The organism is Pantoea sp. XY16 (genome assembly GCF_025153065.1).
Lineage (GTDB): Bacteria > Pseudomonadota > Gammaproteobacteria > Enterobacterales > Enterobacteriaceae > Pantoea > Pantoea alfalfae.
On the sequence record NZ_JANZNP010000003.1, the window covers coordinates 55,502 to 111,301 of the forward strand.

Here is a 55,800-nt window from a genome sequence, read left to right on the forward strand (position 1 = left end):
CGTTTGTTTCGGTGATGTCGAGCCGCGCAACATTGGGCCTTAAGAGCAAGAAAGCCAAACTGTTTCTGATCCCGGAAGAGTACTCGCCGCCGCAGGAGCTGGTCGATACCGATCGCTATGTGCTGCTGAACCGCGAACGTGCGCTGGAAAATGGCTTTATGCATGCCCTGTTCCATCCCGCCTTTAACGCGCTGGCAACGGCACTGGCGACATCACGTCATAAGCAGAGTCAGTTACTGGACTATGCCCGCGATCGACGTGTAGATCAGGCGCTGAGCGATGCTCCGGACAAACTGGGTCGCGAGCAGCGTTTGCAGTTGATCAGCGATCCGGTGGTGCTGGCCCGTGTTCATACCCGACTGTGGGAAAATGCGGACAAGTATCATCAGTGGGTAGAGAGTTATCAGAAACTCACGCTTAACCCTCACGCGCTGGCAAAAAACGCGTAATCTGAAAAAGCGGCAGCGATGCCGCTTTTTTTATCGGATTAAAACAGCATCAGGATGATAAATTGAGTGCTGGCCGTCACCGCAGGCAGCGTGTGACGATTTCAAAGGCTGTTCAGGGCGGATATCAGTGGTGAAAGGGTTATTTAAGACAGGCGTTATCGTTGCGGCTGTGCTCTGCTTAAGCGGATGCGGCAGTATTATCAGCCGTACCGTGCCCGGACAGGGGCACGGTAATCAGTATTATCCCGGCGTGCAGTGGGACGTGCGTGACAGCGGGTGGCGGGTACTGACCATCCTTGATCTGCCGCTGTCACTGGTGATGGACACCCTGTTATTACCGGTGGATGCCAGTCACGGTCCTTACGAATAACTGCGATCGGAGTCGCTGTTATCATCCTCCCACTCTTGTGCCGCAGCTTCACCCTCTTCGGTGTCAAGCGGCGGCTCCAGCTGGAATTCGCCATCATCCCACTCATGCAGCGTATTTTCCGCTAACCACTCCTGACGCAGCTCCACTTCATCAAAGTCAGCATCAAAAATAGCCTGCGCACCTTCGCCACTGCGGAAAGGCAGACATTCACCCGCATCACCTTCATCTGCCAGGAACTCAGCCTGCCACATGATATCGCCATCCTGCATCACATATTTTTGCAGACCAAACTGACCGATTGAAGCTTCTTCTTCATCCACTTCAGGGTTGTTAGCGAGGAACTCCTCACGTGCAGCATCAATCGCTTCCTCTAACGTACTGTACATGCTCATCGCTCTTCTCCTTACGGGTTTTCATTAACTACGGATTGTTTTGATTTCAGTGAAGGATAGACGAAATCTGAGGGAGGGAAAGGGCAGGGTGGTGCAACTGGCGGGAAATAAGCCATTTTCCGCCAGCCAGGATCAGATCATCTTTTGCGGAAAGTGCAGGACGGGTTGAACAGACTCATGAATCACCGGTGCTGAGTAGCGGATACAACATTTTATACAGGGCTTCACTTTCTTAAAATTAATTCTGGCGATCGAAAGTGCCTGACTCAGATTATATAATGTGCCGATAAATATCAGCTCGTCTTTATCAGGCAAGCGTTTGCACCCCTTTCGATGGAGAAAATGATAATTGTCCTGATCGGTGCCGATAGTAACGTAATAGTAGAGACCTTTGTTCATATAATCTGTCCCGTTAGAGGTTGCTGTGTATTGTCTTTTTTATAGTTTTGGCCAGGTCTGTTAAAGGTCTGACTGTTACAAATGAAATTACCGATAATCACAAACGACTTCAAATTCCATAACGATCTATCAGTATGTTAAAAAAATAAAAAATGGAATATAAGCCAGATTTACTGAGTAATCGATTGTAAAATCAGTTAATTTTTATCGATTCATAAGCGCAGAGATATCATTAAGGCCGGCTAAATAGGATTAGGCCTGGCATGCGGAATAAATAGCGCCAAATAAAACTAAACAGAGATCGCTGCAATATTAATTAATAAAAAGCTAAAGTGAGCGTTCAGCGGTCTGCGGTGAATTAATTGGTTAGCGATTTTAACGGTAAACAGAAATAAATTATATTCCGGTTATAGTCCCATACTCCTCGCTGGCCCTGAAATATGACTGAAAGGATTCTTCTGTGCTGAGTGACTGATTTATTTAGCAGGATGTCGGGTCAGAAACGCGCTAAATGTCAGGTGAACATTTAGCGCGAACTGATTAATAACGTGAAGGCTCGCCTTCAGGGCGTGTTTTAAAGCGGCGGTGGAGCCACATGTACTGTTCGGGAGCCAGCAGGACGCCCTCTTCGACCACTTTATTCATCCTGGCGGCGGTCACTTCATCGCTTTCCAGCGTAAATTCGGCGCTGATGTCAGGCAGTATCATCAGTTCATAACCACGGCCGTCGGGCAGACGACGCGGCACAAAGGGGATAACTGCCGGTTTACCGGTGCGGATCAGCAGATGCGTGCCCACTGTCGTGGCTGCTTTTTCTACAGCGAAAAAGGGCACAAAGACGCTGCTACGCGGGCCATAATCATGATCGGGTGCGTACCAGATGATGTCACCGTGCTTCAGTGCGCGGATCATGCCTTTGAGATCTTTACGATCGATCATGCTTTTATTTGACCGCATCCGGCCTTTTACCTGCAGCCAGTCGATCAGTTTATTGTCATTGGGGCGATAGACACCAATGCCAGGATTATGGATGCCAAACATGCGTGCACCAATCTCCAGCGTCAGAAAGTGCATGCCGATGAGCAGCACGCCACGCTGACTATCTCGCGCCTGCTGGATATGCTCCAGACCCGAAGGCTTATGCCATTTGTTGATGCGCCAGTCTGGCCAGAACCACGCCATACCGGTCTCAATCAATCCCATACCGACTGATTCAAAATTGTGCTTAACCATCGCTTCGCGTTCGTTAACCGGCATATCAGGAAATGTTAATTCCAGATTACGTCGGGCGATACTGACGCGTCGCGTCATAAAACGCATCCCAATACGACCAATATTGCAGCCGAGCACATAAAGCAGGGGATAAGGAAGTAGCACCAAAAGATAAAGAGAAGCGACACCCAGCCAGGTCAGCCAATAGCGCGGGTGAAGCAGTTCTCGTGAAAACTGAGGCAACTGAGTCATGTGAAGATTAATTTTCCTGCGTCGCGCACCATGCAGTGCTGATATCTCATTGATTTACGCTATTGTGCCAGTTTTTATCGTGCGTATAAATATCACTGACAGAACGGACGACTGCAGGCTGCTGTTAAATAGCCAGATAGTGCCGGAAAAAACAGCAACCCGCGCCTGATTCCGAGACTGGTCTTTGCATCCCGGTGAAATCAGGTATCATGTGCCCGCTAAATTTCTCCTATTGATAACAGGAAAGAACACCATGCCAGTGTTACATAACCTCGTTTCCAATAAAGAGCTGAAGGCGCGCATGCTGGCTGAAACTGAGCCGCGCACCACAGTCTCTTTTTATAAATATTTCCAGATTGCCGACCCTAAAGCTTTCCGCGACGCGCTCTACCTTGGCCTGACGTCACTCAAGGTCTTTGGCCGCGTCTATGTCGCGCACGAAGGTATTAATGCACAGATCAGCGTGCCCGCCAGCCAGTATGAAAAGATGAAAGAGTGGCTGTATGGCTTTGATCCGGCGCTGAACAACCTGCGAATGAATATTGCGCTGGATGATGATGGAAAATCATTCTGGGTATTGCGCCTTAAAGTGCGCGATCGCATTGTTGCGGACGGTATCGATGACGCCAGTTTTGATGCCAGCGACGTAGGTCAGTATCTGAAAGCGGCCGAGGTTAACGCCATGCTGGACGATCCTGATGCCCTGTTCGTTGATATGCGTAACCACTATGAATATGAAGTGGGCCGCTTCGATAATGCACTGGAAGTGCCTGCTGACACCTTCCGCGATCAGCTGCCGATGGCGGTTGATATGCTGCAGGATCAGAAAGACAAAAAGATCGTAATGTACTGCACCGGCGGGATCCGCTGTGAAAAGGCGAGCGCCTGGATGCGGCATAACGGCTTCGAGGATGTTTACCACATTGAAGGCGGTATCATCGAGTATGCCCGGCGCGCCCGTGAACAGGGATTACCGGTTCGCTTCAAAGGCAAAAATTTTGTGTTTGATGAGCGGATGGGTGAACGGATCTCTGACGACGTGCTATCGAACTGTCATCAGTGCGGCGAGCCCTGTGATACCCATGTCAATTGCGTCAATGACGGCTGTCATCTGCTGTTTATCCAGTGCAAAAGCTGCGCAGAGAAATTTGAGAACTGCTGTAGCCCGATCTGTCAGGAAGAGGCGAAACTCTCACCGGAGGAGCAGCGCGCTCGTCGGGCTGGACGCGAGAATGGCAACAAGATCTTTAACAAGTCGCGTGGCCTGTTAAACATGACCATTCCGTCACCAGTGAAGAAATAATCGTGGCCGCCTGAAGTCAGCTTCAGGCGGCTTGCTGTGTTACTGGCGCACACCTTCAACCGAGATCATCAGCTCCACCTTCTGCGAAGCTGGCCCCAGATCTTTGGTAATGTTAAAATCTTTCAGTGTAATTTCGCCTTCGGCTTCAAAGCCAGCGCGGTAGCCGCCCCACGGGTCTTTGCCTTCACCCAGCATTTTTGCCTCCAGCGTCACCGGCTTAGTCACGCCATTCAGCGTGAGATCGCCGGTAATCATCAGCTCATCACCCTCTTTCTTTACTGCTGTGGATTTGAAGGTGGCCTGCGGGTTTTTGCTGCTGTTCAGGAAGTCAGCGCTACGCAGGTGCTTGTCACGTTCCGCGTGATTGGTATCGACGCTGCTGGTGTTAATGGTCACGTCAACTTTATCTGCTGCCGGGTTCTTCTCATCGAAGGTGAAGCTGCCGTCAAAATCTTTGAAGGTGCCGTAGAGCCAGCTGTAACCCAGGTGCTGAATGCGGAACTGGATAAAGGCGTGCTGGCCCTCTTTATCAATCTTATAGTCTGCGGCACCCGCAGTCATTGAGCCGAGCAGCAGGCTGGCACCGGTCATCGCCAGCAGGGTCTTCTTAAACATATTATTTATCCTTTTCAGAGGGGAAGGGGAGACGTAAACCTGACATCCGTTTTAGGGTGATATCGCGATCGATAACGTGATGCTTTAGCGCAGCCAGACCATGCAGTACCGACAGGACCACAACCGTCCAGGCCAGCCAGAGATGAATGTCGCCTGCCAGGTCTGCCTGTTCGCCTGCGCCGCTGAACAGCGCGGGCAGCGTAAACCAGTTAAATACGGAGATGGGCTTGCCATCGGCGGTGGAGATCAGATAGCCACTGATCAGAATGGCCAGCAGCAGGGTATAAAGAAGCAGGTGCGCCACTACTGAACTGATGCGCACCAGCGGGGAATAGCTGCTCAGCGGCTTTGGCGGTGGGGAAATAACGCGCCATAGCAGGCGAATGATCAGCGTCAGCAACAGAATGACGCCAATACTTTTATGGATTTCCGGCGCGTCGTGATACCAGCTATCGTAATAGCCAAGACCAACCATCCAGAGTCCTAGCGCAAACATGGCATAAATCGCCAGCGCCATTGACCAGTGCAGTAGCACAGCAACCAATCCAAACTGATGGGGTGTATTACGTAATAACATAATGTGGGTTTCATAAAGAAATAATCTGAAATAAGCATCCACATTATGAAATATAAAAGCAATCGTCCTTACGCTTCTATAAATTTTAATTTCCAGCATTAAAAGGTTGAATAAAACTGCAGCGAGATGAGCAATATTACTGAATGAGATATTTCTGGCGGGAGAGTCGTCAACGTTAAATGGCGGCAATTAACCATATGGGCGAAATAAACACTATCATTATGTCAGGAAAATTCAGTTTTCGTCAGATTATGTCAGCCGGGTGGCATCAGACTGATGCCACCCGTTATCAGAGTCAGAAACGCGAGAGGCGGAAGCGGGACAAATCAAAGGAGAACGGTTTTTGCTGTGCGAATTCCGCAGCAAGCTCGCCTAAAACGCTGGCAAATTTAAACCCATGTCCGCTGAGTCCGGTGATGACCATGCGGTCGGGTTCACCCGGCAGGGTATCGATAATAAAGTCTTCGTCCGGACTGAAATCGTAGCTGCAGGCTTCGCCATGCAGACAGACGCCGACACCAGGTAAAAACTGACGGAGAAAACCAAAGGCCTCACTGCCGTCCGCCGCTACCGTGCCAAAAGGTTTACGATCTTCAGGCTGCTGCATCAGCTGACCGCCATCATGGCGACCTACCTTCAGTGCGTTGTTATCCGCCGGGAAGCCGTAAAACTGGCTGCCATCTGCCATCTCAACCGTAAAGCCGGGGAACTGATTATTCTCGCCGTAGCGGCCATCTGCCTGATACCAGGCAAATACCTTGCGGGTAGGGGCGATCGGCAGGCCAGGAATTAATTTGCCGACCCAGGTGCCAGCGCTTATCAGCATTTTGCGTCCCCGATAGATACCATCCAGGGTGGTAACCTGCTGCAGGTCGCCATCACGACCAATCTCAGAGACCGGGCAGTTAAACAGCTGCGCACAGCCCGCCTGTTCAGCCAGCTGGATCCAGCTGCGAACCGCCTGTTCACATTTCAGAAAGCCGGACTGCGGCTCAAATATGCCCAGATAACCCTCTGGCACGTTGATTTGCGGCCAGCGCTTTCGCACTTCATCAGGCTGCATCACCTCGATATTGAGCTGCCAGCGGGTCGCACTGTCGATAACGTTCCGGATAAAGGGGGAGTGGTCAGGAGCAAGGTTAAGTACGCCGCTGCGATGCATGATGCGCTCACCGGCGCGCTGTTCCAGCTCATCCCACAGCGTCTGCGCCCGCAGAACCAGCGGAACATAATGTTCGCCTTCACCATAAGCGTGACGAATCAGCCGGCTCTCACCATGATGCGTTCCCTGATTGTGAGGAGGATGGGCGCTGTCAATCATTAATACCGATAAACCTGCCTGGGTAGCATAGTAGCCAGCCGCCGCGCCCACTGAACCACTGCCGACGACGATAAGATCATAAATCATGATAACGACACTTTAAGAGTCAGATAATCAAAAGCATACCAGAAACAGAAACGAAAAAGGCACCCCTGAGGGCGCCTCTTTGATGCGGCAGAAATTAATGCTTATTAAGAAGTCGTTCTGGTTGCTCAGCTGATTCTATCTTGGCGATGCCCGCTTCGAGGATCGAGATAAACTGCCTTGCCACATCCGTTGTCAGCCAGTAGGTCGGGCCAACATCCGCTTCTTCTTCTTTTTGATCCTGCGACGACAGCGAGTGCAGGCGGATCATCATGGCATCATAGCTATCAACGGTACTGATGTCCCAGCCCACCAGAGGATGGGTCTGGATAACGTCTTTTCTTCTGTCCATTATAACCTCCTTATTACTCGTTAAACGAAGTGCATGATGAGGTTCAATGCGGCTTTTTTATTGCGATAGCGGAACAATTATAACAGTAAACCTGGGTATCACTGTTTAAAAAATGCCGTGAACCAGCTTCTCATAGAATATTTGCGTTTGAAAGGAGGGCGTTGAAAAATAAAATGCCTGACGGGCAGGCATTTTTATCACTGTTCAATGGGCATGTAAAAGCGGGTTAGCCACGTGAGCGGGCTTAAAGTGTCGGGGTTTCCGGCACGATGCCACCGCCACGTTTTTGCAGTGTTTCTGCAAGACGGGCAAAGTGCTGCTGGAGCTGCTCATCATGGTTTTGATTTTGGGCTTCCAGCGACAGATTGTGCACCAGCAACTGACTGGCACGATCGTCAAGACAGAAAATCAGACTGGAAAAGGCATTTTCCAGCACCGTTAAACGACGCTTCTGATCACCAATCAGTGCTAACAACTCACCAAAGGTCATCGCCTCTTCCGGTTTATCAGTAGTCATGGTGTCGCACCTCCTGTTATGCGTGACGAGCGCAAGGATAGGGCATTGATCATTAAGAGTCTAGATGCAGAGAGGGGGAAGTGCGAGAGGGGAGAAAAGATAAAAAAACCGGGTGGCGACACCCGGAAAAAAGCACAGTGGCGGTTAATCAGTAATGAACCAGTCGTCAGCGCTTTCCCACGTCTGCTGCAGGATTTCGCTGATCTGGTCGCGCGTCTCTTTTCCACCGCCCAGCACGCTGAGATTGTTGGCACTGGCGTAACGTACCTTGACGTGATTGGTCGAGTCAGGGAACTGTTCGTCGATGCGGCGCGATAATTCATCGCTTAACGCTTCAATCGCGCCAGCAGGAAGAGGTCGGGTATTGGATACGGTAATTTCAACGCGCATAATAGCCTCCGGTTAAGATGCTGTATATATTTACAGTATCAATGAGCCGGAGGCAAGCAAAATTATGCGATGCGCCAGTTCAGCGTTTCACCGGCCAGGAACGGCACCAGTGAGTGGCTGCCAAGCGCAATTGACTCTGGTACCTGCCACGGCTCACGCACCAGCGTGATCGTCCCCTCATTCAGTGGCAGACCGTAAAAACGCGGGCCATTTTCAGAACAGAACGCTTCAAAATGTTCCAGCGCGTTCAGCTCTTCAAAAACGGTGGCGTAGGCGGGCAACGACGTCGGCGCATTAAATACGCCCGCACACCCGCAGCTGGCCTCTTTGAGATGACGCAGATGCGGTGCTGTGTCGGTGCCGAGGAAGACGCGCGGATGACCACTCGCCACTAATTTGCGCAATGCTTCCTGATGCACGTTGCGTTTAAGAATCGGCAGGCAATAGAGGTGAGGACGAATACCGCCCACCAGCATGTGATTGCGGTTAAACATCAAATGCTGCGGGGTAATGGTCGCGCCCAGCGTCTCATCGGCGGCGGCAACATACTCTGCGGCGTCCTGAGTGGTAATGTGCTCCATCACCACTTTCAGTGCCGGAAACTGGCTGCGCAGCGGCACCATAACCGTTTCGATAAACCGGGCTTCGCGGTCAAAAATGTCGACATGCGCATCGGTGACTTCACCATGGATCAGCAGTGGCATACCGAGCGTCTGCATCCGATCCAGCACGCAGGCAATGGACGCGATGTTGGTCACGCCATGACTGGAGTTGGTGGTAGCGTGCGCCGGATAGAGCTTCGCCGCAGTGAACAGACCGGCGGTGAAACCGCGCTCAAGCTCATCAGGATCCAGCGAGTCGGTCAGGTAGCAGGTCATCAGCGGCGTAAAGGCGTGATCGGCGGGCAGCGCCGCCAGGATGCGATCGCGGTACGCTTCACCTGCTGCCACGCTGGTCACCGGCGGCACCAGGTTAGGCATCACAATGGCACGACCATTCACCGCGCTGGTATAGGGCAGGACCGTGTTGAGCATCTCATCGTCGCGCAGATGAATATGCCAGTCGTCAGGGCGACGCAGGGTAAGTTGCTGAGGTTGTGCTGTCATCAGTGAAGCTCCGGCAGAAGGGAAACAAAAGGCATGTTTTGGCCGGGGTCTAAGCATAAGGATTCAGGCAACCGTTTGCACCTGCTTTTTATGCCGCCAGAGAAAATCCGCGCCAGGGGCGCGGAAATCGGGATTACTGCGTAAAGGGAATAACCAGTTCGCCAGGCTTCACTTCCAGTCCTTTGGCAAATTTCTTCGCCAGCGACTCGCCTTTGCTGCGGTCTGCGCTGAGCACATAGGCGGGTTTTTGATCAAAGTAGCTTTTCAGCGACTGATTCAGATAAGGCGTCAGCGTCTTCATGATTGAGGCCATTTTTTCCGGGGCCACCTGGGCGTCAACAATCTCCAGATCGCGCAGATAAATTGCGCCCTGCTGCTGATCATAAACCGGCTGAGCACGCATTTTCAGTTGCATATCGGCCTGCTGCGGGCCAAACAGTGAGGTGACGTTGATTTTTGCGTTACCGGAGAGCGTCACTTTACCTGGTTCTTCGCGACCAATCTGACTGGTCAGATTGTTCAGCACGATGTGTGCGTTAACCAGGCCGGAAACGCCAATATCTTTCTCGTAGTTGTTGTGCTTCTGCAGCGCCTGGTTTACTTCCTGTTCGCTGATGGTGTATTGCGTCAGTTGATTACAGCCGCTGACCAGCAGCGCCATCAACAGGGCAGTCAGCCCGAAAAAAGCCTTTTTCATCGATCTTTATCCTGAATATCAGAGCCAGTAAACAGGCCATAGCCTGCCTGAATGCATGGCGGGTGTCATCAGGAAAGGGATGAGAAACGCCGCAGCGTCTCTCATCGGAGGCGGGACTAATGCGCTATCGAAGAGAGCAGATTAACCTGAGTCTGTTTGGCCATGTTATCGCGGTAGTCCGCGACCCGGCTCGGCCAGTCGATACCGGCGACCAGCGTCAGAGAGCGGAGTAGCGGGAAGAGATTAAAATCATCTTCCGATAGCTCGCCGTTTACCGCATTGGGCTGAACGATTAATTTGTCCAGTTTGCGCAGATCTTCACTCACATTCTTAATCAGCCCGGCCGAGTGGCTTTTCAGCGTTTCAAAATCACCGAGGCTCGCCTGTTTTTTGCTGCGGAAATAGTCACGCGCCTCAGGCGTAGCGAACTCGGCAAACGCCGCTTCGGCAATGCGCGGCAGCAGCAGTTTATTGACATAGCTGTTCATGTGACGCAGCCAGTCGCCAATTGCCGGGTTCAGCGCGCCGGTGATCAGCGGTGCGCCATCCTGCTGATCGACGTACTGCACGATCTCCATGCTCTCAGGCATTGCGCTGCCATCCTGCTTTTGCAGAATCGGTGCCATTTTCTGCCCGATCAGTCGTTTTGGCGTCTCTTCATCGTCGTTGAGCATCACCACCAGCTCAACCGGCTTATTTTTCAGACCAAAAATCATTCGCGCTTTAACGCAGAAAGGACAATGGTCATAGATATACAGTTTCATCCTGATCTCCCGGGTTTTTACAGGTTTAGTGTTTAACAGAGTGAATCAATTCATCCTGTTTTCGGGCGCGTAAAAAGTATGGAAGAGATTACCCTGCAGGGCAAACCTGCCAGCCAGTATGTGGGACTTTAGCCGGGCGAACCGACGGGTCATTGCTGTGATAACAGAGTAAAATCAACCTCTTTAAAGCTAAACCACTGTAACGTTTTACCGCAGCCCAGGCGGCGGTTATAGTGAACGCCGGGTAATGACGGCTTTCACTCACAGCCATTGATTTCAGGAGTCAGGATGTTTGGCTATCGTTCTGCCGCGCCCAGGGTGCGATTAACCACCGATCGTCTGGTGGTCCGTCTGGTTCACGAACGTGATGCCTGGCGAATGGCAGATTACTATTCGGAAAACCGCCTGTTTTTAAAACCATGGGAGCCGGTGCGCGACGATAGCCACTGCTACCCTTCGGGCTGGCAGGCGCGCCTCGGGCTGATTTCCGACATGCATAAGCAGGGAACGGCCTTCTATTTTATTCTCATGGACAGCGATGAAACCGAAGTGCGGGGCGTGGCGAACTTCAGTAACGTGCTGCGCGGTTCCTTTCACGCCTGTTATCTCGGCTATTCACTGGGTGAAAAGTGGCAGGGGCAGGGGCTGATGTTCGAAGCCTTGCAGTCGGCTATCCGCTATATGCAGCGCCAGCAGCATATTCATCGCATTATGGCGAACTACATGCCGCACAACCAGCGCAGCGGCGATCTGCTGGCGCGACTTGGTTTTGAGAAAGAGGGTTACGCGAAAGATTATCTGCTGATCGACGGACGCTGGCAGGATCACGTGCTGACAGCCTTAACTCTGCGGGAATGGACGCCTGACCGGCGTGGACAATAATGAGGACGCGAGCATGAAGATGGCTTTATCAGCGCAGGCGTTGCGCGTGCTGGGCTGCCTGCTGGAGAAGCAGGTCACCACGCCAGAGCAGTATCCGCTGTCACTGAATGGCGTAATAGTGGCCTGTAATCAGAAATCGAATCGCGAGCCGGTGATGGAGCTGAGTGAAAGCGAGGTACAGAATCAGCTTGATCAGCTGGAAAAGCGTCATCTGATCACCGCCAGCAGCGCCGCCGGACAGCGGGTGGTAAAATATGAGCAGCGTTTCTGTAATTCTGCGTTTGGCACACTGAAACTCAACAGTGCGGAAGTGGCTCTTCTCACCCTGCTGCTGCTGCGCGGGCCGCAGACGCCAGGCGAACTGCGAACCCGCAGCGGTCGTCTGCATGAGTTCAGCGATGTCGGCGACGTGGAACAGACGCTGGAAGGCTTGATGCAGCGTGACGACAGTGCACAGGTCATCCGCCTGGCGCGTGAGCCAGGCAAGCGCGAAAGCCGCTTTATGCATCTGCTGGGCGATGAAGATGATGCACATCAGGCTGCCGACGCGCCGGACGAGCAGGGCGATCTGGCGGCGCGTGTTACTACGCTGGAACAGCAGGTCGCAGCACTTCAGGCGCAACTTACCCAATTGCTGCAAACGGAGAGCTGAGATGACATTACGTATAGGCGTGGTGGGATTGGGTGGTATTGCGCAGAAAGCCTGGCTGCCGGTGCTGTCTGCGGCGACGGACTGGACGCTGGTGGGGGCGTTTTCCCCGAATCAGGCCAAAGCCCGCCCAATCTGTGACAGCTATCGCATGCAGTGCTTTGGCTCACTGAATGAAGTAGCCGCAGCCTGCGACGCGGTGTTTGTCCACAGCAGCACCGACACCCACTATGAGGTGGTCAGGGCTCTGCTGCTGGCAGGAAAAGATGTCTGCGTCGACAAGCCGCTGGCTGAAACACTGGAGCAGGCTGAAGCGCTGGTGGCGCTGGCGGAAAAACGCCAGCGTAAACTGATGGTGGCATTTAACCGCCGCTTTGCCCCGCGCTATCAGCAGCTGCAGGCGGAGATGGCTGGCGCGGCTTCTCTGCGGATTGAAAAGCACCGCAGCGACAGCGTCGGGCCACGGGATCTTCGTTTTACCCTGCTTGATGACTACCTGCATGTGGTGGACACCGCGCTCTGGCTGGGCGGCAAGCCTGTTCGCCAGGTTCACGGACGCATTGATACCAACGAGCAGGGGCAGATGCTCTATGCCGAACACCATTTCGCTGTTGAAGGCCTGGCGATCACCACCAGTATGCACCGGCGCGCAGGCAGTCAGCGCGAGCGGATCAGCGCAGTGTGTGACGGTAAGTGCATCGACATCAGCGAGATGCGCGACTGGCAGGAAGAGCGCAGTGATGGCCTGCTAATCACTCCGCCGCCTGCCTGGCAGAGCCATCTGACGCAGCGCGGCTTCAGCGGTGCAGCACGCCATTTTATTGACTGCGTACAAAATCAGACGAAGCCTGAAACCAGCGGTGAGCAGGCGCTGATGGCGCAGCGTGTGGTGGAAAAACTGTGGCGTGAGGCGACGCAGGAATAACGCCTTGTAACACTCCGTGCTGGTCATTTCCCTCCGTGGCAGTAGACTGTCGCCGGGCATCCTCGGGTGCCCGCGCTAATTCTCCTTTTTTGCCGATTCTTTTCAGGATGCGCCGTCAATTATGAATTTGTTGAAATCGCTGGCAGCGGTCAGTTCTATGACCCTGTTTTCCCGCGTACTGGGCTTTGCCCGTGATGCCATCGTGGCGCGGGTGTTTGGTGCCGGAATGGCGACCGATGCCTTCTTTGTTGCGTTTAAACTGCCCAATCTGCTGCGCCGTATTTTCGCTGAAGGCGCATTTTCTCAGGCGTTCGTGCCGATTCTGGCTGAATATAAAAGCAAGCAGGGTGAAGAGGCGACAAAACTGTTCCTGGCGTACGTCTCAGGCCTGCTGACGCTGGCACTGGCGCTGGTCACGATGGCGGGGATGATCGCTGCGCCCTGGGTCATCATGGTCACGGCGCCCGGCTTTGCCGACAGTGCCGATAAGTTTGCACTGACCAGCTCGCTGCTGCGGGTGACGTTCCCCTACATTATGCTGATTTCGCTGGCCTCGCTGGCGGGGGCGGTGCTGAACACCTGGAACCGCTTCTCGGTGCCGGCGTTTGCGCCGACCCTTCTGAATGTCAGCATGATTGGTTTTGCGCTGTTCGCTGCGCCGCATTTTCATCCACCAGTGATGGCGCTGGCCTGGGCCGTGGTCGCGGGCGGTGTGCTGCAACTCGGCTATCAGCTTCCTCACCTGAAGAAGCTGGGAATGCTGGTGTTGCCGCGCCTGAATCTGCGTGACGCAGGCGTATGGCGGGTGATGCGTCAGATGGGACCGGCCATTCTGGGCGTTTCCGTCAGTCAGATCTCACTGATCATCAACACCATCTTCGCCTCGTTTCTGGTTTCGGGTTCGGTCTCCTGGATGTACTACGCCGATCGGCTGATGGAGTTTCCTTCGGGTGTGCTGGGCGTGGCGCTGGGCACCATTCTGTTGCCGTCGCTGGCTAAAAGTTTTGCCAGCGGCAACCATGATGAATATTCCCGACTGATGGACTGGGGTCTGCGCCTCTGCTTCCTGCTGGCGCTGCCGAGTGCCGTGGCGCTGGGCATGCTCTCCGGCCCGCTGACCGTGGCGCTGTTCCAGTACGGTAAATTCACCGCCTTTGATGCATTGATGACGCAGCGTGCGCTGATCGCCTACTCCGTGGGACTGATGGGCCTGATTGTGGTTAAGGTGCTGGCACCGGGCTTCTATTCCCGTCAGGACATCAAAACGCCGGTGAAAATCGCGATTATCACGCTGATCATGACGCAGCTCATGAACCTGGCGTTTATTGGTCCGCTGAAACATGCCGGTCTGTCACTGTCGATTGGTCTGGCGGCCTGTCTGAATGCGTCGCTGCTCTACTGGCAGCTGCGTAAGAAGAATATCTTTATGCCGCAGCCGGGCTGGAGCAGCTTCCTGCTCCGCCTGCTGATTGCCGTGGTGGTGATGGCCGGCGCGCTGTTTGCCATGCTGCAGTGGATGCCGGCATGGGAACAGGGCTCCATGCTGTGGCGACTGCTGCGTCTGGCGGCGGTTTGTGCAGTGGGTGGCGGGGCTTATTTCCTGGCGCTGGGACTACTGGGCTTCCGGTTGCGTGACTATGCGCGGCGCACCGCTGTGTAAAGCTTGCCGCAATAAATAAATTCAACGCGCAGGGAACAGGGGCAGAGGAGGAAAGCGTCCCGCGCCATGGACAAAAACGCCGGGAGCGTTTTTGAACAACGCAACGCGTTGGCCCGGCAACGGGCGCACCTCAGGGATGAGGTGCGTAAACGCGCGGGCCGAGCGGCCAGGGATTGGCTTTAGCGTCTTTCCGATCTGCCCCTGTTCCCTGTGCAGGCTCAATTTTAAAGCTCATCATGGTGAAGGAAAAACGCACCAATAAAAAATCCCGCACCAGGCGGGATTTTTTTCGCTACTTTCCGGTTCAGGCTTTGCGACTTAACGTCGCCTGGCCTTTACCCATCCCATCCGGGCCGTAAAAGGCCTGGGTCTGATGCGGCTTCAGCACTTCAAGTGCATTTTCCGTGTAGCGGATCTGGTGTTGCAGCAGCAGGCCATTATGAACATTGGCGTCCTGCAGACGACGGGTATGCTGCTGAATGCTGTCCCAGCGGCGCGCCATGTCGTTCTGACCACGATAAGGTGCTGCTGTCGCCTGACTCTGTTCAGCGGTGCGGCGCATCTCATCCAGATAGTTCAGCGTACTGAGCAGTGCACTTTTATCTTCGGTGATGCGCTGCAACAGGTTGCTGTTAATGCTGCCCGCTGCCAGTTGCTGCTGCTCTTCTTCCAGCACCGCTGAAAGCGACGCCAGCACGTCCTGCATCTTATCTAATGTGGTCTGCAAATTACTCATGGCAATTAATTACCCTCTAAATACGCCTTAGTGTCGGCAATCAGCGCATCGGCGATTTTGCCGGTATCCATCTTCAGTTCGCCATTACGAATGGCCGTTTTCAGTTGTTCAACGCGCTCGACGTTAATATCTTTGCTGCTCGGCTGCATCAGCTGCGACTGCGCGCTGCTCAGGCTGACCTGGGCTGCAGCGGGGGTCGTGGCTGCTACCGGGCTGGCACTCTGACGCACTTTGCTGCTGCCAGTCTCACTGCTGTCGCGGCTCTGGACGGTGCTGGCGGGTTTCAGAGGTTGCGTTCTGTCAATGCTCATATTCGGGCTCCTGTACGGTCAGGGGAAGTCTGCCACCTGAATCATAATAGCGTTATCGCTTTGTTGATTCTTCTATCGGCAGCACTACGGGCTTCTTTAACACTTTACAGCGTTATAAGAATATTCCCATCCTCGCGCACTTTACCGCTGACAATCTGGCCATTTCCCATCCTTACCCGAACCAATTGCGAGCGGGCGGCATTGTTCAGCGCCTTGCCCTCACCGCTGGCGTCAAAGCCGTCACCGCTGGCAATCACCATCACATTCTGACCCGCCTTAACACGCCATGGCTGACGCAGCGTGGAAGGATTAATCGGCTGTCCTGGCTGGATATCACGCAGCACGACGGCGTCTGCAACTGCGTCCGCATTCAGCAGGGCGCGGGCAGGCAGGGTATCAAGGCGGCCGGTCTGCAGCGTGAAATCACTTTCGCTGACGCTGCTGCCCTGGCTTAGCAGCCGGGTCGCCACCAGATAGGAACCGGTGACCTGAACCTGAACCTGGATATAACGGCGATTCTCATCGCAGTTTGCCGCCACGCTCATGTTGCCCCATAACCGGCTATTGCCTGGCAGGGTGAACTTTGGCATCTCACAGGCTGGCCATTGCTCTTTCGGCGTGCGCACCACGACAACCATGCCTTCAGCATGCTGAGCGTCACGCGCTTTAAAAAATTGATTCAGTTGTGCATTGAGATCCCCGGCAGAAGCCGGCAGGGCGATCATGACCAGCAGGCTGGTCAGCAGAGTCAGATATCGACGCATTGTGCAGTTCCTCACTGATGATGGCGACGAGTGTACCCGTTAAGAAAAATCCTCAATTGTCAAAATAGCGGTCATTTAAGGCGTTATTCAGACGATGACGGCTTGCTTTTTCAAATTAAGCTGCGAGCTCAAAATTCTCATACGCGGAGGAAACATGCTCGACAAACTGGATGCGGCGCTGAAATTTGGAACGGAGGCCCTCAACCTGCGTGCTCAACGTCAGGAGATCCTGGCGTCAAATATTGCCAACGCCGATACCCCTGGTTATCAGGCCCGGGATATCGACTTTGCCAGCGAGCTGAGTCGGGTGATGTCCAATGGTCGTGCGGAAGGCAGCAGCATGGCGTTAAAAGTCACGTCAGCTCGCCACATTGAAGCACAGACAAACGGGGCGCCATCAATGGATATGCTTTATCGCATTCCTGACCAGCCTTCTGCCGACGGCAACACCGTAGATATGGACCGTGAGCGTACGCAGTTCGCGGATAACAGCCTGAAATATCAAACCGACCTCACCCTCATCAGTAGCCAGATCAAAGGCATGATGAGCGTGTTACAAGGGCAATAATTATGGCCTTGCTGAATATTTTTGACATTGCCGGCTCAGCGATGACCGCGCAATCACAGCGATTAAACGTCAGTGCCAGTAACCTGGCAAACGCCGACAGCGTCACCGGCCCCGATGGCAAGCCTTACGTGGCAAAGCAGGTGGTCTTCCAGACCGATGCGGCCCCGGGTTCAGCGACCGGCGGTGTGAAAGTGGCACGCGTCGTGGACGATCCGACACCTGCGAAGCTGGTCTATGACCCGGGCAACCCGATGGCCGATGCCAAAGGCTACGTGAAGATGCCGAACGTGGATGTGGTTTCTGAAAGCGTCAACACCATGTCGGCGTCACGCAGCTACCAGGCCAACGTCGAGGTGCTCAACACCGTGAAGTCGATGATGATGAAAACCCTGACGATCGGGCAATAACGGAGAAAAATGATGGCTATCGCGGTAGGCGTTAATGAAAAGCTGGACCCCACGGTCCTTAGCTCATCCAGCACCAGCGGCACCGGCAACAACGCGCAGGATCTGCAGAATCAGTTCCTGACCATGCTGGTGACGCAGTTAAAGAACCAGGATCCAACCAATCCAATGGATAACAGCCAGCTCACCACGCAGCTGGCACAGATCAATACCCTGAGCGGCATTGAAAAACTGAATACCACACTGGGATCGATCTCCGGACAGATCAGCACCAGCCAGTCGCTGCAGAGCTCCACGCTGATTGGGCATGGCGTGATGGTTAATGGCGGACAGATTCTGGTAGGCAACGGCACCACAACGCCATTTGGCGTGGAACTGGCTTCCGCCTCTACCGGCGCATCCGCCACCATTAAAGATGCGAATGGCACGGTGATCGACACCGTCGATCTGGGCGCGCTGAGCGCTGGCGTCCACACCTTCTCGTGGGATGGCAAGCTGACTGATGGCTCTGTCGCACCGGATGGTAAATACAGCGTTGCGATTGCCGCAAGCAATGGCAACACACAACTGGTGGCACAACCGCTTAACTACGCCTACGTCAATGGGGTGAGTACTGCGAACAACACCACAAAACTGGATCTCGGCACCATGGGCTCCGCCACCCTTGACGACGTACGTCAGATTCTCTGATTAACCTGTAGACAGGAAACAAACACATGTCATTTTCCCAAGCGGTCAGCGGCCTTGGTGCTGCTTCAAGTAACCTTGATGTCATCGGTAACAACATTGCCAACTCCGCGACAGCGGGCTTTAAATCCAGCACCATCGCGTTTGCCGATATGTTTGCCGGTTCTAACGTCGGTCTTGGTACCAAAGTCGCTGCGGTGATCCAGAACTTTAACGACGGTGCGACCACCACCACCAGCCGTGGCCTGGACGTTGCGCTGAGCGGCAACGGTTTCTTCCGTATGACCGACAGCAGCGGCGGCGTCTTCTATTCACGTAACGGCCAGTTAACGCTGGATGCCAACCGTAACCTGGTGAACACCCAGGGTCTGAACGTGACCGGCTATCCGGCAAGCGGTTCACCGGCCACCATCCAGGCGGGTGCCAACCCGGTGGCGCTGACTATTCCTACCACGCAGATGTCAGCCCGCGCCACTACCACCGCCGGTCTGGTTGCCAACCTGAACTCAACGGATACCACGCCAACGGTAACCACTTTCTCGACGGCGAACGCAGACAGCTACAACAAGAAAACCACCGCCACCGTGTTCGATTCGCAGGGTAATGACCATGCGCTCGACATGTATTTCGTGAAAGACACCACCAGCAACAGCTGGACAGTCCACACCATTGATGGCAACACCGGCACCTCAGCGGGTGACTTCAGAATGGCGTTTGACACCAGCGGTAAGCTGACCAGCGTCTCTAAGCTGGATGCCACCGGTGCCGTTGTGAGCACCACCACGGATGGCACCGTCGGCCTGACGCTGAACGTGGGCGGCGCCAATGGCGCAGTCGCCAATCAGCCGATCAACCTGAGCATGCTGGGCAGCCTGCAGCAGAACACCGGCACTACCACCTTTGGCAGCCCGACGCAGGATGGCTATGCGCCAGGCGATCTGACCAGCTACGCGATTAATGATGACGGCACCATTACCGGTACCTACTCAAACCAAAAAACCCAGCTGCTGGGTCAGATTGTCCTGGCGAGCTTCTCTAACCCGGAAGGTCTGCAGTCACAGGGCGACAACGTCTGGTCTGCATCAAGCGCATCCGGTCAGGCAGCCATTGGTCTGGCCAACACCGGCACCTTCGGCTCACTGACGGCGGGCGCACTGGAATCGTCCAACGTCGACATGAGTAAAGAGCTGGTGAACATGATCGTCGCGCAGCGTAACTATCAGGCGAATGCGCAGACCATCAAAACTCAGGACCAGATTCTCAACACGCTGGTTAACTTACGTTAATTCGCTAACAGGATTGCCATATGGATCACGCGATATATACCGCGATGGGCGCGGCCAGCCAGACGCTGGATCAGCAGGCGGTGACCGCCAGCAACCTCGCCAACGCCTCAACCCCCGGTTTTCGTGCACAGCTGAATGCGCTGCGCGCGGTGCCGGTGAGTGGCTGGTCGCTGCCAACCCGTACGCTGGTCGCCGCCTCGACACCCGGCGCCGACATGAGTCAGGGCGCGATGGATTACACCGAGCGTCCGCTCGATGTGGCGGTGCAGCAGGATGGCTGGCTGGCGGTGCGTACCGCTGACGGCAGCGAAGCCTATACCCGCAACGGCAATATGCAAATCAGTCCGACCGGTACGCTGACGGTTCAGGGCAATCCTGTGATGGGCGATGGCGGTCCGATTGTGATCCCGCAGGGTACGGAAATCACCATTGCGGCAGACGGCTCCATCACCGGACTGAACGCCGGTGATTCGCCGAATGCCACGGTTCAGCTGGGCAAGCTGAAGCTGGTCAGGGCAACCGGGCAGGAGCTGCAGCGCAGTGATGACGGCATGTTTCGTCCTACCGCAGCGACGCAGGCGACCCGTGGTGCTGCACTGCAGGCTGACGCCACTATGCAGGTGATGCCTGGCGTGCTGGAAGGCAGCAACGTCAAACCAGTGGAAACCATGGTCGATATGATCGCCAACGCCCGACGTTTTGAGATGCAGATGAAAGTCATCACCAACGTCGACGAAAATGAACAAAAAGCCAATCAGCTCCTGAACATGAGCTAAGGCGCGAGGATAACAACATGATTCGTTCTTTATGGATCGCTAAGACCGGTCTTGATGCGCAGCAGATGAACATGGACGTCATTGCCAACAACCTGGCAAACGTCAGCACTAACGGCTTTAAACGTTCACGTGCCGTGTTCGAAGATCTGATGTACCAGACTATGCGCCAGCCGGGCACGCAGTCGTCAGAACAGACAACGCTGCCATCGGGCCTGCAGATCGGTACCGGTGTGCGTCCGGTGACCACTGAGCGTCTGCATACTCAGGGCAACCTGTCGCAGACCAGTAACTCAAAAGATATTGCTATTAACGGTCAGGGTTATTTTCAGATTCAGATGCCGGACGGCACCTCTGCTTATACCCGTGATGGCGCGTTTCAGGTTGATCAGAACGGACAGCTGGTGACCAACTCCGGTTTCCCGGTACAGCCAGGCATTACCATTCCGGCCAACGCCACCAGCATTACGGTGTCGCGTGACGGTGTGGTCAGCGTGACGCAGCAGGGTCAGGCTCAGGCCGCACAGGTCGGTCAGTTAACGCTGAGCACCTTTATGAACGACGCCGGTCTCGATAGCGTGGGTGAAAACCTTTACAAGGAAACCCAGGCATCGGGCGCACCGACCGACAGCACGCCAGGCCAGAACGGCGCGGGTCTGCTCTATCAGGGCTATACCGAAACCTCGAACGTTAACGTAGCGGAAGAGCTGGTCACCATGATCCAGACGCAGCGCGCTTATGAAATCAACAGCAAGGCGATCAGCACCTCTGATCAGATGCTGGCGAAATTAACCCAGCTTTAATCCCGAACAGGGCCAGCCCGTGCTGGCCTGAGATACAGACATTAATAAGGTCGTGACACCGTGGCGAAGCAACAGATTCTCAAGCCTGGACATTGGTTAGTCGCCTCGTTGCTGCTAACTCTTAACGGATGTGCCCTGGTCCCGCGTACTCCGCTGGTCGAGGGGGCAACCACGGCGCAGCCGATGCCGTCCGCGCCACCGGTGGTAAACGGCTCTATATTCCAGGGCGTCGCGCCACTTAACTACGGCTATCAGCCGCTGTTTGAAGATCGCCGTCCACGCAACATCGGCGATACCCTGACCATCACGCTGCAGGAAAACGTCAGCGCCAGCAAAAGCTCCTCAGCCAGTGCCAGCCGCGACGGCAGCAACAGCTTTGGTGTGAGCGGCGTGCCGACGGGTCTGGCAGGCCTGGTGGGTGCAGGTGGCGAAAAAGCCAATCTCAGCGCCGAAGGCAAAAACGACTTCGCAGGTAAAGGCGGCGCATCCGCCAATAACACCTTTACCGGCACCATTACCGTCACCGTGGATCAGGTGTTGTCAAACGGCAACCTGCACGTAGTCGGTGAAAAACAGATCGCCATTAATCAGGGCACGGAGTTCATTCGCTTCTCGGGCGTGGTCAACCCACGCACCATCAGCGCCAGTAACGCCGTGTTATCTACCGCTGTCGCCGATGCACGTATTGAGTACGTCGGAAATGGTTACATCAATGAGGCGCAGACCATGGGCTGGTTCCAGCGTTTCTTCCTGAACATCTCGCCGATGTAAGAGGTTTCAATGAAAAAGTTAACGCTGTTACGCGCCGGGCTGGCGCTGCTGCTGGGCGTCAGCCTGCTGGCCAAAGCCGATTTGATTCGTGATTTAACCACGGTACAGGGCGTACGTGATAACCAGCTGCTGGGCTACGGCCTGGTCGTGGGTCTGGATGGCACCGGTGACCAGACCACGCAGACGCCCTTTACTACCCAGACGGTGAGCAACATGCTGTCGCAGCTTGGCATCACCGTGCCTGCGGGCACCAATATGCAGCTGAAAAACGTGGCAGCCGTTATGGTGACCGCTAAGCTGCCGTCGTTTGCCCGTCAGGGACAGAACCTGGATGTGGTGGTCTCATCGCTGGGTAATGCTAAAAGCCTGCGCGGCGGCACGCTGTTAATGACGCCGATGAAAGGGGTTGATAACCAGGTCTATGCGCTGGCTCAGGGTAACATCCTGGTCGGTGGTGCAGGTGCCTCTGCGGGCGGCAGCAGTGTTCAGGTCAACCAGCTGAACGGTGGCCGCATCACTGGCGGTGCAACGGTTGAACGTGAACTGCAGAGCAACTTTGGCTCGCAGAACACCCTTAACCTGCAGCTTAACAATGAAGATTTCTCGATGGCGCAGCGTATTGCGGACGCGATCAACGCCCGTGGCGGTTATGGCGCAGCGCAGCCGCTGGATGCCCGTACCGTGCAGATCCGCGTGTCACCGAATAATGGTGCGCAGGTGCGTCTGCTGGCTGAGATCCAGAACATTGATGTCTCGATTCCGGTTGAAGATGCCAAAGTGATCATCAACTCCCGTACCGGCTCGGTCGTCATGAACCGCGAAGTCACGCTGAATCAGTGTGCAGTGGCGCAGGGCAACCTGTCAGTGACGGTTAACCAGCAGCAGAACGTCAGTCAGCCTGATACACCGCTGGCCGGTGGTCAGACCGTGGCGACGACGCAGACCCAGATCGATCTCCGCCAGACCGGCGGTGCGCTGCAGCGCGTCAATGCCAGCGCTAATCTGAATAACGTAGTCCGTGCGCTGAATGCGCTGGGTGCATCACCTATCGAACTGATGTCGATTCTGCAGTCGATGCAGAGTGCCGGCTGTCTGCGTGCCAAACTGGAAATTATCTGATGGCTGATATGCAATCTGTCACGAGTCCGGCTTTCGACAGCCGCTCCCTGAATGATCTTAAACGCCAGGCGAGCAACGATCCGAAAGGACATGCGTTGCAGGTTGCACGTCAGGTTGAAGGGATGTTTGTACAGATGATGCTGAAGAGTATGCGCGATGCGTTGCCGCAGGACGGCATTATGGGCAACGAGCAGACCAAACTTTTTACCTCTATGTATGACCAGCAGATTGCACAGGAGATGGGCAAGCGTGGCCTCGGTCTGGCGGAAACCATCGTCAAACAGATGCAGCCCGCCACCGCGCCGGATGAAAAAGCCGGTACGGTGCCGATGAAGCTGGATAACAGCTTTATTCTCAGCACCAGCGGAGCCACACCACTGCCCGCCCAGCAGCTGGAGCAGATGGTGCGGAAGGCGATGCCACGACTGCCGCCGATCGCGTCACCCACGGGGCTGCCGAGCGACAGCCGTGAGTTTATCGCTCAGCTGACGCAGCCAGCGCAGGCGGCCAGTCAGCAGAGTGGTATTCCACATCACCTGATTCTGGCGCAGGCTGCGCTGGAGTCGGGCTGGGGCCAGCGACAGATCCTGACCCGCGACGGCAAGCCGAGCTATAACGTGTTCGGGATTAAAGCCAGCGGAGACTGGAAAGGTGACACCACCGATATCATGACCACCGAATATGAGCAGGGTGCAGCGAAGAAAGTCCGTGCCAGCTTCAGGGTGTACAACTCCTATTTCGAGGCGCTGACCGACTACGTCAAACTGTTGACCAAAAACCCTCGCTATGCGGCAGTGACCAACGCCTCAAGCGCAGAGCAGGGCGCGCAGGCGTTACAGGCGGCAGGCTATGCCACCGACCCGAAATATGCGCAAAAGCTGGTGGGAATGATTCAGCAATTCAAAAGCATGGGCGACAAAGTCGTCAAAGCATACAGCCAGGATATTGGCGACCTGTTCTGATCATTTCGCCTCAAGTTTCACTTAAGCAAGCCGATAACATCCCTATAGCCAGAAGCGTTTCGCCTGCTGGCGCCCACTTTGATGTCTGCCAGCCCGGTTGACGGGGAACGTAAGGAACCGAGATGTCCAGCATAATTAACTCCGCGATGAGCGGATTGAGTGCCGCGCAGGCCGCTCTGAGCACCACCAGTAACAACATTTCTAACTACACCGTGGCGGGCTATTCACGTCAGACCACGGTACTGGCGCAGGCGAACAGTACCCTTCAGGGTAATAGCTATTATGGTAACGGCGTGAACATTACCGGTGTACAACGTGAATATGATTCATTTATTGCCACACAGCTGCGGGGTGCCAGCGCGAGTTACAGTGCAGTCGACACTCAGCATACGCAGATTTCTAACATTGACGATCTGCTGTCGACCGCGACGACCAGCCTGTCGACCTCGCTGCAAGGCTTCTTTACCAACCTGCAGAACGTCGTCAGTAACGCCAACGATCCGTCAGCGCGTCAGTCGATGCTCAGCAATGCACAGGGTCTGGTGAACCAGTTCCAGACCTCAGCGCAATACCTGAACAATATGCAGAACAGCGTCAATGCTGATGTCAGCTCCAGTGTTAAACAGGTCAACACCCTCACCAGCCAGATTGCCGATCTTAACCAGCAGATTGGCAAGTTGACTAATGGCAACGGTGCGGCGCCTAACGATCTGCTTGATAAGCGTGATCAGCTGGTCAATGACCTGAATAAAGTCGTTGGCGTGACGGTATCGCAGCAGGATGGCAATTACACAGTATCAATGGCCAACGGCCTGACGCTGGTTAACGGCAACAAATCTCACGAGCTGGTGGCGATGAGCGCCAGCAGCGATCCGACGCGTACCACGATTGGCTATGTCGACAGGCAGGCGGGCAACGTTGAGATTCCGGAAAAACTGATCACCACCGGCTCGCTTGGCGGTCTGCTGGCGTTCCGCACTCAGGATCTGGATCTGGCACAGAACCAGCTGGGTCAGTTAGCGGCGGCGTTTACCACCAGCTTCAACGACGTCCATAAGCAGGGCTTTGACAGCCACGGCGACCAGGGCGTCGACTTCTTTAATATCGGCAGTCCAGCCGTGGTGAGCAACAGTAAAAACAGTACCGCCGCCTCCGTGACCGCTGAATGGACCGACACCAGCGCGCTGAAAGCCACTAACTACACCGTGAGTTATGACGGCAATAACTGGACCGCAACGCGTGCGTCAGACAGCACCGCAGCCGCCATCACCCAGAGTACCGATGCCAGTGGCAATACCACGCTGAGTTTTGATGGCCTGAAACTGACTGTGGGTGCCTCGCCTGCACCTGCCGCCAAAGACAGCTTCCTGGTGAAGCCGGTCCAGAATGTGATTAACGACATGTCCGTGGCAATCACCAGTGAATCTCAGGTGGCTGCTGCGAGCGCGGTTGGCGGTGAAAGTGATAACCGCAATGCGCAGAAACTGCTGAATCTGCAGGATGTAAAGCTGGTCGGCGGCAACGCCACGCTGTCGCAGGCCTATGCGGCTATCGTCAGCACCGTGGGTAACAAAACCAGCTCGCTGGAAACCACCAGCACGACGCAGAAAAGTGTGGTCAGTCAGCTGACCGAACGCCAGCAGTCAGTCTCTGGCGTCAACCTCGATGAGGAGTACGCCAATCTGACCAAATACCAGCAATATTACATGGCCAATGCGCAGGTGCTCCAGACTGCCAGCACCGTGTTTAACGCATTGATTAATATTCGCTAAGGGCAGGAGATAACATGCGAATCAGTACAAATATGATTTTTGAACAGCAGGTGCGCGGCATTACTGACTCGCAAGCCTCCTGGCTGAAAGTGGGTGAGCAGCTCTCCAGCGGTCGCCGTGTAACGAATCCCTCCGATGACCCGATTGCCGCGTCACGTGCTGTTGTGCTGACTCAGACTCAGCAGCAGGGTGAACAGTATGCGCTGGCGCGTACCTTTGCTGAGCAGGGCCTGTCACTGGAAGACAATACGCTGAAGGGCGTTACCAATGGCATCATTGCGGCGCAGACGCTGATCGTCAATGGCTCAACCGGTACGCTGAGTGACGATGACCGTGGCTCGATTGCCACTCAGCTGGAGGGGATCCGCTCACAGCTGCTTAACCTGGCCAACAGCAAAGATGCCAATGGCCGCTATATTTTTGCCGGCTATAAAACTGACAGCGCGCCGTTTGTTGATACGGCAGGCACGGGCGTCAGTTATGCTGGCGGCACCGAAGCGATCACCCAGAAGGTTGATACCAGCCGTACCATGACCGTGGCGCATACCGGTGACAGCATCTTCATGTCAATCACCGGCAATGCCACCAAAGAGCCGGATGGCAGCGCCAGCGAAACCAATGTGTTTAAGATGCTGGATAGCGCTATTGCGGCATTAAAAGTCCCGCAGGATGATGCGGACGCCACGACTAAACAGACCTTCCAGGCCGCAATGGATAAAACCAACCGCGGGCTGGGTAATGCGCTGAATAATGTCTCAACCGTGGTTTCTGAGATTGGTACTCAGCTTGGTGAAATCGATACGCTGAATGCGCAGGGTGATGACCGTAAAGTGATTTACAGCTCGCAGATGAGTGACCTGGTTAACGTGGATTTAACTGAAGCGGCTTCCAGCTACACCATGCAGCAGACAGCACTTCAGGCTTCTTATAAGACCTTTACTGATATGTCTAAGATGTCACTGTTCCAGATGAATTCGTAGTCTGACCTGAAATTTTGAGCGTACTTTAACCGGATGCGCTTACTTTTTCCCACCCTCCTGCTAAAGGAAGGTGGGATTTTTTTGCCTGTGATTCAGCCGGTGGCAGGGCGATTGGTCATAAAGCCTGCCTGTCTGGTTTTTTTGCTTCCTCACTTCACGCTATCCCGCCGCATGCCTGCCTGATGCTTTCCCGCACTTTATTACGGCCAGCGTGCCTGACGCCCTCTTTACTGATGGCTGACGAATTAAACGGGTTGGTTATTTCCCCTTTGACGGCCTGATGACTGAATCGACGCCATAAAAAAACCCCGGCTTTCAGGCCGGGGTTCAGTTTACAACAGCTTATGCGTTACGGCTTTGTCGCCGGGGCAGTGGCCTGATGTGTGGCGCTATGACCACCCGCAGAACCGCGACCATCGAACTCATAAGGTGCCCGTACCCAGTCACTGTGCGGAGCAGGCTCTGACTGCCAGACCGGCGCAGGCGCTTTGGTCATCGGTGCAGAGGCATAGTGCTTCCAGCGCGTACCGTCATTTGGCACCGCTTCAGCAGCAGGCGCTGATGCACCAGGCTCGACCGCCGTTACCGGTGCTGCAGGCGCGATATCGCGAGCGGCAACCGGGGCATGAGGTTCACTGACTGGCGCGCTTTCAGCGTTAGCAGCAACCGGCGCGTTCAGCACTTCTTCCACCTCTGCGGCGATCTCTTCACTGACATCAGTAGCTGACTGCTCTGCAACGTCTGCAGGCTGTGAAACTTCAGCGGCTGGCGTTACCACCGCTGTTTCGGTGACCAGGTCAGCAGGCTGTGACACTGGCGTTTCAGCGACGGGCTCAGCAGGCACAGCTTCAGCCGCTACCGCTTCCGCTTTGGCTTCATCAGCAGCCGGAACAACAGAAGGCTGCTCGTCAACCGGGGCGTCGATAGCACGGGTATCGTCAGTGTTGACGATCGCTACTGGCGTTTCTGCCTGCGGCTCGGCCTGTTGCACTGGCGCGTCCTGAGCAACCGATTCAACGGCGGCAGCAACAGGCAGCGCATGGGTCACGTCTGCAGTCTCTTCGCTGTTATAAGCTGGCGTCTCGTGCATTACATTCTGAACCTGCTCTTCGCTGGCCTGGCTCACCGGATAGCGAATCCAGACTTTACCGGATGCCATTTCAGGTGAAGCAGCGGCAGCAGCCAGCGGCATTGCTGACTGCGTCGGGTAACGCTCATCACGGTAACGACGACGACGCTGTCCGCTGACGCGCAGATGACGTGGCGAACGACGTGAACGACGCGGCATATTGGCGTTATCACGGTTATCGTTATCATCCTGCTCGTCACTCTGCGAAGCCTGGAAATCAGGCTGTGTCTGAGCAACGTCAGCTGGCTGTGCCTGACGCCCTTCAGCAGGCGGAGCGATGTCGCTGGCTTCGGCTGGCAGAGGCTGACGGTTATCATCAGCACGCACCTTCTGGTTCAGCTGACGCGGCTTACGACGCGGCATAACCTGAACGCGTTCATCATCCTGCGCCTCAGTGACGCTCAGGGCTTCAGCAACGACTGCTGGCTGCTCAGCCGCTTTGGCCGCTTCTTCACCGGCACGTTTCTCTTCCTGACGACGACGCTGACGTTCAGCACGCTGTTCACGGCGCTGTTGCTGCTGCTCGTCACGCTGCTGGCGCGCTTCTTCGCTCAGTGCCGGACGCTCTTCGCGTACTTCACCCGTCTGAGACTGACGCTTGTTGCGACGGTTATCGTTGCCATCGCGCGGCTCGCGGCTTTCACGTGGCTCACGACTTTCGCGCGGTTCACGGCTTTCACGCGGCTCGCGACTTTCGCGTGGTTCACGGCCTTCACGAGACTGTGCATTATCACCGTTACGCGGCGTACGCTCACGACGATTGTTGTTACGACGGTTGTTATTGTTGCTGCGGCGCTCGCCACGGCCACTGTTGCTTTCCTGCTCTTCAGTTGCTTTCTGCGTTTCAGCAACCTCAGTGGCCACTGGCGCAGCAGCAGGCGCTTCTTCGCCAGCGAACATTTTTTTCAGGCCGCCAAGCAGACGCCCGAAGAAACCGGTGCTGACGGTCGCGGGTGCAGCGACAGCCGGGGCTGATTTTGCTGCTGGCTGAGCTTCAGCGCGCTTCACTTCTGGCTCAACTTCTACCGGCGCAGGAGGCGCATCAGGCATCACAAAGGCGGCCAGAGCAGGCTGCTCAGGACGACGGCGCTCAGCATGTTCCTCTTCCGACGGCATGGCCATTTCGGCTTCATGCAGCTTCGGCAGATGATAACTCAGGGTCTGCGTCTCTTCGCCTTTACGTACGCGCAGCACGGAGTAGTGCGGGGTCTGCATCTTGTCATCAGGAACAATGATTGCCCGCACGCCGCCCTGGCGTTTTTCAATCGCGTTGACCGCTTCACGTTTTTCATTCAGCAGGTAAGACGCAACCTGAACCGGAACAATGGCGTGAACTTCTTTGGTGTTGTCTTTCAGCGCTTCTTCTTCGATCAGACGCAGAATGGACAGCGCCAGTGACTCGTTATCACGGATAGTGCCGGTACCGCTACAGCGTGGGCAGACGTGATGACTGGATTCACCTAATGACGGGCTCAGACGCTGACGGGACATCTCCAGCAGGCCGAAACGTGAAATGTGGCTGATCTGAATGCGGGCGCGGTCCTGGCGGACAGCTTCACGCAGACGGTTTTCAACAGCGCGCTGATGGCGTACCGGCGTCATATCGATGTAATCGATAACGATCAGGCCGCCCAGGTCACGCAGGCGCAGCTGACGGGCAATCTCATCGGCCGCTTCAAGATTGGTGTTGAACGCTGTCTCTTCAATGTCACCGCCGCGCGTGGCGCGTGCTGAGTTGATATCGATAGCGGTCAGTGCTTCGGTACTGTCGATCACAATCGATCCACCGGAAGGCAGGCGGACTTCACGCTGGAAAGCGGATTCGATTTGCGATTCGATCTGGTAGTGGCTGAACAGCGGGATTTCACCGGTGTAGAGCTTAATTTTGCTGCTGAAGTCCGGACGACCCAGCGCCGCGATATGCTGACGCGCCAGTTCCAGCACTTTCGGATTATCGATAAGGATTTCACCGATGTCCTGACGCAGATAGTCGCGGAAGGCACGCACAATCACGTTGCTCTCCTGATGGATCAGGAACGGAGCAGGGCGATTTTCAGCAGCTTTCTTAATCGCTTCCCAGTGCTTGAGACGGAAGCTTAAGTCCCACTGCAGCGACTCGGCAGATTTACCGACGCCGGCAGTACGCACAATCAGGCCCATGCCTTCCGGCAGATCCAGCGCCGACAGCGCTTCTTTCAGTTCGGTACGATCGTCACCTTCGATGCGGCGAGAGATACCGCCTGCACGTGGGTTATTCGGCATCAGTACCAGGTAGCTGCCCGCCAGAGAGATAAAGGTCGTCAGTGCAGCGCCTTTATTGCCGCGTTCTTCTTTATCGATCTGAACAATGACTTCCTGGCCTTCACGCAGCACGTCTTTAATATTCGGACGACCATGTGCGTTGTAGCTGGAGGGGAAATATTCGCGGGAAATTTCTTTTAACGGGAGGAAACCGTGACGCTCTGCGCCGTAATCGACAAACGCAGCTTCAAGGCTGGGTTCAATGCGAGTGATTTTACCTTTGTAGATGTTGGCTTTTTTCTGTTCGTGTCCAGGACTTTCGATATCCAGATCGTACAGACGCTGACCGTCAACCAGGGCAACGCGCAACTCCTCCTGCTGAGTTGCGTTTATTAACATTCTTTTCATCGTGACTTACTCGTTATTCTTTCATGAGTGATTACAGCTGCGGGCATAGTTACCCTGGACGAGTATCAACCGATGGCCCCGTGACTTAGTGCAATGTCGTCAACCTCACGGCTGTCGACCGCGCGAGGGGCGCAAATAACGTCGGTGGCCTGTTTTTCATAAGGAAAAACAGCACCAGATAGTGGAAATGCCTGAGAGAATAAAGAAAACCCGTGCATCCCATACTGTTGTCCAGGCCGCAACCCGCAGCCCGCTAAGTGCCTGATTTCGCATTACGTCTTACGCCATTGCTGCGTGTCTGCTCAATCCGGCAAAATGACAATTTCGCTCGGTTTCTGCACTGAAATGCTTCAGTTAAGAAACTCAGGCATTATTCCATTGCTAACCTTCATATAGCAAGGCGACTTTAGCCAGCTTGTGAAGTTTCTTTACATTTAACTTGCTAATGTGTCGGACAAAGCAGCGGTTTGCTGAAAAAGCCAGCAGAGAAGCGACCTGCCATCACATTAACCCCAGAGTTAAGCACAGAAAAAGGGGTGGCGCTATCAGGGGACACTATTTAGAATCGCCGCCATGAAAACAGAGAATCCCGGCGTACATTTTGTCGCCATCACGGCTGAAAATGCCGGACAACGTATTGATAACTTTTTGCGCACCCAGCTCAAGGGTGTGCCAAAGAGCATGATTTATCGCATCGTACGCAAGGGCGAGGTACGGGTGAATAAAAAGCGCGTCAAGCCTGAGTACAAGCTGGAGGAGGGTGATGAGGTACGCATTCCGCCGGTCCGGGTAGCGGAACGCGATGAAGATGCCGTATCACCTAAGCTGGCAAAGGTCGCTTCGCTGGCGGACGCTATCCTCTTTGAGGATGAGTCGCTGCTGGTGATGAACAAGCCCTCTGGCACTGCCGTGCATGGCGGCAGCGGACTCAGTTTTGGGGTGATTGAAGGGCTACGCGCGCTGCGCCCGGAAGCGCGCTTCCTGGAACTGGTGCATCGCCTGGATCGTGACACCTCGGGCATTCTGCTGGTCGCAAAAAAACGCTCGGCGCTGCGTTCCCTGCACGAGCAACTGCGTGAAAAGGGGATGCAGAAAGATTATCTGGCCCTGGTGCGCGGCAACTGGCCGTCACATCTTAAGGTCGTTCAGGCTCCCCTGCTGAAAAATATTCTCCAGAGCGGTGAGCGTGTCGTGCGCGTCAGCAGCGAAGGTAAAGCCTCTGAAACCCGTTTTAAAGTGGAAGAGCGGTTTGAGTTTGCCACGCTGGTGAAAGCAAGTCCGGTCACCGGACGCACCCACCAGATTCGTGTCCATACGCTGCACGCCGGGCATCCCATCGCCTTCGACGATCGCTATGGCGAACGTGACTTTGACAGTCAGCTGGCGTCAACAGGTCTGAAACGCCTGTTCCTGCACGCGGCGGCACTGACCTTTACTCATCCCGGCACTGGCGAAGTCATGCGTGTTGAAGCGCCGCTGGATGATGGCCTGAAGCAGTGCCTGAATAAGCTGCGTCAGCTGAAAGTGTAATCGTTCTCCGGCATCAGTCCGTTAAAGGGTTGATGCCGGCCTGCTGCAACATTCCGTTGAGTGCAATCAGCGGCAGCCCGACCAGCGTATTAGGATCGCGCCCCTCCAGCCGATCAAACAGACAAATTCCCAGACCTTCACTTTTAAAACTACCTGCACATTGCAGCGGCTGCTCCTTTTCCACATACCCGGCGATTTCAGCGTCCGTTAAGGAGCGGAAATGCACCACGAAGGGTTCGCAACACTGCAGCAGCCTGCCGCTGGCCGGATGAAAAAGAGCCAGCCCGGTGTAAAAGGTAATCGCCTGACCGCTGGCGGCACGCAGTTGCGCCCGCGCATTCTCTGCCGTATGAGGCTTACCGGCGATCGCGCCATCCAGCACGCAGACCTGATCTGAGCCGATTATCCAGTGGTCAGGCCAGGCTTTTGCCAGCGCCTGCGCTTTCGCTACGGCAAGACGGGTGACCAGCGCTTCGGCATTTTCACCGGGCTGCGGTGACTCATCCACTTCAGGCGCAGCGGTAATAAAAGGCAGGCCCAGCTTGCGCAGTAATGCCTGCCGAAAGGGCGAGGTTGAAGCTAAAAGAATTGATGGCGTCATTTTTTTTCAATAGTGATAGCGAATTGGTGACAGTCATTTTAAACTGTGCGCCGCACTGGATGCGAATAGTGGTTGAAAGATGCTGTTTAACGGCCTTTTTCTTTGACTCTATGACATTACAAAGTTAATATGCGCGCCCTATGCAAAAGGTAAAATTACCCCTAACGCTGGACCCTGTCCGCACCGCTCAGAAGCGCCTTGATTATCAGGGTGTCTACACATCTGTTCAGGTGGAGCGTGTGGCCGAGTCGGTCGTTAGTGTGGACAGTGATGTGGATTGTGCCATGTCGTTTGCGGTTGATAACCAACGTCTGGCGGTACTGACGGGTACTGCTGAAGTACAGGTGACGTTACGTTGTCAGCGCTGCAACCAGACCTTTCCCCATCACGTAAAAGTGAGTTATTGCTTCAGCCCTGTCTCTTCTGAAGAGCAGGCCGAGGCACTACCGGAAGCGTACGAGCCGGTCGATGTCAACGAGTTTGGTGAGATCGATCTGCTGGCGGTTGTCGAGGATGAACTGATTCTCGCGCTGCCGGTCGTTCCGGTGCACGATTCTGAACACTGTGAAGTGTCCGAGGCGGACATGGTCTTTGGCAAACTGCCTGCAGAGGCGGAGAAACCAAATCCATTTGCCGTATTAGCCAGTTTAAAGCGTAAGTAATAGGAGTAAGGTCCATGGCCGTACAACAGAATAAACCCACCCGTTCTAAGCGTGGTATGCGTCGTTCACACGATGCGCTGACCACTGCTGCTCTGTCAGTAGATAAAGTTTCTGGCGAAACTCATCTGCGTCACCATATCACTGCGGACGGTTACTACCGCGGTCGCAAGGTTATCGTTAAGTAAGTTTCTTGCTTAGCAAGGCGATACCTTGACACGTTTGACCCTGGCGATTGATGCCATGGGCGGGGACTTCGGTCCCTGCGTGACAGTGCCTGCAGCATTGCAGGCACTGGCCTCTCATACGGAACTATTCCTTCTTCTGGTCGGACATCCCGACACCCTCACGCCATTGCTTGCCAAAGCGGATTCCTCCCTGATGGGGCGTTTGCAGGTTATCCCTGCCGAATCGGTTATTGCAAGTGATGCGCGGCCCGCTCAGGCCATCCGGAACAGTCGCGGCAGTTCAATGCGCGTGGCACTGGAGATGGTTAAAGAGGGACGTGCACAGGCCTGCATCAGCGCTGGCAATACCGGTGCGCTGATGGGGCTGTCGACACTCTTATTAAAACCGCTGGATGGGATTAAGCGTCCTGCGCTGATGTCCGTTTTACCGCATCAGCAACAGGGTAAAACCGTGGTGCTGGATCTGGGTGCGAATGTGGGCTCAGACAGTGCGATGCTGGTGCAGTTTGCTGTGATGGGGTCGGTGATGGCTGAGCATGTGCTTGGTATTCCACGGCCCCGCGTCGCGTTGCTTAATATTGGTCACGAAGAGACCAAGGGGCTGGAAACCATCCGCGACGCCGCAGTAGTGCTGCGAGAATCACCGCAAATCAACTATATTGGTTACCTTGAAGGTAACGAACTGCTTACCGGTAAAACAGATGTGATGGTCTGTGACGGTTTTGTCGGAAACGTCACGCTGAAGACGATGGAAGGCGTGGTAAGAATGTTTCTTTCTCTGCTGAAGTCATCAGGGGAAAGTAAAAAACGGTCATGGTGGCTTCAGTTGCTGGGGCGCTTAATCCAGAAACGTCTGGCGAAGCGCTTCGGACAACTCAACCCTGACCAGTACAATGGCGCTTGTCTGTTAGGATTGCGCGGAACAGTGATCAAGAGTCACGGCGCAGCAAATCAACACGCCTTCGCCGTGGCGATAGAACAGGCAGAGCAGGCGGTGAGGCAGCAAATTCCCGAGCGAATTGCTGCGCGCCTTGATGCTGTATTAGCCAGGAGTGACAAAGCCTAGATGTATACCAAAATTATCGGTACGGGCAGTTATCTGCCCAGCCAGGTTCGCACCAATGCCGATCTGGAAAAAATGGTGGAGACGTCGGACGAGTGGATTGTTACCCGTACCGGCATCCGTGAGCGTCGCATTGCTGCGCCTGACGAAACCGTCGCCACCATGGGATTCAGCGCGGCGCAACGCGCGCTTGAAATGGCAGGCATTGACGCGAACGATGTTGGGCTGATTATTGTCGCCACAACGTCGTCCAGCCATGCTTTCCCCAGCTCCGCCTGCATGATCCAGCAAATGCTGGAAATCAAAGATTGCGCGGCCTTTGACCTTGCTGCCGCCTGTGCAGGTTTCACCTATGCACTGAGCGTAGCTGATCAATACATCAAAAATGGCGCGGTTAAGCATGCTCTGGTCATCGGCGCTGATGTCCTGGCACGCGCGCTGGATCCGGACGATCGCGGCACCATCATTCTGTTTGGTGATGGCGCGGGTGCGGTCGTGCTGGGCCAGAGCGAAGAGCAGGGAATTATCTCTACCCATCTTCATGCCGATGGTCGCTATGCACAGCTTCTGACGCTGCCTTATCAGGATCGTGCCCATCAGGATCAGCCTGCCTATGTCACTATGGCAGGTAACGAAGTCTTCAAGGTTGCCGTCACCGAACTGGCCCACATCGTTGATGAAACGCTGCAGGCCAATAATCTCGATCGTGAAATGCTGGACTGGCTGGTACCGCATCAGGCTAACCTGCGCATTATCAGCGCTACCGCGAAAAAACTCGGTATGACCATGGATAAAGTGGTCGTCACACTGGATCGCCATGGCAATACCTCTGCTGCATCGGTGCCCAGCGCACTGGATGAAGCGGTGCGTGATGGCCGCATCAAACCCGGACACCTTATTCTGCTGGAAGCCTTTGGTGGTGGATTCACCTGGGGTTCTGCGCTGGTTCGCTTTTGATTGACAGGAACAGAAGATGACGCAATTTGCATTTGTTTTTCCGGGTCAGGGTTCACAGACTGTGGGCATGCTGACTGAATTAGCGGCGACGTATCCGCTGGTAGAAGGGACCTTCCGTGAAGCCTCTGACGCGCTGGGCTATGACTTGTGGCAGTTAGTGAGTCAGGGGCCGGCTGAAGAGCTGAACAAAACCTGGCAGACTCAGCCTGCACTGTTAGCCGCCTCTGTAGCAATCTACCGTGTCTGGCAGCAGCAGGGCGGTGAACAGCCTGTCCTGATGGCCGGTCATAGCCTGGGCGAATATTCGGCGCTGGTTTGTGCGGGTGTGCTTAACTTTGCGGATGCGGTGAAGCTGGTTGAACTGCGCGGCAAACTGATGCAGGAAGCGGTGCCAGAAGGCACCGGCGCAATGCAGGCAATTATTGGCCTGGATGACGCGGCTATCCGTAAAGCGTGTGAAGAAAGCGCGCAGGGCCAGGTCGTTTCACCGGTTAACTTCAACTCGCCGGGCCAGGTGGTTATTGCGGGTAACAAAGAAGCCGTTGAACGTGCGGGTGCTGCCTGTAAAGCTGCGGGCGCTAAGCGTGCTCTTCCGCTGCCGGTCAGCGTGCCTTCTCACTGCGCACTGATGAAGCCCGCTGCCGATAAACTGGCCGTTGCCCTGGAAAGCATTACCTTTAATGCCCCTGCAGTACCGGTGATCAATAACGTCGATGTGAAAGCGGAAACTGACGCTGCGGCCATCCGTCATGCGCTGGTTCGTCAGCTCTACAGCCCTGTTCGCTGGACCGAGAGCGTGGAAGCGATGGCGGCACAGGGCGTGACACAACTACTGGAGATGGGTCCAGGTAAAGTCCTGACCGGTCTGACTAAACGTATTGTCGATACCCTGACAGCGGCTGCCGTTAACGATACGACATCCCTGACGGCTGCACTCGGTAAGGAATAAGAGGAAAATCATGAGCTTTGAAGGTAAAGTTGCGCTGGTTACCGGCGCGAGTCGCGGCATTGGTCGTGCGATTGCAGAAACACTGGCGGCACGTGGTGCCAAAGTGGTAGGAACTGCAACCAGCCAGAGTGGCGCCGATGCCATCAGTGCTTACCTTGGCGACAAGGGTAAAGGCCTGTTACTGAACGTGACTGACGCTGATTCAATTAACAGCGTTTTAGAGAATATTCGCGCTGAATTTGGCGAAGTGGATATTTTAGTCAATAATGCAGGCATTACGCGTGATAATCTTCTCATGCGCATGAAGGACGATGAGTGGCAGGATATCCTGGATACTAACCTCACATCGGTATTCCGCCTTTCTAAGGCGGTCCTGCGTGCCATGATGAAAAAGCGCGTGGGCCGTATCATCACCATTGGTTCCGTTGTTGGCACCATGGGTAACGCGGGCCAGGCAAACTACGCAGCAGCAAAGGCGGGTTTGATTGGCTTTAGCAAATCACTGGCGCGCGAAATCGCGTCACGTGGCATTACCGTCAACGTCGTGGCTCCAGGCTTTATTGAGACTGACATGACGCGGGCACTGAACGAAGATCAACGTTCCGGTATTTTGGCGGAAGTCCCTGCGGGTCGCTTAGGCGATGCACAGGAAATCGCCAATGCTGTGGCATTTTTAGCCTCTGACGAAGCAGCCTACATCACAGGTGAAACGCTGCACGTCAATGGCGGAATGTACATGGTCTGATAAATCACGAAATCATTTGCTTTATTTGCGGTTAAAACCGCAAAATAACGCAAAATCGTGGTTCGACCAGCCGGGATTTTGTTGCATCTTTTTCACCATTTTATACACTACGAAAACCATCGCGTAAGCGAGTTTTGATAGGAAATTAAATAGTATGAGCGATATCGAACAACGCGTTAAGAAAATCATCAGTGAGCAGCTGGGTGTGAAAGAGGAAGAAGTCACCAACTCTGCATCTTTCGTAGAAGACCTGGGTGCCGATTCTCTTGATACCGTTGAGCTGGTGATGGCTCTGGAAGAAGAGTTTGATACTGAGATTCCAGACGAAGAAGCTGAGAAAATCACTACCGTTCAGGCAGCGATCGACTACATCAATAGCCATAAAGGCTAATGAATATCTTCAGGCGGTCGCTCGACCGCCTGATTTTTTGTTTGTCCCACATAGTTCCCTATTTCCCCTCCCTGGAGGACGAACGTGTCTAAGCGTCGTGTAGTTGTGACTGGTCTTGGCATGTTGTCTCCTGTCGGCAATACCGTAGAGTCTACCTGGAGTGCTCTCCTTGCCGGTCAGAGCGGCATTACCCTGATCGACCATTTTGATACCAGTGCTTATGCAACCCGTTTTGCAGGTCTGGTAAGAGATTTTAATTGTGATGACTACATCTCGCGCAAAGATCAGCGCAAGATGGATGCCTTCATCCAGTACGGCATTGTGGCCGGTATGCAGGCCATGCAGGACAGCGGTCTGGTTATTACCGATGAAAATGCAAGCCGTATGGGCGCAGCAATTGGCTCCGGTATCGGTGGCTTAGGTCTGATTGAAGAAAATCATACCTCACTGGTCAACGGCGGCCCGCGTAAAATCAGCCCATTCTTTGTGCCTTCAACCATCGTTAACATGGTGGCGGGTCATCTCAGCATCATGTATGGCCTGAAAGGTCCAAGCATCTCTATCGCGACAGCCTGTACCTCTGGTGTGCATAACATCGGTCATGCCGCACGTATCATCGCCTATAACGATGCTGACGTGATGCTGGCGGGTGGCACAGAGAAGGCCAGCACGCCATTAGGCGTCGGTGGATTTGGTGCAGCACGCGCCCTCTCAACCCGTAACGATAACCCGCAAGCGGCCAGCCGCCCGTGGGATAAAGATCGTGACGGTTTTGTGCTGGGTGACGGCGCTGGCATTGTGGTGCTCGAAGAGTACGAACATGCGAAGAAACGTGGTGCGAAAATCTACGCAGAAATCGTAGGTTTTGGTATGAGTAGCGATGCCTACCACATGACTTCACCACCAGAAGATGGCTCAGGTGCAGCGGCGGCCATGACCAATGCGCTGCGTGATGCTCAGCTTACGCCAGAGCAGATTGGCTACGTCAACGCGCACGGTACCTCCACGCCAGCCGGTGATAAAGCGGAAGCGCAGGCGGTGAAATCGGTCTTTGGGGCAGCAGCCAGCAGTGTCATGGTCAGCTCAACCAAATCAATGACCGGACACTTACTGGGTGCCGCAGGCGCTGTTGAATCAATTTACTCGATTCTGGCACTGCGCGACCAGGCCATCCCACCGACCATTAACCTGGACAATCCGGATGAAGGCTGCGATCTCGACTTCGTGCCGCACACCGCGCGTCAGGTTCCCGGTCTGGAGTACACCCTGTGTAACTCCTTTGGTTTCGGTGGAACCAACGGTTCGTTGATCTTCCGTAAAGTGTAATCGTTGCAGATTGTTAAAAAGGCCCGCGATGCGGGCCTTTTTTTATCCTGCAGAATGCGCTGAAATCACGGGTCACGCTCAGGAGAGAACCATGTGGATTAACGGATTCAAACAATCGACGCTGGCCGCCAGCGACCGCGGCCTGCAGTTTGGGGATGGCTGTTTTACTACCGCTGCTGTGCGCGAGGGGAAAATCGTGCTGCTGGAAAGCCACATCCAGCGCCTCAAAGCGGGCTGCGAGCGGTTATGGATTGGCGGCGTCGACTGGGATCAGCTTGAGGCTGAGATGAGTCAGGCCGCGCATGAGCAGGCGCAGGCGGTGCTGAAAGTGATTATCAGCGCGGGCAGCGGCGGACGGGGTTACAGCCGGCGCGGCTGTGGTGAACCCACCCGGGTCGTTTTGCTGGCGCCCTGGCCGCTACACTACGCCGATTTACGGCAGCGGGGAGCTTTACTCCGGCTGAGTCCGATTCGTCTGGCGCGAAACCCGCAGTTTGCCGGTATCAAGCACCTTAACCGGCTGGAACAGGTGATGATTCGGGCTCATCTTGACCAGACAGACGCTGACGAGGCGCTGGTGCTTGACACTGAAGGTTGGGTGGTGGAATGCTGTGCGGCCAATTTATTCTGGCGGCAGGGCGGGCAAATTTTTACGCCTGATATCTCCGCGTCAGGCGTTGATGGCATTATGCGGCGAAGTCTGATGGCGCAACTTGCAGCAGCAGGTCAGGCTTGTCAGGTGATAAAAAGCGAACCGGCACAGCTGCTGGCCGCTGATGAAGTGGTGATATGTAACGCGCTGATGCCGGTTCTGCCGGTCCGACAGATAGAAGCCGTACAGTTTACTGAGCGCTCGCTGTTTAATCAGTTGCACGCAGGCTGTAAAAAGATAATGGATGCATCATGATTCGAAGCAAAAAAATTCTCGTCAGCCTGCTGGCGATTGTGGGTCTCGCGGCTGCGCTGAGTTACTGGCAGGTTAAGCAGTTTGCGGCTACCCCGTTGACCATTAAGCAGGAAACAATCTACACATTGCCAGCCGGTACGGGCCGGGTCGCGCTCCAGGCACAGCTGGAAGAGAAAAACATCATTCCACACAGTATCTGGTTTGGCGCGCTGCTGCGTCTGGAGCCGGAGCTGGCGACCTTTAAAGCGGGCACCTATCGCCTTGAACCGGCCATGACCGTGCGCGCGCTGTTACAGCTGCTGGCCAGTGGTAAAGAGGCGCAGTTCCCTTTACGGTTTGTGGAGGGGCAGCGGCTGAAAGAGTGGCTCAATGAGCTGCGTAAAGCGCCCTATATCCGTCACACTCTGAAAGATGATCAGTTCGCCACGCTTGCCAGCGCACTCAACGTGGAGCCTGAGCAACTGGAGGGCAACTTCTTCCCGGACACGTATCTCTACACCGCCAACACGACCGATATGGCGCTGCTGCAACGCGCGCATGAGCGGATGAAGAAAACCATCGATGAGGTCTGGCAGGGACGGGCGGATAATCTGCCGTACAAAACGCCACAGGATCTGGTGACCCTGGCCTCGATCATTGAGAAAGAGACCGGCGTCAGCGAAGAGCGGGCGCGCGTGGCCTCGGTGTTTATCAATCGCCTGCGCACAGGTATGCGTTTACAAACCGATCCCACGGTGATCTACGGCATGGGTGACAGCTATAACGGTACGCTGACCCGCAAAGATCTTGAGACGGCGAGCGCGTACAATACCTATATCATTAATGGTCTGCCGCCGGGACCGATCGCGATGCCGGGCAAAGCCTCACTGCAGGCAGCGGCCCATCCCGAGAAAACGAACTATCTCTACTTTGTTGCAGACGGCAAGGGCGGACATACGTTTACCACCAACCTCGCCAGCCATAATAAGGCGGTGCAGGTCTACCGGCAGACGCTAAAGGAAAAAAATGAACAGTAAGTTTATCGTCATCGAAGGCCTGGAAGGCGCCGGAAAAACCACCGCACGCGACGCCATCGTCGCTACACTGCGCGCTCGTGGCATTAGTGATCTGGTTTTTACCCGTGAGCCTGGCGGTACGCCGCTGGCAGAACAGCTCAGGGTGTTAGTCAAGCAGGGCATTGAGGGTGAGCAGGTGACGGATAAAGCCGAACTGCTGATGCTCTATGCGGCGCGGGTTCAACTGGTGGAGACCTTAATCAAACCGGCACTGGCTCGCGGTGCATGGGTAATTGGCGATCGTCACGATCTCTCCTCTCAGGCTTATCAGGGTGGTGGCCGTGGTCTGGACAGCGAACTGATGCAGACGCTGCGAGATGCAGTCCTGGGCGATTTCCGTCCCGATCTGACGCTCTATCTTGATGTCACGCCTGAGATCGGCCTGCAGCGCGCCCGTGTGCGCGGTGAGCTGGATCGCATCGAGCAGGAGTCGCTGCGCTTCTTTGAACGTACCCGTACACGCTATCTGGCGCTGGCCGCAGACGATCCCACTATCCTGACTATCGATGCAACTCAGTCACTGACCGAGGTGACAGCGTCACTTCAGATGGCGCTGGACAGCTGGCTGGCGGAGCAGATGTGATGAACTGGTATCCGTGGCTGAATCAGCCTTATCGCCAGGTGATTGGCCAGCATCAGGAGAATCGCGCGCATCATGCGCTATTGATCCAGGCGATGGCTGGGATGGGCGATGACGCGCTGGTCTGGGGGATGAGCCGCTGGCTGATGTGCCAGCAGCCGGATGGACTGAAAAGTTGTGGAGCGTGCCACGGTTGCCAGCTGATGCAGGCTAACACGCATCCTGACTGGTATCGGTTAGAGGCGGAGAAGGGCAAAAGTACCCTGGGCATCGACGCGGTGCGGCAGGTGACAGAAAAAATGTATCACTTTGGTCAGCAGGGCGGCGCGAAAGTAGTCTGGCTGCCGGATGCCGCGCAGCTTTCGGAAGCGGCGGCCAACGCCCTGCTGAAAACGCTGGAAGAGCCGCCAGCCAACAGTTGGTTCTTCCTCAGCAGTCGCGATCCGTCACGTCTGCTGGCCACGCTGCGCAGTCGCTGTATGACGCTGCATCTGACGCCGCCCGATGAAGGACAAAGTCTGCTCTGGCTGAAAAAGCAGTCCTCGCACGATGAAAAGATGCTGCTGGCGGCGCTACGCCTCAGCGCAGGTGCGCCGGGCGCGGCGCTCAGCCTGCTGGAAAACGGGCCTTGGCAGGCGCGGCAAAAGCTTTGCGATGCGCTGCCCGCGGCATTGCAGCAGGACATCCTGCAACTGCTGCCTGCGCTGAATGCTGACGATGCGGCAGCACGTATCGGCTGGCTGCTCTCTTTACTGCTGGATGCGATGAAATGGCAGCAACATGCAGGTCAGTGGCTGAGTAATATTGACCGTCAGGATGTGGTGCAGTTGCTGGCCGGATACTTTTCAGCCAGCGCGCTCAACAGCAGTACCCTGGCATGGATGCGCTGTCGCGAGCAGTTACTGCATATAGCGTCAGTGAATCGCGAATTATTGCTGACCGATCAGCTTCTGAGCTGGGCGGACAAACAGAAGCCCGCGCAGGTGTGCTAAACCTATCTGAGAGTAATTATGTTTATTGTGGATTCCCATTGCCATCTTGATGGCCTGGACTATGAAAAGAACCATCGTGACCTGGATGATGTGATCGCCAAAGCGGCGGCACGTGATGTGAAATTTATGCTGGCCATCGCCACCACGCTGCCGGGTTTCCATACCCTGAAGAGCCTGGTCGGCGATCGGAAAAATATTGCGCTCTCCTGCGGCGTGCATCCGCTGAATCAGGAAGAGGCCTATGACGTTGAGGCGTTTCGCCAGCTCTCTGCCGATCCTCGGGTCGTCGCGCTCGGTGAAACCGGGCTGGATTATCATTATCAGCCTGAGACAAAAGATCAGCAGCAGCGCTCGTTCCGGGAACATATCCGTACCGGGATTGCACTGAATAAACCGATCATTGTCCACACGCGTGATGCGCGCGAAGATACGCTGGCGATTCTGCGCGAAGAGCAGGTGGAACGCTGTGGCGGTGTGCTGCACTGTTTCACTGAGGATCAGCCCACCGCAGCTAAGCTGCTCGATATGGGCTTTTATATCTCCTTTTCCGGTATCGTCACGTTCCGTAATGCAGAACAGTTACGCGAAGCGGCGCGTTATGTGCCGCTGGACCGGATGCTGGTCGAAACGGATTCACCTTATCTGGCGCCAGTGCCGTATCGTGGTAAAGAGAATCAGCCTGCTTACACACGCGATGTTGCCGATTACCTGGCAGTACTGAAAGGGGTCGATGTGGAAACGCTGGCCGCCGCTACCACGCAAAACTTCTCAACGCTGTTCCATATCCCGATGAGCCAGCTTGGCGCGTGATCGGCTTTTATTTCAGCCTCTGTAATTAATCTGTAACCTGCCTGCATGACCCTGTTTTTTCAGACAGGGTCAGCTTTTTATCGTCAATTACCGATGCGCTTCAGTGAGAAATTTCGTAAAGTGCGCCTCTGTAATTGTCGAAACGTGATAGCCATCAAAGTAACAAAACGGGATTTATTTTACCCTTCGTAATAAATCAAAAGGCGGTCACCGCCAGCCCGGCAAAGAATCCTCCCTCTTTGCCACGCGCACTGCGCAAATATGCACTCATACTCAGGAGCTTCACGCTATGTTCAAAAATGCTTTTGCCAACCTTCAAAAGGTCGGTAAATCGCTGATGCTGCCGGTATCGGTTCTGCCGATTGCCGGTATTTTGTTAGGGGTCGGTTCAGCCAATTTCAGCTGGTTACCTGCAGTGGTTTCGCATGTAATGGCAGAAGCGGGTGGATCGGTGTTCGCCAACATGCCGCTGATTTTTGCTATCGGTGTGGCGCTGGGCTTTACCAATAACGATGGCGTTTCGGCGCTGGCAGCAGTGGTTGCCTATGGCATCATGGTGAAAACCCTGGCGGTGGTTGCGCCGCTGGTGCTGCATATGCCTGCGGCAGAGATTGAGGCTAAACACCTCGCCGACACCGGGGTTCTGGGCGGCATTATCGCGGGCTCCATCGCCGCTTACATGTTTAACCGCTTTTATCGCATTAAGCTGCCGGAATATCTGGGCTTCTTTGCAGGTAAACGCTTTGTGCCGATTATTTCCGGTCTGGCAGCTATCATTCTCGGCGTGCTGCTCTCCTTTATCTGGCCACCGATAGGTTCTGCGATTCAGGAGTTCTCACAGTGGGCTGCCTATCAGAACCCGGTTGTCGCCTTTGGTATTTATGGCGTAATCGAACGTGCGTTAGTGCCGTTTGGTCTGCATCACATCTGGAACGTTCCTTTCCAGATGCAGATTGGTGAATACACCAATGCGGCAGGTCAGGTGTTCCACGGTGATATCCCACGCTATATGGCGGGTGACCCGACCGCAGGTAAACTTTCTGGCGGCTTCCTGTTCAAAATGTACGGTCTGCCAGCGGCAGCGATTGCTATCTGGCATTCAGCGAAGCCTGAAAATCGCGCTAAAGTGGGCGGTATAATGATCTCCGCCGCACTGACCGCATTCCTGACCGGTATCACCGAACCGATTGAATTCTCATTCATGTTCGTGGCACCGATCCTGTATGTGATCCATGCGCTGCTGGCGGGTCTGGCATTCCCAATCTGTATCCTGCTTGGGATGCGTGATGGCACCAGCTTCTCACACGGTCTGATCGACTTTATCGTGCTGAGCGGCAACAGCAGCAAAATCTGGCTGTTCCCGATTGTTGGTATCATCTATGGTCTGGTTTACTACACCGTGTTCCGTGTACTGATCGCGAAGCTGGATCTGAAAACGCCTGGCCGTGAAGAGAGCAGCAGTAGTGAGCAATCTACCGCGACCGGTACCGAGATGGCGGGCAAGCTGGTGGCGGCGTTTGGTGGTAAAGAGAACATCACTAACCTGGATGCCTGTATCACTCGTTTACGCGTCAGCGTCGCCGATGTGGCGAAAGTGGATCAGACTGAACTTAAAAACCTCGGCGCCCGTGGCGTAGTGGTTGCCGGTTCCGGCGTTCAGGCAATTTTCGGGACTAAATCCGATAACCTGAAAACCGATATGGATGATTACATCCGCAGCATGTAATGATTCAGCGATATGAAAAAGCCCCGCTTAGCGGGGCTTTTTTTTGGCATGTGTTACAGGTAAACGCGCAGATACTCAGTCAGGCAGAGCAGGGCCATTGCCTGACCATAGGGCATCGAGGTGAGAGGAACCGTGCGGTAGTAGTCCAGATCACTGCCCATCGCGGTACCAAAGGAAACCTGTTTCAGCTCGCCATCGTCATCGATATTCGCAATCACGCCGCGCAACGCTTTTTCCGCTACCTCACGGTACTCAGCAGGGAGATAGCGCTTGCGAACCCCTTTCAGAATGCCATAGGCAAATCCTGCCGTGGCGGAGGCTTCCGGGTAGCTGTCTGGATCATCGAGCAGGGTATGCCACAAGCCGCTGCTGTGCTGACAGGCCTTTAACGCTTTGACCTGTGTCTCCAGCACCTGCTGCAGGAAGCGGCGGGTAGCGTGATGCTCAGGCCAGTTCATCATCTCCAGGAAGTCAGGAATCACAATCGTTACCCAGCTGTTGCCACGAGCCCAGCGTGCATCAGCAAAGTTATGGCGGCCATCGAAGTTCCAGCCGTGGAACCATAAGCCGGTTTCGCGATCCATCAGATACTGGGTGTGCAGCAGGAACTGATAGCTCGCTTCTTCCACCCACTCGTCGCGTTTCAGCAACTGGCCGATTTTGGCCAGCGCCATTACGCTCATCATCAGCGTATCGTCCCAGAGCTGCTGTGTGTTTTCATTGTTATAGACGATGTGCTGCAGGCCGCCCTGTTCGGTGCGCGGCATTTCATACATGACCCACTCAGCCCAGCGCTCAAGCACCGGCACCCAGGCCGGGTTACCGGTCTCTTCATAACGGTAAGCCAGCGTCAGAAAAGGACAAACGGTATTCACATTTTTGGTCGGCGTTCCTTCCGCCAGACGCTCAGTGAACCACTCATCAATGATTGCCAGCGTCTGCTGATCGCCGGTTTGCTGATAGTAGTGCAACATGCCATACAGACCGATGCCATGTGTCCATTCCCAACCCGCCCAGCCTTTGGTATCAATCACCCGGCCATCGTCCAGCCGTAATAAAAATTCGCCTGTCTCATCGGTGATGTTAACCAGATTTTGTGTCAGCTTTTGAATCAGCTGTACCAGTTCGCTGCGTGGCAGCAGATGCTCAGGTTGGCACAATAATTTGCTGTGTTTAACGGGAAATACAGTCATGGTTTATTCCTGTCGTTTTAAGGTCGGGTTTATAGAAGGGTGTAAAGAGGGGTGCGCGGACACTTTTTCCGGCGCTGGCTTATTACGGTTAAGAAAGCCAATGTTATTGTTGCCCCACAGATTTTCGTAAGGCATGCCTGCCAGCGTTTCAACTACCCCACGTGCTTCCGGGGTGATGCTTTCCGGCACGATGCGGTCCGCTTCGCGCATTTTCAGCGTCTCCTGGCGCAGGACAGTATGGGTCTGCAGATTAAGTTTAAAGCGCAGCGACACAATAAAGCCGCAGGCCAGAACGGCCACTGTACCGATACTCAGGATCGCCAGGATAGTGTGGCTGACGCCGGGTAGCTGGGTCGCCTGGCCAGAGACAAAACCAGAGAGCTGCAGCACGATACCGACCAGCATGACGGCACCAGCCTGCGACGCTTTACGTGTCAGGGTCATAATGCCGGCAAAAATGCCTTCACGGCGCTGACCGGTGATGGCCTCATCGACATCTGCGATATAGGTATAAGTGTTCCATGGCACATAATTAATGCCGCCACGTCCCAGGCCTGCCAGGGCAGAGATCGCTAACAGCAGGGACATGTTGTCGTTCATGCCGGCATACCACAATCCGGCATAGGAGAGCGACGCCAGGCCAAACAGGATAGCCACCAGACGGTAGGCAGGTGCAGGCCCCATGCGGATACAGAGCGGGATCATCGCCATCACGGCAATAAACTGCAGCACTGCCATGGTGCCCATCAGACTGGAGGCAACCTGGGCACTCTGCATCAGCACAAAGACCACATACCAGGTAAAGACGGCATTAAAAACATCCTGGGCGATGTAGCCGCCGAGGTACATGCCAAGGTGCTGGCGGAAGATGCGGATACGTAAAGTTGAGGCCAGCTCAACGTACAGCCGTTTAAGATTCTGCATCAGCGTCAGCTGCTGTTTTTCCTGTTCAGCACGCCGCGACTCGGCAGAGAAATCATCCGGGTGACGCTCCCAGGTAAAGCACCACACCAGCGTCAGCACCAGCGCGCAGATTACCGAGAACACCAGGCTGGCGTAGAAGAAGGAGAGAGGATTATCTTTGCCCAGCATACCCAGCAAAATACCGGGTAAAAAGGCGGCCAGAATGGCCGATAGCTGAGCCAGGCCGATGCGGGCACCGGAGAAGCGGGTTTTCTGTTTGAAATCGTCGGTCATTTCCGGCACCAGCGTTTCATACGGCACCAGGATCATGGTGTAGACGATATCAAACAGCAGGTAAGTGCAGAGATACCACCAGAAACTCATGTCGCTGACCCACATCAGGCTATAACTGAATACACAGGGTATGCCGAGCAGGATAAAGAATTTGCGGCGGCCAAAGCGCTTGCCCAGCCAGGTCGAACCGAAGTTATCGGTCAGAAAGCCCATCAGCGGACTGACTATCGCATCCAGCACGCGGGCAGCGGCAAAGATCAGCGTAGCCTGAATCGGGGTTAACCCACAAAAGGTGGTGTAAAAATAGAGCAACCAGGCGGCGGTCAGCGCCGTGGTACCTGCTCCAAGAAAATCTCCGGAACCGTAGGCCAGATAGTGGCCAAGACCAATTTTACGTGAGCGCATGTCTGATGCTCCTTGATGTTTATGGCGGTTTATCCCTGGTGACGCCGGTCATCTCACCCGGACTGGTTAGCAAAGTAGAACTGACGGGGCGGCTAAACCTTCGCAATTTGGCAAGTGCTGGCGCTGAAGTGGCAGTCATACAAAGAAAAGGGTGGCGAAATTCTAATTTATAAAACAGCGTTTCATTTTATGGTGTGGCAGGGGCGTTGCCGGCATTCTGAACAGGGTGCGGGTCACGGAGAGAGGGTGCTGCTGCAAAGGCAGGCGAACAATGCAAGAAAAGTGGTCCTGAGGTTGAAAGAAAACAAATTTCTCCCGCATACTGATTGATTAAGACTCAGGCTAAAGCTAAAGGAATTGCACCATGGCAGAAGAAACCATTTTTAGTAAAATTATCCGCCGCGAAATCCCCGCTGATGTGGTTTATCAGGATGAGCTGGTCACTGCCTTTCGCGACATTTCGCCCAAAGCCCCGACCCATATTTTAATCGTGCCGAATGTGCTGATCCCAACGGTCAACGAGGCGGAAGCGGCGCATGAGCATGCGCTGGGACGTATGTTTACTACCGCGGCGAAAATCGCGCGTCAGGAAGGTATCGATCAAAATGGTTATCGGCTGATTGTGAACTGCAATCAACATGGTGGTCAGGAGGTCTATCACATCCATATGCATCTGCTGGGCGGCGAACCGCTAGGCCCGATGCTCTCTGACTGACCTGATAACGGAAAAATGCTATGCGATCCTGGCTGACTGGCCTGCCGATCCTGCTCTGCCTGACGGCCTGCAGCAGTGAAAAACCGATGATCAATACGTCACAGTCGCTGGTGATGGAGTCCTCTGTGTTGTCGGCAGGGATCATTACCGATGAACCGACGCTGGATGAGAACGATGGACTGAAGCGTGCCACCAGCGTGCTCTATAATCAGCGCGAAACACCGGTTGTTGTGCACTATCGTTACTACTGGTATGACGACAAAGGGCTGGAAATCACCCCGCAGGAACCGGCGCAGACCGTTACCGTTCCGGCGCAGGGCAGCATTGTCGCCACCTCGCAGCTGGGTAACCTGACTGCCAGCAAGGTTCGTCTTTATCTCTATCTTTAAGGATTTTCTACGTGATACGCAGTGTTAATCGTACCGGAGCGCTCCTGATGGCGCTCATTCTGACCGGCTGTGTGGTGAAACAGCAGCAGCCTGCCCCGGTTGAACCGACTCAACCTGTGGAGCCGGTGCAGCCCGTTCCACAACCTGAACCGGTGCCGCAACCACAGCCAGTGCCGCAACCACCGAAACTGGTCACTATCAACTGGGATGCCAGCGTTCAGCCGCTGGTGGCGCAGATGTTACAGGCCGCCAGCGCCGAGCCGGGCAGCGTGTTGCTGGTAGACCGCATCAAAAACAGTACCAATGGCGCGCTGCAAAGCGAAAAAGCGACAGCGGCTATCCAGAATGCGCTGAACAACAACGGCAAATTCACGCTGGTTTCTGCCGATCAACTGGCGCAGGCTAAGCAGACGCTGGGATTATCGCCGGATGACAGCCTGAACTCGCGCAGTAAAGCGATTGGCCTGGCGCGTAACGTTAATGCTCAGTATGTGCTTTACAGCAACGCGCGAGGCGATGTCAAAGCGCCGACGCTGCAGATGCAGCTGATGCTGGTTCAGACAGGCGAGATCATCTGGTCCGGCAACGGCATTGCACAGAATTAATTCCGTCTTTCAGCGGGTAATTCAGCAGGTTACCGGCGAGCCAGATAAGGTATCAACTATCCCGCTGGCCGGTCTGACCGGGCACAGCCAGAAGATTGTCAGCCCGCGCGGAACCTTTATCGCGCGGGCGGCACCGCAACCGGCTATTCCGTTTGTGGATCGGCAGCGCGAATTCCGTCTGTTACGCAAATTGCAAGACAGCGGACTGGCACCGCAGCCCGTGGCAGGGCATCGTCAGGGGATTATCCTGACCTGGTGCGCAGGCGAAGCGCTGGATGAACACTGCTTCAGCCAGCAGCGTCCACAGATCGTGGCACTCCTGCGGCAGCTACATCAGCAGCCGCTGACCGGCTATCGTCTGCAGTTGTTGCCGCTGTTATGGCGCTACTGGCAGCTCACGCCACAGCGGCATCACCGCTGGTTGCGGGCGCTCAGGCGTCTGACGCAGCAGGGTGAACCCCAGCCGCTGAGGCTGGCTCCGCTGCACATGGATCTGCATGCCGGCAATGTCATACAAGGTCCCGAAGGTCTGCGTCTGATCGACTGGGAATATGCCGCCGATGGCGACGTGGCGCTGGAGCTGGCGGCTGTCTGTGCCAGCGATCCGCAGCACCATGCTGACTGGCTGGCAGAGTACGCCGCAGCGATGCAACTGCCGCTTACCGCGCTGGTGCAGCAGGTCAGACGCTGGCAACCCTGGCTGCGTCTGCTGATGGCCAGCTGGTATCAGCTGCGTGCCGGTCAGGGTGACGACGAAACATTACACCAGCTGGCCCGACAGAGCTGGGAACAGATTTAATCGCGTTACGCAGGTGCGTTTCGCTACAGGATTCAGGTTATGAGATCAGATTTACCCGGCCCTCTGATGCTCGACGTCGAGGGTTATGAACTGGATGGCGAAGAACGCGACATCCTGCAGCATCCGCTGGTGGGCGGCTTAATTTTATTTGCCCGAAACTATCACGACCCGGCTCAGCTGGCAGAGCTGGTGCGACAGATCCGCGCCGCCTCTCACACCCGGCTGGTGGTGGCGGTGGATCAGGAGGGCGGTCGCGTGCAGCGTTTCCGTGACGGCTTTACCCAACTGCCTGCCATGCAATCCTTTGCGGCACTTCACGATGCAGAAACCGCTGGCGAAATGGCGCAGCAGGCGGGCTGGCAGATGGCGGCCGAGATGATTGCCATGGATATCGACATCAGCTTCGCGCCGGTACTCGATATTGGTCATATCAGCGCCGCGATTGGCGATCGTTCTTTCCATGCCGATCCGGCGATTGCTCTGGCTGTTGCCCGCCGCTTTATTGCGGGGATGCACGAGGCGGGCATGAAGACGACCGGCAAACATTTCCCGGGACATGGCGCGGTCAGTGCTGATTCGCATAAAGAGACGCCACGCGATCCACGCGATGAAAAAACGCTGCGTGAGCACGACATGGCGATTTTCAGCAGGCTGATTACCGAGCAGGCACTGGATGCGATTATGCCTGCACATGTCATCTACACCGACGTTGATCCGCTGCCCGCCAGTGGTTCGCCCTACTGGCTTAAAACTGTGCTGCGCGAGCAGTTGGGCTTCGACGGCGTGATTTTCTCCGACGATCTCTCAATGGAAGGCGCCGCTGTAATGGGCAGCTATCCTGAGCGCGCGCAGCAATCCCTTTCTGCCGGTTGTGACATGATTCTGGTCTGCAATCAGCGGCAGGGTGCTATCAGTGTGCTGGATAACCTGATCCCGGTCGGGTCAGAGCGGATTACGCAGCTGTATCATCAGGGCAGGTTTACCCGCGATGAACTGCAGGCTACGCATCGCTGGAAAAATAATGCCCAGCAACTGAGTGCACTTCAGGAACGCTGGCTGGCTCACAAAGCGTCGTGGTAGGCAGTGACTGCCCGGCGCTATCACTAACCTGAGGATTATCATGATCATCTATCTGCACGGTTTTGATTCCAGTAGTCCGGGCAATCACGAAAAGGTGCTGCAACTGCAATTTATCGATCCAGACGTCAGGTTGATCAGTTACAGCACCCGTCATCCTAAACATGACATGCAATTTCTGCTGAAAGAGACCGATAAAATGCTGACGCTGTCCGACGACGACCGCCCGCTGATTTGTGGCGTCGGGCTGGGCGGTTTCTGGTCAGAGCGCATCGGTTTTCTGTGCGGTATCCGGCAGGCGATCTTCAATCCCAACCTCTTTCCGCAGGAGAATATGGAGGGGAAGATCGACCGGCCAGAAGAGTACCAGGACATCGCCACGAAATGCGTCAGCGATTTTCGCGAACGCAATCGTGACCGCTGTCTGACTTTTCTCTCCCGTCAGGATGAGGCACTGGACAGCCAGCGCACCGCCGACCAGCTGCATCCCTTCTATGAAATCGTCTGGGACGAGACTGAGGGGCATAAGTTCAAAAATATATCCCCACATCTTCAGCGGATAAAAGCTTTCAAAACATCAGGTTAAGCCGGACAGGCACCGCAAGGTGCCTGTTTTCATTACGTAATTATCCGAGTTTTATTTCCCCGCTTTGATGTATATCAATATTCTTATGTTCTCCTCTTCCCGCCATGTTATTCTGCCAGCAGATTGCGATTTTAACTTCGCCAACCCTATGTTTCTTAAGGTTTAATTTAACCTTTGGTTAACTTTTGGTTCACAATTTGAGGGGGTCTTTGTTGACTACGTCTGTTAAGAGAATTGTTATTGTTGGAGGGGGAGCGGGCGGCCTGGAAATGGCAACGCAGCTGGGCCATAAACTGGGTCGTAAAAAGAAGGCCGAGATTATCCTGGTGGACCGTAACCACAGCCATCTGTGGAAACCGCTGCTGCACGAAGTCGCTACCGGTTCGATGGATGAAGGGATTGATGCGCTGAGCTATCTTGCTCATGCCCGCAATCACGGTTTTGAGTTCCAGCTCGGTTCGCTCACCGACATCGATCGCAGCCGCAAAGTAATCCGTCTGGCAGAAGTGCTGAATGCGCAGGGTGAAGTGCTGGTGCCACAGCGTGAAGTGGCCTACGACCAGCTGGTAATGGCGCTGGGCAGCACCTCAAACGATTTCGGCACGCCGGGCGTCAAAGATCACTGTATCTTCCTGGATAACCCGCATCAGGCGCGTCGTTTCCATAATGAGATGCTTAACCTGTTCCTGAAATTCTCCGCCAGCGAAGGCAGGGTCGAAAAAGTCAACATCGCCATCGTGGGTGGCGGCGCAACGGGCGTTGAGCTGTCAGCGGAGCTGCATAATGCGGTCAAACAGCTGCACAGCTACGGATTTAAAGGTTTGGGACGCGAAGCGCTGAACGTGACGCTGGTCGAAGCGGGCGAACGTATTCTGCCTGCACTGCCACCGCGCATCTCAGCTGCGGCGCATCAGGAGCTGACCAAACTGGGCGTGCGCGTTCTGACGCAGACCATGGTTACCAGCGCTGAGCAGAATGGCCTGAATACCAAAGGCGGTGAGTTTATTGAAGCCGATCTGATGGTCTGGGCGGCGGGCATTAAAGCGCCGGACTTCCTGAAAGAGATTGGCGGACTGGAAACCAACCGCATCAATCAGCTGGTGGTAAAGGAGACGCTGCAGACCACGCTGGATGATGACATCTACGCGATTGGCGACTGCGCCTCCTGTGCCTTGCCGGGCGGCGGATTTGTACCACCGCGCGCCCAGTCAGCGCACCAGATGGCCTCACGCGCCATGGACAATATCCTTGCTCAGCGCCAGGGCAAACCGCTGAAGGCTTATGTCTACAAAGATCATGGCTCGCTGGTGTCGCTCTCCCGCTTCAGTACGGTCGGCAGCCTGATGGGCAACCTGATGCGCGGTTCAATGATGGTAGAAGGGCGCATAGCGCGCTTTGTCTACATCTCTCTCTATCGTATGCACCAGATAGCACTGCATGGCTATTTTAAAACCGGCCTGATGATGCTGGTCGGCAGCATCAACCGGGTTATCCGCCCGCGGCTTAAGCTGCACTAATAAGCACTGCACTTAATCTCGTAAAGGCTGAGCCTCCTCCATTCTGAGGGGGCTTTTTTATGCCCTTGAGGGGCACACATTAAGACAAATTAAACTTCAGTTTCCTGTATGATGATTAATAAGAAATCCCGGCCTTAATGCCGGGATTTTTCTTTACAGGTCAGTCAATTGTCCTTCATTCGCCAGCCGGATGATCAACTGTCCCGGCCCGGTGATCACCTCGATCTTCTGCCCGGTCGTAAATCCCAGCGCTTCCAGCCAGCGGCCTTTAATGGTGAGCTGCGGCAGTGGGTTCGGCTGGCCCCTATTAGGCCGGTATCCCACTCTGTAATAATGTGCTCGCGATTCACCGGCGGCGGTTGTGGACGTGCGGGTCCCTGACTTATGATGCGTGTCAGCCATAATTAACTCCCAATCAGTTAGTTGTGGTCAGCGGGCTGTTGGTGTTCCACCACCTTCAGCCCGCGCTAAAAAATCTCTCGTTATGTGCTTCCTGTTCCGTTTTTACCTGTTTAAATATACACCTCCTGCCACGTAAACTCGCTGAAAGCTGAGTAATAAATTGCGAGCTATCTCTGAAAACCAGATAGTTTTTCTCCGGTCTGGCTTTCGTTCATTTTTTCTTCGCAGTCAGCTTGAGGGTGACGCTTTTTGGGAAAATACAGGTATTATTTTTCCGAATGCTTTCATTTATTCAGAGGGGTTTAAATAGAACTGTAACTTAGTCTTTTAATGGGTTGTGGGTATACAGGTCAGTTAATAATCTGCGTTAATGGATTGTATAAGGCCGGATAATTTTCTGGATGTATGTGCCGAAATGGTTTCCAGGGATTTTTGCTTTTTTATGGCAACTCGGTCTTGATACCTCTAATTCTTTTTGGTCTAATAATGCCATTAAGGATTGATTGGTAATTAACCGCGAGAATGATTCCTGTGGTTAAATTCTTTACTTAACCTAAATTAAATGGCCGAAGTTCCATTTAATAAGGCTGGCGTTTAAGTTTCACATTGACTCAGGCCAGCCTGTTTTAAAAAATCCGGGTATGAATAGATGCTCTCCGACCGATCTGAACATCAGGCGCGGAGCGCTACATGAAATTCCTGTCCGATACAGATGGATTGATAAAAACTCTATCCTGTCCGTCGGGTATTGGTGATTCAGGGAGCGAAGTCCTGCATTAAGCGCAGGGAAATAATGTTAAATTATGAAAAGGAATTAATTACATGACCTCTAAAATGACGATGCTGGCATTACTGTGTGGCGGTCTTCTCGTGGGCAGCAATGCGCTGGCTGATAATCACACTGTCTCTATCGGCTATGCTCAAAGTAAAGTTGAAGACTTCAAAAACATTCGCGGTGTCAATGTTCAGTATCGCTATGAATGGAATTCTCCTCTCAGTGTGATTGGCTCATTCAGCTACATGAAAGGCGATGAAAGTTTTTCTGAGCGCGAAGATTTTTATGGCGATGTCAGCGGATATGATGGAAAAACCAAAGTGAAATATTACTCACTGATGGCAGGTCCTGCATATCGCATCAATGACTACATCAGCTTCTATGGATTAATTGGTGTTGCCCATACCAAAGTGGATGAGAACGTGACTTATCCCGGAGTCTACTCCGAAGAATATAGCGAAAATAAAACCTCTTTTGCCTATGGCGCTGGCGTTGTCGTGAATCCTATCAGCAACCTCTCTGTGAGTGTTGGCTATGAAGGTACTCGCGTAAAATATAACGAAGATGTTGCCATCAATGGTTTTAACATCGGCATCGGATACCGTTTCTGATTCAACGCTAAAAACCGCAACCCTGGTCATCTGGTCAGGGTTGTTTTTTTGCACTCTGGAAAGGACCGTTTTTTATAAAGGTCGAATCAGGCAGTTCTTCGATACATTTAAAATAGTACCTGATCCTGTCTGACCAAAGACGTCGATCTTCTGAATTAACCGGTTTGAATTTTGTTAAAACAAAGAAAAACAATTAAAGCTTCAGGGGGCGAGAATGTTATGCATTAAATGTCAGGAAGCAGAAGAGAATAAATAATCAGGCTTTTGTGATAATTGTGAAAAAAAAGAAGAGGGCAGGATTAATGGCTTATTATATCTGCCAGCTTTAGGCTTGATTATTGGTTTTTTTACGATGCTGTATAATGATTTTTGTATTGTTTCGTTGATTGCCAACACTTATCAGAAACAAGGTGTGGTTAA

61 protein-coding genes and 1 pseudogene (2 of these 62 only partly in view) are annotated in these 55,800 nt (G+C 54.5%); 42 read left to right on the forward strand and 20 right to left on the reverse strand.

The features are described 5' to 3' along the window. Both mdoH and N1689_RS03115 read left to right on the forward strand, forming a co-directional pair. Positions 1–449 carry the 3' end of a glucans biosynthesis glucosyltransferase MdoH gene (mdoH, locus tag N1689_RS03110; protein ID WP_161733821.1) on the forward strand. It extends 2,104 nt beyond the left edge of the window, so only the last 449 of its 2,553 coding nucleotides appear in the window; the start codon falls outside the window, past its left edge; its stop codon occupies positions 447–449. A 157-nt stretch (positions 450–606) separates the two neighbouring features. Further along, the gene (locus N1689_RS03115) at positions 607–819 is read left to right on the forward strand and encodes a YceK/YidQ family lipoprotein (protein ID WP_161733850.1); all 213 of its coding nucleotides are present in this window, start codon (positions 607–609) and stop codon (positions 817–819) included. Here N1689_RS03115 and N1689_RS03120 read toward each other — a convergent pair. The 3 genes from N1689_RS03120 to N1689_RS03130 all read right to left on the reverse strand — a co-directional run bounded on the left by N1689_RS03120 (position 810) and on the right by N1689_RS03130 (position 3,074). Continuing rightward, the gene (locus N1689_RS03120) at positions 810–1,211 is read right to left on the reverse strand and encodes a MysB family protein (protein WP_013357421.1); all 402 of its coding nucleotides are present in this window, start codon (positions 1,209–1,211) and stop codon (positions 810–812) included. The genes N1689_RS03115 and N1689_RS03120 overlap by 10 nt on opposite strands. A gap of 132 nt (positions 1,212–1,343) precedes the next feature. Continuing rightward, complete coding sequence (locus tag N1689_RS03125) at positions 1,344–1,610, reverse strand: hypothetical protein (RefSeq protein WP_237566701.1); 267 nt, start codon at positions 1,608–1,610, stop codon at positions 1,344–1,346. Positions 1,611–2,150: 540 nt separating this feature from the next. Beyond that, entirely contained in the window at positions 2,151–3,074 is a 924-nt protein-coding gene (locus N1689_RS03130; protein ID WP_150009773.1) for a Kdo(2)-lipid IV(A) acyltransferase, read from the reverse strand. A 253-nt stretch (positions 3,075–3,327) separates the two neighbouring features. Here N1689_RS03130 and N1689_RS03135 point away from each other — a divergent pair, with 253 nt between their 5' ends. Next, positions 3,328–4,377, forward strand: coding sequence for a rhodanese-related sulfurtransferase (locus tag N1689_RS03135; RefSeq protein WP_150009771.1), 1,050 nt, complete (start codon positions 3,328–3,330; stop codon positions 4,375–4,377). A gap of 39 nt (positions 4,378–4,416) precedes the next feature. Here N1689_RS03135 and N1689_RS03140 read toward each other — a convergent pair whose 3' ends face one another. From N1689_RS03140 to grxB, 9 genes are all read right to left on the reverse strand, one after another. After that, positions 4,417–4,992 carry a YceI family protein gene (locus N1689_RS03140; protein ID WP_161733819.1) on the reverse strand — a complete coding sequence of 192 codons (576 nt, stop codon included), beginning with the start codon at positions 4,990–4,992 and terminating at the stop codon, positions 4,417–4,419. Position 4,993: 1 nt separating this feature from the next. Beyond that, the gene (locus tag N1689_RS03145) at positions 4,994–5,569 is read right to left on the reverse strand and encodes a cytochrome b (protein ID WP_161733817.1); all 576 of its coding nucleotides are present in this window, start codon (positions 5,567–5,569) and stop codon (positions 4,994–4,996) included. 295 nt (positions 5,570–5,864) lie between these two features. Further along, positions 5,865–6,977 (reverse strand): N-methyl-L-tryptophan oxidase, encoded by a 1,113-nt coding sequence (gene solA, locus N1689_RS03150; protein WP_260057877.1) that lies wholly within the window; start codon positions 6,975–6,977, stop codon positions 5,865–5,867. Between the two features lie 94 nt (positions 6,978–7,071). Continuing rightward, complete coding sequence (bssS, locus tag N1689_RS03155) at positions 7,072–7,326, reverse strand: biofilm formation regulator BssS (RefSeq protein ID WP_013357427.1); 255 nt, start codon at positions 7,324–7,326, stop codon at positions 7,072–7,074. A 244-nt stretch (positions 7,327–7,570) separates the two neighbouring features. After that, complete coding sequence (locus N1689_RS03160; protein ID WP_150009763.1) at positions 7,571–7,843, reverse strand: hypothetical protein; 273 nt, start codon at positions 7,841–7,843, stop codon at positions 7,571–7,573. A gap of 144 nt (positions 7,844–7,987) precedes the next feature. Further along, complete coding sequence (gene dinI / locus N1689_RS03165) at positions 7,988–8,233, reverse strand: DNA damage-inducible protein I (RefSeq protein ID WP_003849907.1); 246 nt, start codon at positions 8,231–8,233, stop codon at positions 7,988–7,990. Between the two features lie 62 nt (positions 8,234–8,295). Further along, the gene (gene pyrC, locus N1689_RS03170) at positions 8,296–9,339 is read right to left on the reverse strand and encodes a dihydroorotase (protein WP_253421581.1); all 1,044 of its coding nucleotides are present in this window, start codon (positions 9,337–9,339) and stop codon (positions 8,296–8,298) included. Between the two features lie 133 nt (positions 9,340–9,472). After that, entirely contained in the window at positions 9,473–10,036 is a 564-nt protein-coding gene (locus tag N1689_RS03175; RefSeq protein WP_013357430.1) for a lipoprotein, read from the reverse strand. A gap of 116 nt (positions 10,037–10,152) precedes the next feature. Beyond that, positions 10,153–10,800: a glutaredoxin 2 gene (grxB, locus tag N1689_RS03180; RefSeq protein WP_161733809.1), complete on the reverse strand. Its 648-nt coding sequence runs from the start codon at positions 10,798–10,800 to the stop codon at positions 10,153–10,155. Positions 10,801–11,088: 288 nt separating this feature from the next. On the opposite strand from grxB, the gene rimJ reads away from it, so the two are divergent. From rimJ to murJ, 4 genes are all read left to right on the forward strand, one after another. Further along, entirely contained in the window at positions 11,089–11,682 is a 594-nt protein-coding gene (gene rimJ / locus N1689_RS03185; protein WP_150009757.1) for a ribosomal protein S5-alanine N-acetyltransferase, read from the forward strand. 13 nt (positions 11,683–11,695) lie between these two features. Continuing rightward, complete coding sequence (locus N1689_RS03190; RefSeq protein WP_260057880.1) at positions 11,696–12,334, forward strand: DUF480 domain-containing protein; 639 nt, start codon at positions 11,696–11,698, stop codon at positions 12,332–12,334. Position 12,335: 1 nt separating this feature from the next. Continuing rightward, positions 12,336–13,256 carry a Gfo/Idh/MocA family protein gene (locus N1689_RS03195; RefSeq protein WP_222924198.1) on the forward strand — a complete coding sequence of 307 codons (921 nt, stop codon included), beginning with the start codon at positions 12,336–12,338 and terminating at the stop codon, positions 13,254–13,256. A gap of 121 nt (positions 13,257–13,377) precedes the next feature. Next, positions 13,378–14,916, forward strand: a complete 1,539-nt coding sequence (murJ, locus tag N1689_RS03200) for a murein biosynthesis integral membrane protein MurJ (protein ID WP_161733801.1) — start codon at positions 13,378–13,380, stop codon at positions 14,914–14,916. 304 nt (positions 14,917–15,220) lie between these two features. On the opposite strand, the gene flgN is transcribed toward murJ, so the two are convergent. The 3 genes from flgN to flgA all read right to left on the reverse strand — a co-directional run bounded on the left by flgN (position 15,221) and on the right by flgA (position 16,727). Further along, positions 15,221–15,652 carry a flagellar export chaperone FlgN gene (gene flgN / locus N1689_RS03205; protein WP_161733799.1) on the reverse strand — a complete coding sequence of 144 codons (432 nt, stop codon included), beginning with the start codon at positions 15,650–15,652 and terminating at the stop codon, positions 15,221–15,223. 5 nt (positions 15,653–15,657) lie between these two features. Then, positions 15,658–15,963, reverse strand: a complete 306-nt coding sequence (gene flgM / locus N1689_RS03210) for a flagellar biosynthesis anti-sigma factor FlgM (protein WP_161733797.1) — start codon at positions 15,961–15,963, stop codon at positions 15,658–15,660. A gap of 104 nt (positions 15,964–16,067) precedes the next feature. Further along, on the reverse strand, positions 16,068–16,727 hold the full coding sequence (gene flgA / locus N1689_RS03215) for a flagellar basal body P-ring formation chaperone FlgA (protein ID WP_161733795.1): 660 nt from the start codon (positions 16,725–16,727) through the stop codon (positions 16,068–16,070). Positions 16,728–16,881: 154 nt separating this feature from the next. Here flgA and flgB point away from each other — a divergent pair, with 154 nt between their 5' ends. The 11 genes from flgB to flgL all read left to right on the forward strand — a co-directional run bounded on the left by flgB (position 16,882) and on the right by flgL (position 26,852). Further along, a complete protein-coding gene (gene flgB / locus N1689_RS03220; protein WP_003849889.1) occupies positions 16,882–17,295 on the forward strand; it encodes a flagellar basal body rod protein FlgB in 414 nt (137 codons plus the stop codon). Between the two features lie 2 nt (positions 17,296–17,297). Further along, positions 17,298–17,702, forward strand: coding sequence for a flagellar basal body rod protein FlgC (flgC, locus tag N1689_RS03225; protein ID WP_013357440.1), 405 nt, complete (start codon positions 17,298–17,300; stop codon positions 17,700–17,702). Between the two features lie 12 nt (positions 17,703–17,714). Further along, positions 17,715–18,389 carry a flagellar hook assembly protein FlgD gene (gene flgD / locus N1689_RS03230; protein WP_013357441.1) on the forward strand — a complete coding sequence of 225 codons (675 nt, stop codon included), beginning with the start codon at positions 17,715–17,717 and terminating at the stop codon, positions 18,387–18,389. Between the two features lie 26 nt (positions 18,390–18,415). Next, positions 18,416–19,672: a flagellar hook protein FlgE gene (gene flgE / locus N1689_RS03235; RefSeq protein WP_260057885.1), complete on the forward strand. Its 1,257-nt coding sequence runs from the start codon at positions 18,416–18,418 to the stop codon at positions 19,670–19,672. Positions 19,673–19,692: 20 nt separating this feature from the next. Continuing rightward, the gene (locus N1689_RS03240; RefSeq protein WP_061062163.1) at positions 19,693–20,448 is read left to right on the forward strand and encodes a flagellar basal body rod protein FlgF; all 756 of its coding nucleotides are present in this window, start codon (positions 19,693–19,695) and stop codon (positions 20,446–20,448) included. A gap of 17 nt (positions 20,449–20,465) precedes the next feature. Then, a complete protein-coding gene (gene flgG / locus N1689_RS03245) occupies positions 20,466–21,248 on the forward strand; it encodes a flagellar basal-body rod protein FlgG (protein ID WP_003849881.1) in 783 nt (260 codons plus the stop codon). Between the two features lie 60 nt (positions 21,249–21,308). Further along, positions 21,309–22,019 (forward strand): flagellar basal body L-ring protein FlgH, encoded by a 711-nt coding sequence (locus tag N1689_RS03250; protein ID WP_033732242.1) that lies wholly within the window; start codon positions 21,309–21,311, stop codon positions 22,017–22,019. Between the two features lie 9 nt (positions 22,020–22,028). Beyond that, positions 22,029–23,138 carry a flagellar basal body P-ring protein FlgI gene (locus tag N1689_RS03255; RefSeq protein WP_161733791.1) on the forward strand — a complete coding sequence of 370 codons (1,110 nt, stop codon included), beginning with the start codon at positions 22,029–22,031 and terminating at the stop codon, positions 23,136–23,138. Then, the gene (gene flgJ, locus N1689_RS03260; RefSeq protein ID WP_260057887.1) at positions 23,138–24,100 is read left to right on the forward strand and encodes a flagellar assembly peptidoglycan hydrolase FlgJ; all 963 of its coding nucleotides are present in this window, start codon (positions 23,138–23,140) and stop codon (positions 24,098–24,100) included. Before N1689_RS03255 ends, flgJ begins: the two co-directional genes overlap by 1 nt. Positions 24,101–24,222: 122 nt before the next feature. Next, the gene (gene flgK / locus N1689_RS03265; RefSeq protein WP_161733786.1) at positions 24,223–25,872 is read left to right on the forward strand and encodes a flagellar hook-associated protein FlgK; all 1,650 of its coding nucleotides are present in this window, start codon (positions 24,223–24,225) and stop codon (positions 25,870–25,872) included. A gap of 14 nt (positions 25,873–25,886) precedes the next feature. Continuing rightward, on the forward strand, positions 25,887–26,852 hold the full coding sequence (gene flgL / locus N1689_RS03270; protein ID WP_161733784.1) for a flagellar hook-associated protein FlgL: 966 nt from the start codon (positions 25,887–25,889) through the stop codon (positions 26,850–26,852). A 349-nt stretch (positions 26,853–27,201) separates the two neighbouring features. Here the strand turns inward: flgL and rne are convergent, their stop codons facing one another. Further along, the gene (rne, locus tag N1689_RS03275) at positions 27,202–30,630 is read right to left on the reverse strand and encodes a ribonuclease E (protein WP_260057888.1); all 3,429 of its coding nucleotides are present in this window, start codon (positions 30,628–30,630) and stop codon (positions 27,202–27,204) included. A 573-nt stretch (positions 30,631–31,203) separates the two neighbouring features. Here rne and rluC point away from each other — a divergent pair. Beyond that, the gene (gene rluC, locus N1689_RS03280; protein WP_161733780.1) at positions 31,204–32,160 is read left to right on the forward strand and encodes a 23S rRNA pseudouridine(955/2504/2580) synthase RluC; all 957 of its coding nucleotides are present in this window, start codon (positions 31,204–31,206) and stop codon (positions 32,158–32,160) included. 13 nt (positions 32,161–32,173) lie between these two features. Here rluC and N1689_RS03285 read toward each other — a convergent pair whose 3' ends face one another. Next, entirely contained in the window at positions 32,174–32,761 is a 588-nt protein-coding gene (locus N1689_RS03285; RefSeq protein WP_253421587.1) for a nucleoside triphosphate pyrophosphatase, read from the reverse strand. A 140-nt stretch (positions 32,762–32,901) separates the two neighbouring features. Between N1689_RS03285 and yceD the strand changes: the two genes are divergently transcribed. The 14 genes from yceD to ptsG all read left to right on the forward strand — a co-directional run bounded on the left by yceD (position 32,902) and on the right by ptsG (position 45,109). Further along, positions 32,902–33,423, forward strand: coding sequence for a 23S rRNA accumulation protein YceD (yceD, locus tag N1689_RS03290; protein ID WP_008925931.1), 522 nt, complete (start codon positions 32,902–32,904; stop codon positions 33,421–33,423). Between the two features lie 14 nt (positions 33,424–33,437). Beyond that, positions 33,438–33,608, forward strand: a complete 171-nt coding sequence (gene rpmF, locus N1689_RS03295) for a 50S ribosomal protein L32 (RefSeq protein ID WP_003849870.1) — start codon at positions 33,438–33,440, stop codon at positions 33,606–33,608. Between the two features lie 25 nt (positions 33,609–33,633). After that, positions 33,634–34,674 carry a phosphate acyltransferase PlsX gene (gene plsX, locus N1689_RS03300; RefSeq protein ID WP_161733776.1) on the forward strand — a complete coding sequence of 347 codons (1,041 nt, stop codon included), beginning with the start codon at positions 33,634–33,636 and terminating at the stop codon, positions 34,672–34,674. Next, positions 34,675–35,628, forward strand: a complete 954-nt coding sequence (locus N1689_RS03305; protein WP_161733774.1) for a beta-ketoacyl-ACP synthase III — start codon at positions 34,675–34,677, stop codon at positions 35,626–35,628. It begins immediately after the preceding gene. 16 nt (positions 35,629–35,644) lie between these two features. Then, a complete protein-coding gene (gene fabD, locus N1689_RS03310) occupies positions 35,645–36,577 on the forward strand; it encodes an ACP S-malonyltransferase (protein ID WP_161733772.1) in 933 nt (310 codons plus the stop codon). Positions 36,578–36,587: 10 nt separating this feature from the next. Then, on the forward strand, positions 36,588–37,322 hold the full coding sequence (fabG, locus tag N1689_RS03315; protein WP_013357455.1) for a 3-oxoacyl-ACP reductase FabG: 735 nt from the start codon (positions 36,588–36,590) through the stop codon (positions 37,320–37,322). 154 nt (positions 37,323–37,476) lie between these two features. Next, positions 37,477–37,713, forward strand: coding sequence for an acyl carrier protein (gene acpP, locus N1689_RS03320; RefSeq protein ID WP_003849865.1), 237 nt, complete (start codon positions 37,477–37,479; stop codon positions 37,711–37,713). A gap of 84 nt (positions 37,714–37,797) precedes the next feature. Then, positions 37,798–39,039, forward strand: a complete 1,242-nt coding sequence (fabF, locus tag N1689_RS03325) for a beta-ketoacyl-ACP synthase II (protein WP_260057894.1) — start codon at positions 37,798–37,800, stop codon at positions 39,037–39,039. A 91-nt stretch (positions 39,040–39,130) separates the two neighbouring features. Beyond that, a complete protein-coding gene (pabC, locus tag N1689_RS03330) occupies positions 39,131–39,946 on the forward strand; it encodes an aminodeoxychorismate lyase (RefSeq protein WP_161733768.1) in 816 nt (271 codons plus the stop codon). Then, complete coding sequence (gene yceG, locus N1689_RS03335) at positions 39,943–40,962, forward strand: cell division protein YceG (RefSeq protein ID WP_222924191.1); 1,020 nt, start codon at positions 39,943–39,945, stop codon at positions 40,960–40,962. Before pabC ends, yceG begins: the two co-directional genes overlap by 4 nt. Then, positions 40,952–41,584, forward strand: coding sequence for a dTMP kinase (tmk, locus tag N1689_RS03340; RefSeq protein WP_260057896.1), 633 nt, complete (start codon positions 40,952–40,954; stop codon positions 41,582–41,584). The genes yceG and tmk overlap by 11 nt, the downstream gene beginning before the upstream one ends. After that, positions 41,584–42,573 carry a DNA polymerase III subunit delta' gene (holB, locus tag N1689_RS03345; protein WP_253421590.1) on the forward strand — a complete coding sequence of 330 codons (990 nt, stop codon included), beginning with the start codon at positions 41,584–41,586 and terminating at the stop codon, positions 42,571–42,573. The genes tmk and holB overlap by 1 nt, the downstream gene beginning before the upstream one ends. A gap of 18 nt (positions 42,574–42,591) precedes the next feature. Further along, positions 42,592–43,383: a metal-dependent hydrolase gene (locus N1689_RS03350; protein ID WP_161733759.1), complete on the forward strand. Its 792-nt coding sequence runs from the start codon at positions 42,592–42,594 to the stop codon at positions 43,381–43,383. Between the two features lie 289 nt (positions 43,384–43,672). After that, positions 43,673–45,109, forward strand: a complete 1,437-nt coding sequence (ptsG, locus tag N1689_RS03355; protein WP_161733757.1) for a PTS glucose transporter subunit IIBC — start codon at positions 43,673–43,675, stop codon at positions 45,107–45,109. Between the two features lie 53 nt (positions 45,110–45,162). Here ptsG and N1689_RS03360 read toward each other — a convergent pair whose 3' ends face one another. Together N1689_RS03360 and N1689_RS03365 are read right to left on the reverse strand one after the other, a co-directional pair. Next, entirely contained in the window at positions 45,163–46,302 is a 1,140-nt protein-coding gene (locus N1689_RS03360; RefSeq protein ID WP_253421593.1) for a glycoside hydrolase family 105 protein, read from the reverse strand. A gap of 3 nt (positions 46,303–46,305) precedes the next feature. Then, positions 46,306–47,904, reverse strand: coding sequence for an MFS transporter (locus tag N1689_RS03365; RefSeq protein ID WP_260057901.1), 1,599 nt, complete (start codon positions 47,902–47,904; stop codon positions 46,306–46,308). Positions 47,905–48,268: 364 nt separating this feature from the next. Between N1689_RS03365 and hinT the strand changes: the two genes are divergently transcribed. The 7 genes from hinT to N1689_RS03400 all read left to right on the forward strand — a co-directional run bounded on the left by hinT (position 48,269) and on the right by N1689_RS03400 (position 53,592). Beyond that, positions 48,269–48,619 carry a purine nucleoside phosphoramidase gene (gene hinT, locus N1689_RS03370; protein WP_013357465.1) on the forward strand — a complete coding sequence of 117 codons (351 nt, stop codon included), beginning with the start codon at positions 48,269–48,271 and terminating at the stop codon, positions 48,617–48,619. Positions 48,620–48,639: 20 nt separating this feature from the next. After that, positions 48,640–49,008, forward strand: a complete 369-nt coding sequence (locus N1689_RS03375) for a YcfL family protein (protein ID WP_033732268.1) — start codon at positions 48,640–48,642, stop codon at positions 49,006–49,008. 11 nt (positions 49,009–49,019) lie between these two features. Further along, complete coding sequence (gene lpoB / locus N1689_RS03380) at positions 49,020–49,613, forward strand: penicillin-binding protein activator LpoB (RefSeq protein ID WP_161733749.1); 594 nt, start codon at positions 49,020–49,022, stop codon at positions 49,611–49,613. Further along, positions 49,600–50,412 carry a thiamine kinase gene (gene thiK, locus N1689_RS03385; protein ID WP_260057903.1) on the forward strand — a complete coding sequence of 271 codons (813 nt, stop codon included), beginning with the start codon at positions 49,600–49,602 and terminating at the stop codon, positions 50,410–50,412. The genes lpoB and thiK overlap by 14 nt, the downstream gene beginning before the upstream one ends. 39 nt (positions 50,413–50,451) lie before the next feature. Further along, positions 50,452–51,492: a beta-N-acetylhexosaminidase gene (gene nagZ, locus N1689_RS03390; protein ID WP_161733745.1), complete on the forward strand. Its 1,041-nt coding sequence runs from the start codon at positions 50,452–50,454 to the stop codon at positions 51,490–51,492. 40 nt (positions 51,493–51,532) lie between these two features. Then, the gene (gene ycfP, locus N1689_RS03395; RefSeq protein WP_222924188.1) at positions 51,533–52,075 is read left to right on the forward strand and encodes an alpha/beta hydrolase YcfP; all 543 of its coding nucleotides are present in this window, start codon (positions 51,533–51,535) and stop codon (positions 52,073–52,075) included. Between the two features lie 212 nt (positions 52,076–52,287). Further along, positions 52,288–53,592 (forward strand): NAD(P)/FAD-dependent oxidoreductase, encoded by a 1,305-nt coding sequence (locus N1689_RS03400; protein ID WP_161733741.1) that lies wholly within the window; start codon positions 52,288–52,290, stop codon positions 53,590–53,592. A 153-nt stretch (positions 53,593–53,745) separates the two neighbouring features. On the opposite strand, the gene N1689_RS03405 is transcribed toward N1689_RS03400, so the two are convergent. Continuing rightward, positions 53,746–53,994, reverse strand: a complete 249-nt coding sequence (locus tag N1689_RS03405) for a type I toxin-antitoxin system SymE family toxin (RefSeq protein ID WP_260057906.1) — start codon at positions 53,992–53,994, stop codon at positions 53,746–53,748. 822 nt (positions 53,995–54,816) lie between these two features. Between N1689_RS03405 and N1689_RS03410 the strand changes: the two genes are divergently transcribed. Beyond that, entirely contained in the window at positions 54,817–55,380 is a 564-nt protein-coding gene (locus tag N1689_RS03410; RefSeq protein WP_222924186.1) for an Ail/Lom family outer membrane beta-barrel protein, read from the forward strand. 298 nt (positions 55,381–55,678) lie between these two features. After that, positions 55,679–55,800: pseudogene (locus N1689_RS22090) on the forward strand (DUF2569 family protein); it runs 289 nt beyond the window's last position.

Coding starts and splice junctions, on each gene's coding strand:
- N1689_RS03120 (WP_013357421.1), bottom strand. CDS start 1,211: ATGAGCATGTACAGTACGTTAGAGGAAGCGATTGATGCTGCACGTGAG.
- N1689_RS03125 (WP_237566701.1), bottom strand. CDS start 1,610: ATGAACAAAGGTCTCTACTATTACGTTACTATCGGCACCGATCAGGAC.
- N1689_RS03130 (WP_150009773.1), bottom strand. CDS start 3,074: ATGACTCAGTTGCCTCAGTTTTCACGAGAACTGCTTCACCCGCGCTAT.
- N1689_RS03135 (WP_150009771.1), top strand. CDS start 3,328: ATGCCAGTGTTACATAACCTCGTTTCCAATAAAGAGCTGAAGGCGCGC.
- N1689_RS03140 (WP_161733819.1), bottom strand. CDS start 4,992: ATGTTTAAGAAGACCCTGCTGGCGATGACCGGTGCCAGCCTGCTGCTC.
- N1689_RS03145 (WP_161733817.1), bottom strand. CDS start 5,569: ATGTTATTACGTAATACACCCCATCAGTTTGGATTGGTTGCTGTGCTA.
- solA (WP_260057877.1), bottom strand. CDS start 6,977: ATGATTTATGATCTTATCGTCGTCGGCAGTGGTTCAGTGGGCGCGGCG.
- bssS (WP_013357427.1), bottom strand. CDS start 7,326: ATGGACAGAAGAAAAGACGTTATCCAGACCCATCCTCTGGTGGGCTGG.
- N1689_RS03160 (WP_150009763.1), bottom strand. CDS start 7,843: ATGACTACTGATAAACCGGAAGAGGCGATGACCTTTGGTGAGTTGTTA.
- dinI (WP_003849907.1), bottom strand. CDS start 8,233: ATGCGCGTTGAAATTACCGTATCCAATACCCGACCTCTTCCTGCTGGC.
- pyrC (WP_253421581.1), bottom strand. CDS start 9,339: ATGACAGCACAACCTCAGCAACTTACCCTGCGTCGCCCTGACGACTGG.
- N1689_RS03175 (WP_013357430.1), bottom strand. CDS start 10,036: ATGAAAAAGGCTTTTTTCGGGCTGACTGCCCTGTTGATGGCGCTGCTG.
- grxB (WP_161733809.1), bottom strand. CDS start 10,800: ATGAAACTGTATATCTATGACCATTGTCCTTTCTGCGTTAAAGCGCGA.
- rimJ (WP_150009757.1), top strand. CDS start 11,089: ATGTTTGGCTATCGTTCTGCCGCGCCCAGGGTGCGATTAACCACCGAT.
- N1689_RS03190 (WP_260057880.1), top strand. CDS start 11,696: ATGAAGATGGCTTTATCAGCGCAGGCGTTGCGCGTGCTGGGCTGCCTG.
- N1689_RS03195 (WP_222924198.1), top strand. CDS start 12,336: ATGACATTACGTATAGGCGTGGTGGGATTGGGTGGTATTGCGCAGAAA.
- murJ (WP_161733801.1), top strand. CDS start 13,378: ATGAATTTGTTGAAATCGCTGGCAGCGGTCAGTTCTATGACCCTGTTT.
- flgN (WP_161733799.1), bottom strand. CDS start 15,652: ATGAGTAATTTGCAGACCACATTAGATAAGATGCAGGACGTGCTGGCG.
- flgM (WP_161733797.1), bottom strand. CDS start 15,963: ATGAGCATTGACAGAACGCAACCTCTGAAACCCGCCAGCACCGTCCAG.
- flgA (WP_161733795.1), bottom strand. CDS start 16,727: ATGCGTCGATATCTGACTCTGCTGACCAGCCTGCTGGTCATGATCGCC.
- flgB (WP_003849889.1), top strand. CDS start 16,882: ATGCTCGACAAACTGGATGCGGCGCTGAAATTTGGAACGGAGGCCCTC.
- flgC (WP_013357440.1), top strand. CDS start 17,298: ATGGCCTTGCTGAATATTTTTGACATTGCCGGCTCAGCGATGACCGCG.
- flgD (WP_013357441.1), top strand. CDS start 17,715: ATGGCTATCGCGGTAGGCGTTAATGAAAAGCTGGACCCCACGGTCCTT.
- flgE (WP_260057885.1), top strand. CDS start 18,416: ATGTCATTTTCCCAAGCGGTCAGCGGCCTTGGTGCTGCTTCAAGTAAC.
- N1689_RS03240 (WP_061062163.1), top strand. CDS start 19,693: ATGGATCACGCGATATATACCGCGATGGGCGCGGCCAGCCAGACGCTG.
- flgG (WP_003849881.1), top strand. CDS start 20,466: ATGATTCGTTCTTTATGGATCGCTAAGACCGGTCTTGATGCGCAGCAG.
- N1689_RS03255 (WP_161733791.1), top strand. CDS start 22,029: ATGAAAAAGTTAACGCTGTTACGCGCCGGGCTGGCGCTGCTGCTGGGC.
- flgJ (WP_260057887.1), top strand. CDS start 23,138: ATGGCTGATATGCAATCTGTCACGAGTCCGGCTTTCGACAGCCGCTCC.
- flgK (WP_161733786.1), top strand. CDS start 24,223: ATGTCCAGCATAATTAACTCCGCGATGAGCGGATTGAGTGCCGCGCAG.
- flgL (WP_161733784.1), top strand. CDS start 25,887: ATGCGAATCAGTACAAATATGATTTTTGAACAGCAGGTGCGCGGCATT.
- rne (WP_260057888.1), bottom strand. CDS start 30,630: ATGAAAAGAATGTTAATAAACGCAACTCAGCAGGAGGAGTTGCGCGTT.
- rluC (WP_161733780.1), top strand. CDS start 31,204: ATGAAAACAGAGAATCCCGGCGTACATTTTGTCGCCATCACGGCTGAA.
- N1689_RS03285 (WP_253421587.1), bottom strand. CDS start 32,761: ATGACGCCATCAATTCTTTTAGCTTCAACCTCGCCCTTTCGGCAGGCA.
- yceD (WP_008925931.1), top strand. CDS start 32,902: ATGCAAAAGGTAAAATTACCCCTAACGCTGGACCCTGTCCGCACCGCT.
- rpmF (WP_003849870.1), top strand. CDS start 33,438: ATGGCCGTACAACAGAATAAACCCACCCGTTCTAAGCGTGGTATGCGT.
- N1689_RS03305 (WP_161733774.1), top strand. CDS start 34,675: ATGTATACCAAAATTATCGGTACGGGCAGTTATCTGCCCAGCCAGGTT.
- fabD (WP_161733772.1), top strand. CDS start 35,645: ATGACGCAATTTGCATTTGTTTTTCCGGGTCAGGGTTCACAGACTGTG.
- fabG (WP_013357455.1), top strand. CDS start 36,588: ATGAGCTTTGAAGGTAAAGTTGCGCTGGTTACCGGCGCGAGTCGCGGC.
- acpP (WP_003849865.1), top strand. CDS start 37,477: ATGAGCGATATCGAACAACGCGTTAAGAAAATCATCAGTGAGCAGCTG.
- pabC (WP_161733768.1), top strand. CDS start 39,131: ATGTGGATTAACGGATTCAAACAATCGACGCTGGCCGCCAGCGACCGC.
- yceG (WP_222924191.1), top strand. CDS start 39,943: ATGATTCGAAGCAAAAAAATTCTCGTCAGCCTGCTGGCGATTGTGGGT.
- tmk (WP_260057896.1), top strand. CDS start 40,952: ATGAACAGTAAGTTTATCGTCATCGAAGGCCTGGAAGGCGCCGGAAAA.
- holB (WP_253421590.1), top strand. CDS start 41,584: ATGAACTGGTATCCGTGGCTGAATCAGCCTTATCGCCAGGTGATTGGC.
- N1689_RS03350 (WP_161733759.1), top strand. CDS start 42,592: ATGTTTATTGTGGATTCCCATTGCCATCTTGATGGCCTGGACTATGAA.
- ptsG (WP_161733757.1), top strand. CDS start 43,673: ATGTTCAAAAATGCTTTTGCCAACCTTCAAAAGGTCGGTAAATCGCTG.
- N1689_RS03360 (WP_253421593.1), bottom strand. CDS start 46,302: ATGACTGTATTTCCCGTTAAACACAGCAAATTATTGTGCCAACCTGAG.
- N1689_RS03365 (WP_260057901.1), bottom strand. CDS start 47,904: ATGCGCTCACGTAAAATTGGTCTTGGCCACTATCTGGCCTACGGTTCC.
- hinT (WP_013357465.1), top strand. CDS start 48,269: ATGGCAGAAGAAACCATTTTTAGTAAAATTATCCGCCGCGAAATCCCC.
- N1689_RS03375 (WP_033732268.1), top strand. CDS start 48,640: ATGCGATCCTGGCTGACTGGCCTGCCGATCCTGCTCTGCCTGACGGCC.
- nagZ (WP_161733745.1), top strand. CDS start 50,452: ATGAGATCAGATTTACCCGGCCCTCTGATGCTCGACGTCGAGGGTTAT.
- ycfP (WP_222924188.1), top strand. CDS start 51,533: ATGATCATCTATCTGCACGGTTTTGATTCCAGTAGTCCGGGCAATCAC.
- N1689_RS03405 (WP_260057906.1), bottom strand. CDS start 53,994: ATGGCTGACACGCATCATAAGTCAGGGACCCGCACGTCCACAACCGCC.
- N1689_RS03410 (WP_222924186.1), top strand. CDS start 54,817: ATGACCTCTAAAATGACGATGCTGGCATTACTGTGTGGCGGTCTTCTC.